Genomic DNA, 57,671 nt, shown 5'->3' with positions numbered 1-57,671 from the left:
TCAGTGAAGATCTGGAGATGCTCGAACGTCAGCAGCAGAACCTGTTGCGCTGGCCCGAGCGCAATCTGCTGAAGCTCAATATCGACGCGGGCGGCGTGATGTCGCGTCGCGTGATCGATCGGCTCGTCGCGCAGGAACGCGCGGCGACGGGCGCGCCGCAGGCTGAAGTGACGCGCGTCATTCCCGTGCGGACGGCGACATGAATCATCCCGTGCTGAATGTGGTGGTCGCGCGCCGGCGCGACGAAGCGCCCGGTATCGCGAGCTTCGAACTCGCGAGCGAAAACGCTCAGGCGTTGCCGCCGTTCGACGCCGGCTCGCACGTCGATGTGCATTTGCCAAACGGGCTCGTGCGTCAGTACTCGTTGTGCAACGATCCGCGCGAAACGCATCGCTATCTGATCGCTGTGCTGCGCGACGAAGGGGGACGCGGCGGATCGAAAGCGGTGCACGATCTGGTCCGCGAAGGCGATCTCCTGCAGATCGGCGCGCCGCGCAATCATTTCGCGCTCGCTGACGATGCGGCTCATCATCTGCTGCTCGCGGGCGGGATCGGCGTCACGCCGATTCTTTGCATGGCCGAGCGGCTTGCCGCCACGGGCGCTTCGTTCGCCATGCACTACTGCACGCGCTCGAAGGAACGCACGGCGTTCGTCGAGCGTCTTGCGCAAGCTGGCTTCGCGAAGTCGGTCCAGCTTCATCACGATGACCATCCGGGCGGCTCGACGTTCGATATCGAGCAGACGCTCAGCGATGCGCCGGCCGGCACCCACTTGTATGTCTGCGGTCCGCGCGGCTTCATGGACTTCGTGCTCGAGACCGCGCGTGCGAAGGGCTGGCCGGAAACCAGGCTGCACTACGAGTTCTTCGGCGCGGCCGCGAATCAGGCGGCGACGGGCGGCAGCTTCCAGGTGCGCATCGCGAGCAGCGGCGCGACGATCGACGTGCCGCCCGAATGCACGGTCGTGCAGGCGCTGGCCGCGCATGGCGTCGAAGTGATCACGTCGTGCGAGCAGGGCGTGTGCGGTACCTGTTTGACGCGGGTGCTGTCCGGTGAGCCGGATCATCTGGATTCGTATCTGACCGACGAGGAACGCGCGGCCAACGATCAGTTCCTGCCGTGCTGCTCGCGTGCGAAATCGCCGCTGCTGGTGCTCGATCTGTGATTTTCGGCGGTACGACGGGCCTGTTGCCCGTCGTACCGCTTATTTATTGCGCTTTTCCCTCAGAATCCGACGAACTTACCGTGCGCACACTCAACGCCGGATCGTGCGCAATCGCTTCTTCGGAGAACGGAATAATCGTCCAGCGTTGGGCGGCGTAATCACGCGTCCCGTCGGCATAGTGCGGCGACGCCGGGTCATCCGATTCTGACGGTGCGAGCAGCGTGCGCGCGACCACCTGAGCGCCGGCGAACGACACTATCTGCAAATAGGTATCGCCCATTGGTTTGACGTTCATCGAATAGCCGCTCGCATCGAAGGGATGCGCGGCACACGCCGAGGTGAAATAGCCGCCCGCGTCGCAACCCCCGAATAGCGCAATGCGCTCGTCGTTGCGTTGCACGTAGAGCGCCGCGCTGCGCGGTGCATCGATCGCGATGCCGGCGCGTTGCAGTGCCGCGAGCGCGTCATGCAGCGCGGCGGCGAGCTGCGCCGGATCGGCGGCGATGCCCGCGGGTGTGGTCAACGGCTTCGCGGGATCGAACGGTACCGCGTATAGCTGCGCGGGCGGTATCGTCAGCAGACGTCGCCACAGTTCGTCCCACAAGGTTGCCCCCACTGCGTCGGCCGCGGCCGTATCGTCCCATGCGGCGAGTACCTTGCACGCCGCGCGCTGCTGGTCGGCGTTCGGGTCGGCCGGCAGGGCCGCGAGCGGGTCGCTGCCGCACAGACGTTCGAGCACGGGTTGCTTGAACAGCAACGCCGACATCGAGCGGCTGTCGAGCGCAGCGTGACCGAGCGCATCGGCGCAAACGCCATGCGGATCGCTCTGCAATTGCGCCGCGATCGTATGGCCCAGTCGCGTGCGCAGCGTCTGCGGCGTCGCGGTCGCACCGATGATCTTCGCATAGCCGGTCATCGGTGCGGCCGGGTTGCTGAGCCAGTAACTGTCGTTGAAATTGCCGACATAGTCGCGCCGAAGCAGCGACGGCATCTGCGCGACCGGCAACGCATGATGCTGTATCGCGCCGGGCTCGTCGCGCCAGTCGCAGTCGCTGCGCGAACCGTCGAGGACCGGCACGCCCGGCATGATCCGCGCCAGTGCCCGGCCGACCGGCGGCGTGCAACGCTGCGTGAGTTCGTCGGGCACGTCCGGGGTCGCGCCGATATCCGCGTACCAGACCCGCGGATCGTCGCGGCCGATCGCGAGCGTGTTGACCCACGGCATCGCCGCGTTCTTCTTCTGGATGGCGACGAAATCGTCGAGCGAGGCCGCCTGATTCCATGCGCGGAAGTTTTCGAACACGCGGAAGTTGTCGGTATTGATATCGCGCAGCGCGAACGCCTGCTGCGCATTCCACGCGAGCGCGGGCGACATCGTGCCGAGATTGACCAGCGGTCCGAAGCGCGAACGATACAGCGTGCGCGACACGGTATGCAGCGAACCGTCGGCGGCGCGTACCTCGACGTACACGCGCGTCGGCGTCATCGCTTCGCTGTTGCCGTCGACCTGATACCGGGTTGGCGCGCCAGGTTCGAGCGTCAGCTTGAAGAGGCCGAAGCGCTTCGCGGTGGAGACGGTATGGGTCCAGGCGACGTTGTCGTTGAAGCCGATCATGATCAGCGGTACGCCGAGAAACGACACGCCGCTGACGTTCAGCTTGCCAGGAAGAGTGAGTTGAGCCTGGTAGAAGCGATCGGGGCCGGTCCAGAACCAGTGCGGATTGCCGAGCAGCAGCGCGCTGCCGGTGTGCGTCGCGTCCGCGCCGAACGCGAGAGCGTTGCTACCGATGCCCGCATGGCCGCCGAATTCGGCGAGCGGTGGGTCGACGGGGGCGTCGTCGTGCAACGCGCTTTGCGGCGGCACCGGCATCGCCTGGGGCGGTTGCGCGGTCGCGATCGCGTTGATGAAGCGCGCCTCGCCACCGGCCAGATTCGCCGTGATCTGACGCCGGTACAAGTCCGCGTTGCTGATCTTGCCGAGCCACGGCGCCGCGCGGCAGGCCACATGCGCCCCCGGGAAATCGCCGTGCGCGAGATCGGCGACGTAGCGGTTATAGCCGGCGACGAAGCCGTCGATCAACGCGCGCATGTCGTCGGTCTGGCTTTTGCGGTAACGCGCGACGCTCGCATCGTCGACGATGAAACGGAAGAAGAAATCCGAATTGAGATTGTCGGGCTGGCCGAACGTCGCGCCGAGCGTGGGCCGCGCGTCGGCACCGAAGAAGCGCGAGCGTTCGCCGCGATAGGTGACGAAGCTTTCGGCCATCGTGCACAGATCGTCTTGCGCCTGCGCGTAGCCGTATCCGTAGCCGAGGCTGCCCCAGTTGTCGGCGTTGATGTGCGGAATGCCGAGCGCGGTGCGGCGGATGTCGGCGCGATACGGGCCGGTGTGCGCGACGTTGTCCGCATCGGGACTCGCGCAGCTTTGCAGAGCGGCGGCGACGGGCAGGGCGATCAGCAGAGCGGCGAGGCGGCGGAGCGGAGAGACGTTCGAACGCATGGCCTTTTGTGGTTGGGCGGACGTTGAGCGATGACGGGCGTGTCGCAATCGCGAGCTTAGCGGGGAATTGGCGGCGGGTCACGCTGGGGCTGCGAGCGGTTTCTCCGCCACGCCAGCACCCTCGGCGGACGCGGCCTGATTTTTGCTGATCTGCTCGGGCGTCGCCTCGTTCGCAGGCGACGGCGCGTGTCGAACGATCATCACTCTCAGCGGAGCCGCCAGTGGCAGCAGCGGAAGCATCCGGAACGTCAGGCCGGCGCGTCAGGGACGGCAGCTTCACGTTGTTACCGGCGCTGGCTATCGGTTTCGCCAACTCCGCACACGCGAACACGATGGCGCCGCTGAACTACTTCCTGCACGCGGCTGGCCCGGCGGCTCGTCCGACGCTGTACCTCGGCTGGGTTTTCACCGCGATCGTGACGCTGGTCACGCTGATCGTCGCTGGCCTGTTGATCGGCGCGATGGTTCGCAAGCGTCCCCCGGCGCAACCGGATGCGCTGAGCGCCGAGCCTGGCGGCATCCGCTGGGTGTTCATTGGTACCGCGGTGTCGTCGGTCGTGCTGTTGGCGATGCTGGTCTATGCATTGATCACGCTCGAATCGGTGGCGTCGCCCGCGTCGTATCCGCAATTGACGATCACCGTGACCGCTTACGACTGGTGGTGGAAAGCCGATTACCGCGACGATCCGAACCCCGCCCGCAACTTCGGCACGGCGAACGAGATTCATATTCCGGTCGGTGAGCCGGTGAAGATCGAACTCAAAAGCGCGGACGTCGTGCACGCATTCTGGGTACCGCAACTCGCGGGCAAGACGCAGACGATTCCAGGCCAAACCAACGAGCAGTGGCTGCAGGCGGACCGTCCCGGTATTTATCGTGGGCAGTGCTCGCAATTCTGCGGCGCGCAGCACGCGCATATGGCGTTCGAAGTGATCGCGCAGGACGCCGCGGCGTTCAACGCGTGGCGCGACGCGCAGGGACGCGTGGCCACCGTGCCCACGGGCGACGCGGCTGTCGCGGCCGGCCAGCATCTGTTCGAGGAGCGCTGCGCGGGTTGCCACACGATTCGCGGCACCAAGGCGACTGGCCTGCAGGCGCCCGATCTGACGCATCTCGGTTCGCGTCGCACGATCGCGGCAGGCGCGCTCAGCAACACGCCCGACCATCTGCTCGACTGGATCGAGCACGCCCAGCGGATCAAACCCGATGCATTGATGCCCAGTATCGCGCTGACCACCAGCGAGGCCGCCGCGTTGTCGGCGTATCTCGCGACGCTGCATTGAAGCGCATCGCACTCGAGGAGTCCGTTCAATGTCCGACCATCCCGCTTCCGCTTCGCTACCCGCACTGACCCGCACGCCGCGGCGCGGCCGTGTCGAGCCCGGCAGCGAGGAGGAAAAGCGGCTGCGCGAAATCTGGGAGTCGCGGCCCGGCTGGCGCGGCTGGTTCTCGACGGTCGATCACAAGACCATCGGTTTGCGCTACCTGGTGACCGCGTTCATCTTTCTGCTGATGGGCGGCGTCGAAGCGCTGATCATGCGCGTTCAACTGGCGCGCCCCAACGCAACGGTGCTGACGCCCGAACAGTACAACCAGCTGTTCACAATGCACGGACTGACGATGATCTTTCTGTACGCGCTGCCCGTTCTGTCCGGCTTCTCGAACTATCTATGGCCGCTCGTGCTCGGCGCGCGCGACATGGCCTTTCCGCGCCTGAACGCGCTGTCGTATTGGGTGTTCCTGTTCGCCGGCATCTTCCTGTATGCGAGTTTTCCGACGGGCCAGGCGCCCGACGCCGGCTGGTTCAACTACGTGCCGCTGTCCGGTCTCGAGTACAGCAACGGCCCGAATATCGACGTATACGCGCTAGGCATGGTGCTGCTAGGCATTTCGACGACGGTCGGCGCGATGAACTTCGTCGTCACGCTGCTGAGGATGCGCGCGCCGGGCATGTCGCTCGATCGCGTGCCAGTGCTCGTGTGGGGCACGCTGACCGCGTCGGGCGGCAATCTGTTGGCGGTGCCGTCGGTGAGCCTCGCGTTTCTGATGCTGTGGATGGACCGCCGCATCGGCACGCATTTCTTCGACGTGCTCAATAGCGGGCGGCCGCTGCTCTGGCAGCACCTGTTCTGGATTTTCGCGCACCCGTGGGTCTACGTGGTCGTGTTGCCGGCCATGGGCATCGTGTCGGATGCGTTGCCGGTCTTTTGCCGCCGGCCGCTGGTCGGTTACGGGCCGGTCGCGTTGGCGACGGTCGCGACGATGGTGATCGGCTTCGCCGTGTGGATTCACCATATGTTCGCGACCGGTATCCCCGCGCTGGCGCTGTCGTTCTTCGGCTCGGCCAGCATGGTCATCGCGGTGCCGAGCGCGGTCGCGACGTTCGCCTGGGTCGCGACGATCTGGACCGGTCGCCCCGTGTATCGCGTGCCGTTCCTGTTTTTCGCGGGCTTCGTGCTGCTGTTCGTGATCGGTGGCGTCTCGGGCGTGATGACGGCCGCGGTGCCGTTCGACTGGCAACTCACCGAGACGTACTTCGTCGTCGCGCATCTGCACTACGTGCTGCTTGGCATCAACGTGTTTCCGGTGATCGGCGGCATCTACTTCTGGTTTCCAAAATTCACCGGCAGGATGACGAACGAGCGTCTCGGCAAGCTCGCGTTCTGGGTGCTGTTCATCGGCTTCAACGTCGCGTTCTTTCCGATGCATATCGCGGGACTGCTCGGCATGCCGCGCCGCATGTACACGTATCCCGCCGACATGGGCTGGAACACGGTGAACCTCGTCACGTCGCTCGGTTCGTTCCTGTTCGCGGCCGGCGTGCTGTTGTTTCTGATCGATATCGCGGTGAGCCTGAAGCGCGGCAAGCTCGCCGGCAACAATCCGTGGGACGCGCCGACGCTCGAATGGTCGATCAGCTCGCCGCCGCCGCCGTACAACTTCGCGGTGGTGCCGACGCTCGCGAGCCGGCATCCGTTGTGGGAAGGCCGGATCGAGGAGCCGGGCGACGCGGTTCAAACACGCTCGCAACTCGACGAAGGCTATCTGCTCGCGCAAGGTCGCGAAGCGTTGGGCACGACCGCGCTCGAGGCGAGTCCCGACGTGATCCTGAAGATGCCCAAAGATTCGTACGCGCCGTTCTGGCTCGCGGTCTTTGCCGCGCTACTGTTCGCGGGGCTCGAGTTGACCGCCTGGGTGTTCCTGGGGGCGACGCTGGCCGGCTGCGCGGTCTCGATCATCACGTGGCTGTGGCCCGAGCGCGCGCTGATCCAGCGCGAGCCGGTCGCGGTCGAGGATGCGGGGGGCTGACATGAGCGATGCACTGGATCTCAATCGCTCGTCGAGCGAACCGGACGAGACCGCGCGTGCGTTGCCGGTTGGCAGCGCGGGCGAGCGATCGAGCGGCTGGTGGGGCTGCTTCACGCTGATCACGACCGAAGGCGCGCTGTTCGGCTATCTGATCTTCTCGTATCTGTATCTGGCCTCTCAAAGCCAGCAGCATTGGCCGCCGGAAGGATTGCCGAAGCTCGGGCTCGGCAGCGCGAATACGGTCATTCTGCTATCGAGCAGCGTGTTCGTCTGGTTCTGCGAGCGCTGCGTGCGTCGGCGCCGGCTGCGGCTCGGTGTCGCGTCGATGGCGGTGGGCATCGTGCTGGGCTGCATCTTCATGGGCATTCAGTTGCGCGAATGGCACAACCACCCGTATGGCCTGACCTCGCATCTCTATGGTTCGCTGTACTTCACGATTACAGGCTTTCACATGGCGCACGTACTGGTCGGGATCGTCGTGCTGACGCTGCTGGCGATCTGGACCGCGCTCGGCTATTTCGACGACAAGCGCTGCGCGGCGCTGTCGATCGGTGGGCTGTATTGGCACTTCGTCGATGTCGTCTGGCTGTTCATTTTCAGCACGCTGTATCTGACGCCGTATCTGTTCCGGGAGTGGTCATGACGACCGCGCCCAGAGACTCGCACATCTCGATGCCCTACGTGCTGATCGGTCTGCTCGCGGCGCCGTTCGCGTGGCTGTTGCAGATGATGCTCGCGGAAGCCCTCGCGGCGCAGGCCTGCTATCCGTACAACCATCCGCTCGGCGCGCCGCTCGTGTCGTGGATGCGTCCGGCGCTCGTCGCGCTCGGCGCCGTGTGTCTGATCGCGGGCGCGTTCGGCACGTGGGTCGCGTGGCGCAATCTGCGCCGCGTCGCGCCACTGAAGTTCGGTGCGCTGAACGGCGAGCGCCGCACGCGTGCCGAACTCGACTGGTTTCTGACGCACGTCGCGGTGATGTGCAGCACGCTGTTTCTGTTCGCATTGATCGCAACGGATGCCGCGGTCGCGATCGTGTCGCCGTGCAGGTGGTGGTGATGAAGCGCGACGTTCTCAACGCGGTCAGGTTCGCCATCGCGGCCGCATCCGCGCTGACGATAGCTGCGACCGCAAACGCCGCCAGCGCCTCCACCGACGCCGCGCAGATCGCGCGCGGCGCGTATCTCGCCAAAGCCGCCGATTGCGCCGGTTGCCACACCGCTGCGCCGCGCGTGCCGCATCCGGGTGCGGCGCCTGAAGCAACGCCGCCGTTTGCCGGCGGCCTCGGCATGGGATCGCCATTCGGCACGATCTATACGTCGAACATCACGCCGGATCCGCAATACGGCATCGGCCGTTATAGCTATGACGACTTCGCACGCGCGTTGCGCGAGGGCATCGCGCCCGGGGGCAAGCGGCTTTATCCGGCGATGCCGTACCCGTCGTTCGCGAAGATCACCGACGACGACATGCACGCGCTCTACGCATACTTCATGCACGGTGTGCAACCGGTCCCGGTGCCTGCCCCGCAAACGCGCTTGCCGTTTCCATTCAATCAGCGCTGGGTATTGATGTTCTGGGACTGGGCATTCGCGCCGAAGAGCCAGTTCAAAGCCGATGCGAAACGCGATGCGCAATGGAATCGCGGCGCGTATCTGGTGCAATCGCTCGGCCATTGCGGCGCCTGCCACACGCCGCGCGGACCGGCGTACGAAGAGTGCGGCTATGACGAGTCGGCATCGGCCTATCTTACGGGAGGCACCAACGATCACTGGTTCGCGCCGAACCTGAGCGCCGACCCGGGCTCGGGGCTCGGCCGCAGTTCCGCGACCGACATCGTCGACTTCCTTCGAAACGGCCACGGCGGCGGACTCGTCCCGTTCGGCAGCATGGTGCAGGTCGTCGAAGACAGCACGCAGTACCTGAACAACGACGATCTCACGGCGATCGCCGCGTATTTGAAGAGCCTGCCGCCGCGCGCGCCAAGCGGCTATTTCAACGCCCGCTCCGCCGCCGCGCGGCAAACCGTACAGGCGCTGAAAACCGGGGATGTGGAAATACCCGGCGCGGGCATTTACGCATCATATTGCGCGCGCTGTCATCAGATGGATGGGTCGGGGGTGCCGCAAAAGTATCCGCGCCTCGCGGGCAACCCCGCGGTGTTGTCGGCGTCGAGCGCGTCATTGGTGCGGTTGCTGGTCGAAGGCGGGGGCAGTCCGCATACCGAGTCGGGACCGGAGCCGCGCAAGATGCCGTCTTTCGCCGGCAAGCTGACGGACACCGAAATGGCGCGCGTGCTTACGTTTGTTCGGACCGCATGGGGAAATGCGGCCGGACCGGTCACGCGAAACGATGTGTCGAGCGTGCGCGGCGCATTGCGCAAGTAAATGCCAACGCGCCTCGTCATGCGGTGTTCTCGTTGCCGTCGCAGTGACCATTGGCGGCGCTGAACAGCGTCTTCAGCTTCGCATTGACCGCGATCAACTCCCCTACTGGTGCCGCCGCGAGTTGCTGATCGAAGAGCGTGAGAACCTGACCGAGTAGGGCGTAGGCGTCAGGATCGACCACAAAGATGCCCGTTTCGAGTCCCGCCTGCCGGCAGCGCAAAATCACGCCCTCCGCGTCGCGAAACAGCTCGGGTACGGCCGAACCATAGCCGCGCTGATTCAGCAGCATCGCCATGTAAATGGCCTGCGCCATGCTGCCGACGTGATATTGATTGGCGACGCCGCTGCGTAATGCCTCGAGCGTCATGTGATAGTCGAGCGAAATTTCGCCTGCTTTGGCAGGTACGATCGGGCGCAGCATAGCCTTCGGGCGCGTGCGCGGCGGCTTCGCAGGTGCAGCGCGAGTAGGGCTCGCTTTTCTGGTCATAAGCTCACTGAGGCGGCCGGCTCGCGCCGGCCGCTACACCATCACGGAACCTGACAACGTCCATTACGGAAAACGGCTGCGCCGCGCGCGTCGCGGCGCTGTTCCCGTTAGCCCATATGCAGACCGCCGTTCAGCGAGAAATCCGCCCCGGTCGCAAAGCCCGCTTGATCCGACGCGATCCACGCGACGATCGACGCAATCTCGTCCGGCGTGCCGAGGCGCCGTACCGGAATTGTCGCGACGATTTTTTCCAGTACTTCCGGACGGATGGCCTTGACCATGTCGGTGCCGATGTAGCCCGGCGACACGGTGTTGACCGTCACGCCCTTGGTCGCCACTTCCTGCGCAAGTGACATCGTAAAGCCATGAATGCCGGCCTTTGCGGTCGAATAATTGGTCTGGCCGAACTGGCCTTTCTGGCCGTTGACCGACGAGATGTTGATGATGCGCCCAAAGCCTCGGTCGACCATGCCCTCGATGACCTGTTTGGTCACGTTGAACAGGCTCGTGAGATTGGTGTCGATCACCGCTTGCCAGTCTTCGAACGTCATCTTGCGGAACACGCCGTCGCGCGTGATGCCCGCGTTGTTGACGAGCACGTCGACTTCACCGACTTCTTTCCTGACCTTCTCGAACGCTTTCGCGGTGGATTCCCAATCCCCGACGTTTCCTTCCGATGCGACGAAGTTATAGCCGAGCGCTTTCTGATCTTCCAGCCATCGGGCTTTGCGCGCCGAGTTCGGGCCGCAGCCCGCGATGACGGTGTAGTTCTCTTTGTGCAAGCGCTGGCAAATGGCGGTTCCGATACCGCCCATGCCGCCGGTTACGTATGCAACACGGTTTGCCATAAGTCCTCCTTCTTGTTTGGAGTGAGTTGAGCAAGTCTGATTGGAGGATGGACCTATTATTGGCAGCGGCCAACGACCGGGACGATGGGCATTTTCACCTACGGGTTAACTGCCAAATCACGGGGTGGAATCGTTGCTTGACGGGGCAATGAATTACGTCGATTGCGGGTTGCATGCTTTGCGGACTCCGGGGTCGCTCGATACTGCCGGCCGCCCTCCCGTCCTTGCCTGCGCGTCGTCTTCCTCTTACCCTTAGCGTTAGCCTTAAGTACCTGCCCCGGACACCGTGCGGCAGACTGCCTGCACGGTCGTCGATCCGGGGCGCGAAGCCGTCCCTCGCTGCTGCGTCCATTCGTGTGATCATCAGAGGCACATCAGGATGACTGACTATCTTGCTGACATCGATCCCGACAGATTGAACATCCTTGGGATCTTCGGACTGTTGATTGGCGGCCTCGCACTGTTTCTTCTCGGTCTGGAGTTCTTGACCGGCGGCCTGAAGGCGATCGCGGGATCGAAACTGCAGTCGCTTATCGGCGTGCTGACGGCAAGCCGTTTTCGCGGCGTGGTGGCGGGCGCCGTCGTGACCGCGCTGCTGAATTCGTCGACCATCACGACGGTGCTGATGGTCGGTTTCGTGTCCGCCGGCCTGATGACGTTGACTCAGGCGGTGCCGATGATCATGGGCGCGAACATCGGCTCGACCATCACCGCGCAGATCATCGCCTTCGACGTTTCGCGTCTGACGCCGTACATGCTGTCGATCGGCTTCGTGCTGCACGCGTTTGCCCCGCGCGAACTGCTGCGGCAGATCGGCCGCGTCGTAATGGGGCTAGGACTGCTGTTCATGGGCATCCAGCTGATGGGCGAGTCCACGCATCCGCTGCGCACCTATCAGCCGTTCATCGACGCGATGCAGGACATGCGCAATCCGTTCGTCGGCGTCATCGTGGGGGCGGTCTTCACTGCGATCGTGCAAAGCTCGGCGGCGACGCTCGCGGTCGTGATTGCGTTGAGCGGCCAGGGCTTGATGCCGCTCGAAGCCGGCATCACGCTGATTCTCGGCGCGAATGTCGGGACCTGCGGCACGGCACTGCTCGCCTCGATCGGCAAGCCACCGGAAGCGTTGCAGGTCGGCGTCGTGCATCTGATCTTCAATGTGCTCGGCGTCGTGATTGCGCTCTTCCTGATTCCGCAGATGGCGGAGGTCGTGCGCTGGATATCGCCGTCGCATCCGGAACTGCAAGGGCTTGCACGCCTCGCGGCCGAGGCGCCGCGTCAGGTAGCCAATGTGCATACGCTGTTCAGCGTGGCGAACACGCTGCTGCTGATCTGGTTTGCCGGTCCGATCGCGCGGCTCGCGCAACGGGTCGTGCCGAAGCGCGCGAAGGCCGCCAAACCCGCGGGTGATCCGCAGTATCTCGACGAGACGTCGCTGGCGGTGCCGGCGCTTGCACTGCAACGCGTGCGTATCGAGCTGACCCGGCTCGGCGCGCAGGTGCTCGACGTTGTGCAACGCGGCTCGCAGATGGTGTCGACCGGCACGATGGAAGAGATCAATCAGATGCTCGAGCAGGACAAGGAAAGCGACCGGCTGGCCTTCGAGATTCTTCAATATATCGGCCGCCTGTCGCAGCGGCAGCACTCGGAGGAAGAAGGTCAGCAGGTGGTCGGCTACACGCAGGTCACGAGTCATCTGGAGAGCATCAGCGGCATTGTCGGCACGACGCTGATGACGGTCGGACAACAACGAATGACGCAGCAGATCGATCTGCTGCGTCTGCGCGATGCGGCGACCACGCAGTTTTCCGAGGCGGTGATCCGCAATCTCGAGCAGGCGATCCGCACGATCGAGACGCGCGATCCGGAAGAAGTCGCGAAAGTCATCGACGCGAAGGCGGGCATCGACAAGCTCGCTGCGACCGCGCGTCAGGTCGTGCTCGCGAAGCTTCAGCTGGCGGACAAGGCGGACGTGGTCACGTTCCGGATCGCCATGGATCTGATCGAGCAGGGCCGGCAGATCGCGCAGTTTGCGCGGGCCATTGCGAAAAATGTGGCGGCGCTTCAAGAGCTGCAATAACGCGCGACGCATGGTTGGAGACCGATAATATATTCGCGCAAAGTGATCGCCAGCACACGGACATTGGGCTTGTACGAGGCCTAAACTTGTGGCGTGTCATCCTCGTGACACGCTTTCAAAGAGAGTGGGATTGCCCGCCTTTGCTGTGCGGGCTTTTTTCGCCTCGTGCGTGTTGTGGTATCAGTAGTCAAGGCGCGGCGGTGAAGTCGATCGTGCGACGACCCACAGTAGCTCGCACAATAAGCAACGCCTGAAGCGATTTAACACACGCCGCATCCATAATTTGATAGCCTTTGTCGCAGCAGAGCATTGAACTCAAGGAGGGCTTCACCATGATAAGGTGGCTTGCTAACTGGGCTTCACAACATGCTCCTACTCCCGAGAAACAGGCCGAACGCGCGCTGAACAACTTGCGCATGGAACTGTTTCAGGCCGAACAGCTCGTGCTCGACGCACAGCTGCGTGCCGATTACTATCGGGCTCGCCTGACCTTCCTCGAAGAAGTCACGAGAAAGGGAATCGAACAGGTATCGGACGAACGCAAGGCTCCTCTGGAGTCTCCCCAGCCGTTGCGGCCGGGACTCAAGCTCACCGCGGCGCAATAGCCGCGCGTATTCCATCGCAATGTGTTCCGTCACCCGCGTTTCGATACGTGGGCGGACGGCAATCGTGCTGTCGCCGGCGCGTGCAAGGCGCGCTCTCGACAGTGGATTGTGCGAGCATTGATTGCCGAGCGGAGAAGTTTCCGGTTGCCCGGTTTCGTGCTTCGACCGGGCAACCTGGACTGAGTGTTTGATTTTTACTGCATGATTTTTACTGCGCGACTTCCGCTGCGCTTCGCTCACTGCGAGACGCCTGCTTCGTCCTGCTTAACTTGCCAGATCGGGCGGCAGCTTGCCGCCGTTTGCCGCGAGCGCCTGCATCACCTGCTTGTGCAGCCAGATGTTCATGCTTGCGGAGTCGTTCATGTCCCCGCTGTACTTCAATTCCTGCGCAAGTTGCTTGCGGTGTTCGAGACTGCTGTCGACGCCGAGTGCCTTCATCGTATCGACAATCGACGTACGCCAGTTCAACGTCTGTCCGATTTCGCTGACGAGTTGATCCATCACGGCAGCCACGTCGACGTCGGTCAGCGGCGCGGGCGCGGCGGGAGCGCTGGGCGTCGCGGCTTGCGCGGCGGCCGGGTCGGGGGTGGGTTCCGTCGCGGGGGGAGGTTGGTCCGGTTTCGCTTTGCCGAACAGCTTGTGCACGATGTCACCAAAAATACTCATTTCCGGAATCTCCGCGGTTGAATGACGAATGCGAGTGGGGGCGCTCGCAGGACATACCCCCACTATGCTACGCGATCTACCACGGTGAAAAACGTAATATTTTGTCAACCCGTCGATTGCTCGTATGGGTCCGCGCGCAATGATCCTGACACGACTCGGCCCGCGTCACGTCAACATATGACGCCGTGCGTGGCCCGATCCGAGCCCCAGGTCAGCCTTCACATCGGCGCCACCACGCCGTTCTTTTCGACCACGACGCGTTGCGCAACATAAGTCCCCTGCGACGCGGGCGTAGCGACAATGAACGCCTTCTTGCCCGGCGTAAGGTCGCTGCGCTTCGCGGGCGTTAACGTGACGATGGGCACGTTGGGTGGCACCGTCACCACACTGCTGCCGCCCTTGTACGCCAGCTTCAGATCCCGGACCTGTCCGCGTTCAATGCTGCCGGCGGCAAGCTGATCCTGTGGCACGGCTGAGCTGACCAGCACATCTCGCCGCTGTTCACGATGCAGTACTACGAAGCGATGCAGAACACGATGGGCACGTCGACCGTCGACCAGTTCGCGCGTCTGTATCGGGTGCCGGGCGTCGGTCACTGTGGAGGTGGCCAAGGCAACCCGAATATCGACCTCGTGTCGAAGATCGCCAACTGGGTCGAAGAAGCCAAGGTGCCGACTTCCGTGATGACGTATCAGACCGGTTCGTCGAACAACGTGACGGCCTCGCGTCCGGTCTATCCGTACCCGGCGCCGGGTGTCGCGGCACCCTGAGCCGGGTAGCGCACAACGGTAATTGAGTACCAACCGGTCTCGCGAGGCCGGCTCTTTTTTCACGGGGCTAATCCGCTACCAGCGCGGCGCATCCACGCTGATCGGAAAAGCGGGGCGTCTCACTGCCGTTCTATGCGAGTTCATTCCCGCTTCATCTGTTCTGTTTATCAGGGTGTGCATCAGCAGGCGTTCGAAAAGCCCGCTTCGAAGGGCCGTGACTCTGGCTTGAATGCTTGTCCAGCAGGGCCTTGCGGGAATCGGACGGGCTTCGCCGATGCTATGCGGAACGCTGAGGATGCGGATACTCGCATCGACCCTATGGTTAACCCGCGCTTTGGCCCGCGAAGGACGAAACGTACCTTCACGCCAGTTATTCGAGTAAGCCGTGGAGGGGCACATCGCCACGATGGTTACGGAGTCGACGTACGTTGCGAAGCTACCCGCTTCGAGCGCGCGATGAGACCAATGAAGGAGACAGGAGAGTGTTGATGACGATTACTACCAGCGGCAACAGGATTGATATCAAGAAGTTCATCGACGAACGGTCGATTTCGCCCTACCAGTGGCTATTGGTCGTGCTGTGTTTTCTGATCGTGACCGCCGACGGCATGGACGTCGCGATCATGGGTTTCGTCGCGCCTTCCATCATTCATGACTGGGCGATTTCGCGCCCCGAATTCGGGCTCGTGATGAGCGCGGCGCCGATCGGTCTCGTGATTGGCGCATTGTTCGCGGGTCCGGCATCGGACCGCATCGGCCGCAAGTGGGTGCTGATTACGTCGGTGTTTCTGTTCGGCGTGTTCACGATCGCGACTGCGTTCACGCAATCGCCGTTTTCGATGGCAGCATTGCGCCTGCTCAGCGGTGTCGGCCTCGGCGCCGCGATGCCGAACTCGACGACGCTGCTGTCCGAATACGCACCGCAACGCAAGCGCGCGCTGCTGATCACCGTGATGTTCACGGGCTTCAATCTCGGCTCGGCATTGATCGGCTTCGCGGCCGGCTGGCTGATTCCGGTTCACGGCTGGCGCGCGGTGCTGATTTTCGGCGGCGCACTGCCGCTCGTGCTGATCCCGTTCCAGATCTGGCTGCTGCCTGAGTCGGCCCGTCTGCTCGCGGTGCGCGGCGCGCCCGCGCAGCGCATCGGCAAAGTGCTCGGCCGGGTGTGCGGCGCGCACTTCGCGGGCAATGAAGTGTTCGTGTCGAACGAACCGCCGCTGCCGACGCGCAAGCCGATCGGCGTGCTGTTCTCGCAAGGCTATGGCTCGATGACGATCGCGCTGTGGGTCACGTATTTCATGGGTCTGCTCGTGATCTATCTGCTGACCGGCTGGCTGCCGACGCTGATGAAGGATGCGGGTCTGTCCGTCACGACCGCGGCCAACGTCACGGCGATGTTCCAGATCGGCGGCACGATCGGCGCGATCCTCGTCGGCTGGCTCATGGACAAGGCGCGTCCGGCGCCCGTGATCAGCGCCGCGTATATCGGCGGCGCACTGTGCGTGCTCGGGCTCGGCTACATCGGTGCGCTGTCTTCGTCGCTCGCATTGCTGGTGTTTGCCGCGGGCTTCTGCATCAGCGGCGCGCAAACCGGTCTGAACGCATTTGCACCCGGCCGCTACCCGACCGTTGCGCGTGCGACTGGTGTGAGCTGGATGCTCGGCATGGGCCGCTTCGGCAGTATCTTCGGCTCGGCGATCGGCGGCGCGCTGCTCGGCTTCGGCTGGCAGTTCGGCGCGATCCTCGCGATGCTCGCGATCCCCGCCACACTCGCCGCTATCGCCATCCTGGCGAGCCAGCGGGTGGACGGCGCCGAAACGGTGGCGCAGCCGAATATCGCGCATTGAGGCGTGAGGCAACGCGGCGCGCGTGCGTTTCGCGGGCGCCGCTGGATAAATTCATCTACGGAGGAATCACGGTGATCATCGACATTCACGGACACTACACCACCGCGCCGAAAGCGTTGGAGACGTGGCGTAGCCGCCAGATAGCAGGCATCAAGAGTCCTTCCGGGATGCCGCAGGTGTCGGAATTGCAGATCAGCGACGACGAGCTGCGCGAGTCGATCGAAAACAACCAGTTGAAACTGATGCGCGAGCGCGGCCTCGATCTGACGATCTTCAGTCCGCGCGCGAGCTTCATGGCACACCACATCGGCGACTTCGAAATCTCGAGCACGTGGGCCGCGATCTGCAACGAACTGTGCTATCGCGTGAGCCGGCTGTTTCCCGAGAACTTCGTGCCGGCCGCGATGCTGCCGCAAAGTCCGGGTGTCGATCCGGCCACCTGTATTCCTGAACTCGTCAAATGCGTCGAGCAGTACGGCAATGTCGCGATCAACCTGAACCCCGATCCGTCGGGCGGCCACTGGACCAGCCCGCCGTTGTCGGACCGTTCCTGGTACCCGATCTACGAGAAGATGGTCGAGTACGACATTCCCGCGATGATTCACGTGAGCACGAGCTGCAACGCGTGCTTCCACACCACCGGGTCGCACTACCTGAATGCGGATACCACCGCGTTCATGCAATGCCTGACCTCGGACCTGTTTCGCGATTTCCCGACGCTGCGTTTCGTGATTCCGCACGGCGGCGGTGCGGTGCCGTATCACTGGGGTCGTTTCCGCGGCCTCGCGCAGGAACTGAAAAAGCCCTTGCTGAAAGACCATCTGCTGAACAACGTGTTCTTCGACACCTGTGTCTATCATCAGCCGGGTATCGACCTGCTCACGCGCGTGATTCCCGTGGACAACATCCTTTTCGCGAGCGAAATGATCGGCGCGGTGCGCGGCGTCGATCCGGAAACCGGTCACTATTTCGACGACACGAAGCGCTACGTCGAAGCCGCGGATATGAATCTGGAGCAGCGCTACAAGATCTACGAAGGTAACGCGCGGCGCGTCTATCCGCGTCTCGACGCCTTGCTGAAAACGAAGGGGCTGTGATCATGTATAAAATCGGAGTCGTCTATCGCAACATCCAGCGCGCGGATGCGGACGTGGCAGCGAAACTCGGCGCGCTCGGTTCGGCCACCGTGCATGAAGCCATGGGCCGCACGGGCCTGCTCCAACCGTATATGCGCCCGATCTATACCGGCGCGCGCGCGAGCGGCACGGCCGTCACGGTGCTGCTGCAACCGGGCGATAACTGGATGCTGCACGTCGCGGCCGAACAGATCCAGCCGGGCGACGTCGTCGTCGCGGGCGTCACCGCAGAGAGCACCGACGGTTACTTCGGCGATCTGCTGGCCACTAGCTTCAAGGCGCGCGGCGCGCATGCGTTGATCATCGACGCCGGCGTGCGCGACGTCAGCGTGCTGACCGAAATGAACTTCCCGGTCTGGAGCAAGGCGATCTCCGCGAAAGGCACGGTCAAGGCGACGCTCGGCTCGGTGAACATTCCGGTCGTGTGCGCGGGCGCACTGGTCACACCGGGCGACGTCGTCGTTGCCGATGACGACGGCGTGGTCGTGGTGCCGGCGGCCGCCGCGCGAGCCGTGCTCGACAAGGCTGCGGCGCGCGAGGCCAATGAAGCCGAGAAGCGCGCGAAACTCGCCGCTGGGGTGCTCGGTCTCGACATGTACAACATGCGCGGGCCGCTCGAGCAGGCCGGACTGCGTTACAAGGACTGACAGGCGTGGTCGCAATGATCAACGATCAAGCCATGCGCGCGCCGATCACGGGCATTTCGTCGATGGCCACGCGCCAGGTGCTGGCCGAACTCGCCGCGTTCTACGAGCGGCGCACGGGGCAGGGCGTCGTCGTCGAATCGGTCGGCGGCGTCGAAGCGGCGCGCCGGGTCGAGGATGGCGAAGTCTTCGACATCGTCGTGCTTGCCGCCGACGCGATCGAGCGGCTCGTGGTGACGGGTTGTGTCGATGCGGCGAGCCGCGTCGGGCTAGCGCGCTCGGGCATCGCGGTCGCGGTCGCGGCCGGAACAACGCACCCGGACATCGCGTCCGAAGCAGCGCTGCGCGACGCGATTCTCGGTGCGCGCAGCATTGGTTACTCGACGGGGCCGAGCGGCACGCATCTGCTGAAGCTGTTCGAATGCTGGGGCATTGCCGGGCAGATCGCTTCGCGTATCGTGAAGGCGCCGCCAGGTGTGCCGGTCGGCACGCTCGTCGCGCGCGGAGAAGTCGCACTCGGCTTCCAGCAGATGAGCGAATTGATTCACGTTGCGGGCATCGACGTGCTCGGCGAGCTTCCGGCCGCCATCCAGTCCACCACGACCTTCACCGCCGCGATCTGCACGGTGGCGCGCCAGCGTGAAGCAGCGCAGGCGTTGTTGGCGTTTCTGGCCTCGCGCGAGGTCGACGGCGCGAAGCTGGAAAACGGCATGTCGCCGGCTTGATGGCGGGCGGCGCTCGCCGCCCAGGCTTGTGTCCTTCCCTTTTCCGCCTCCATCTCTTTGCGCGAGCGCATGCTCGGCTTCGAAACGCTGAAAGTGCTGATCGGCACGCCCGCTCGGATGGCGGAGGCAAAACGCTACGAATGAAAGCGGATTCAAGCCAGCAGTTTGCCCCACTCGTAATCGATACGGTCCGGCGTGAAGGGCAGCACGCCCGCGCCGGGCGTAAATGTAAGTTCGCCGAAATAAACGAGGTCGTCCGGCGCATACAGGTCGACGCGCACATAGTCGAAGTCTTCGCACAGACGGGCCGCGACATCGAGCACGGCCTGTAGATGCGGCGGGCGCGGAGCGGGCAACGCGCTGCGCTTGTAGTCGCCGATTGCGATATCGAGGTGATTCCAGTCGGCGTCGTACACGTCGCCGTGCGTCGCGTTGCCGAATCGATCCGATATCACGAGGATATAGATGATCGGCCCGCCAGGACGGCCGCCAAAGCAGTGCATTTTGAAATCCGCCGGAATCTGGCCGCGCCGATCGAGCAGCAGTTGCTCGAAGAAAACGCGCGGCTCGATCGTCCGATAGTGCCGCTCACGCCCAACATAATAGAAGTCGGCGCGCAACCATTGGTCGGCGAGCTTCTTCAGCTTCTCGAACGAGGTCTCTGATTTGTTTCTCACCACTTCGACGTAGCTGCTGCCGTGATTGGCTTTCATTACGAAAGCATCCGGCAGTGCGTCGAACACTTCGGGCGTGAATGCATCGGGCACTGCGATCAGCGGTATCAAATGCTTGTCGCCGATTTTCCGGGCAATATATTCCCGCACCAGAAGCTTGTCGGTCAGGTCGATATAGCGCGGATCAGGATGAAGATTGCGCTGCAGGATCTTCTCATTGAACGTCACCGGCCGAATCAGGTTCGGATAGCGGCCAATGCACTTGTGATGTAACAGGCTTAGGAAAAGGGCGTCCGGCAATAGCGTTTTCGCCGCTTCCTTGATTTTTCTCGCGGTAGATGGCGATTGCCCGTGCGCCGCATGCGCACCGCTGTGCGAGCCCGGCTGCCCGCAGGGCGCGGCCAGAGCACTGTCACCGGACTGTAGGGAGGCCATGTTTTCCGGCGCGACGGCCGCGTCCTGCGCGGCCAGTTCGGCGGATTTGATGATCGTCATGTTCTAATCCCTTTGCGGTCGAGTCGACGAGTCGTCCTCGGAGTAACGGGAATTGAAATCAAAGCGTCAGCGGCGCTTGCCGCAACATCTCGGTCGCGGCACTCCAGCTTTCCTCCGGCGTCAGCCAACGTTCCTCCGAATCCACATGCTGTTGCGCGCGGAATTGCGTCGGCGACATGCCATAGCGCTCCTTGAATAGCCGCCCAAGCCGATTACCGTCGCCCATTCCGCAGCGGCGCGCAATTTTGTCGACCGGCAGATCGGTGTTCTTCAGCATCGAGCGAACGATCTCGAAGCGTGTGCGCAGCAGATACTCGAGCGGCGTCATGCCGAACTCGCATTTGAAGCGGCGCTGGAAATTGCGCTTGCTCATCGCCACCGATTCGGCCGCCTGCGCAACCGAAATGGCCTTGCTGTAGTTTTCCTTGATCCAGCGCGCCGATTCGCGAATCTTCTCCGTCGTCGTCGTGATGTTGCCGTCGTCGAGCTCGGAGCGGCTTTTCTCGGCGTAGCCGTTTTGCAGAATGCGGCCGATCTTGCGGGCAGTGTCGGTATTGATGTCGCGTTCGATCTGCGCGAGCGCGAGATCGGTCGGCGTCACGTTGCTTTGCGTGCGCGCGGCGTCACCGCTGTCGTCGAACAGAAAAATCGGCACGATCGATTGCAGCGGATCGTTGCAGACGACCGCGAGATTCGCACCCTGTTGCATGCCGAAAGATGCAATCGATCCTTGCAGCGAGATCCACGACAGAAAGCGGTCGTTGGATTCCGCGACTTCGGTGACGTCGCGGCAGGCCACGAAGAACGCGTGGAAATCAGCGAGGCAGTAGCGCTCGAGGCCTTGCGTCCAGATCGATATGCCGGAGGAACTGGTCACCAGACCGCCGCCGTCGGATACCACGGTAAATCGGTATGGCGCCTCTTCGCCAGCCGTTCTCTTGAACTCATTGGCAAGCCGGAACGCGTCGCCGATCGCGCCGGTACTTGCCATCGAACAATCCTGAAAGACGAATAGACCAATGTGCTTCATCACGCGAGCTTCTCCAGTCAGGAAAATCTACGCATTGAGATTAGCGCATCGATTTGGGCGAGACGAGCTTGGCCGGCATGCGTGGGTGTTTTGGCGTAATCGTCAGGATTCAAGAAATTCTTACCTCGCTATTCGCGGAAATGCGTGCTACTAATTAACGTTGCACGGAATTTTTTTCCCCATCAATTAGCGCGATTCTTGCAAGCGAAACGCCGGGGCATCGGCGGAATGCGCCGAGTGGCTTGGATTCGGCGCGATTTGCGGGATAAGAACTGCATTCTTTGCACTTGCGCCGTGCAATTGGCGTTCTGTCGCGATGTACGACGCCTGTCGTATAACTCTGTTACAGCAATTGCAGATCGCAACAAGCCCTTCTGGCTTCTGTTTCATTTGTAAAAGGCTCCGCATTATCGGCCAATAGCACCCTACTTTGGGCCGCCGGCGAATGCCTCGATCCTTTGCGGACTATGCTTCACCGCAACATCGAGAGAGAAATTGTCAATCGCGGATTACGTGAATGGCGGGCTTCGCATTCCCTGATTCGTGAGAAGAACAATCGGCAATGCCGCGGTGGATAAGCAATAGGTGTGTAGCCTTCCGTGGTTCGAGAGGTCCCGAACGCGGCTCCCCGACCTAACCCGACACAGCACGTCGCTTCGCCGTGCTGCCAGCCAATCGAGGGTCTGTCCGGCCGGCGGCATAAAGAGCGACGTGGCGACGCAAAGCGATCGCCGATCGTTTTGTTTCATCAACCTGCAAGGATCAGACCGGTGGATTACTATCCGCAAAACTCGCTCTATCCCGCTGTTGATACCGAGCGTAGACAACTCAGTGCCAGCGGGATGCTCACGCTAATGCGCGACCACATCTGGGAGATCGTGGTGACGACGGTCGTCGTCCTCACGCTCGCGGTCGCGTATCTTCTGATTGCCACGCCTATCTATTCCGCTGACGTAATCGTTCGCGTGGACCCACCCGAGCCAAATGCCCTCGGACTCGCGTTGCAGAACCAGGAACTGTTGCCGCCACCGACGCCGTCGTCGGTAACCGAAATGGCGGTCATGGAAAGCCGTTCAGTTTTGCAGCCGGTGATCGACCAGTTCCGTTTCGACATTTCGGTGAAGCCGCACAAGCTTCCCGTGCTCGGCGACATCGCCGAAAAATTCGCTACACCGGGACAGCCCGCGGCGCCGTGGCTCGGGCTGAAATCGTTTGCATGGGGCGGCGAGCGCGTGCAGATCGCCGCGCTCGACGTGCCGCGCGAACTCGAGGAAGAGAAGCTGACCTTGACCGCGCTCGACAATGGCGCCTTCGAATTGCACGGCCCGTCCGGCGAGTTGCTGGCGAGAGGCACGGTTGGCATGCCGCTCACGCAGAACGGCGTGTCGATGCTCGTGAAGGAACTCGCTGCGCGGCCGGGCACGAAGTTCGAGGTGATCCGCTGGAATGAGCTCGATGCCATCAAGCGCTTCACCAATCTCGTCAAGATTGGCGACAAGGTGAAAGACTCCGGGCTGCTGCAAATCCAGTACCGCGACAAGAGTCCGGACAAAGCCGCGGCCGTCGCCAATGCATTGGGAGAGCAATACCTCGCATCCGCGGTGGCGAGCCGGCAATCGAACGACACGCAGACGCTCGCGTTTATTAACGGCGAACTCCCGCGTCTACTCGCCGATCTGCGAAAAGCCGAGCAAGCGCTGAAGAACTTTCGCTCGAGCTCGCAATCGATGCAGCCGACCAACGAGGCGCAGGCCTATTTGCAGGGCGGCCTCGATCTCGACAAGCAGATCGCGGCGCTGCAATTGCAGCGCACGCAAATGCTCGAGCGCTATACGGAACAGAGCCGCTGGGTGCAGAACGTCGACGAGCAACTGGCGCAATTGAAAGAAGCGAAAGCGAAATTCTCCGACCATTTCAACGGCATGCCCGCGTCGGAACGCGAGAGCGTCGATCTGATCCGCGCGCAGAAGGTCGCGGAAACGGTGTATCTCGGCATGGTGCAGAAGGCCGAGCAATTGCAGGTGCGCCGCGCCAGCACGACGGGCGGCGCGCATATTCTCGATCGCGCGATGAGACCGCATATGCCGGTCATGCCACAGCCGATTCTCGTGCTCGGCGGCGGATTGGTGCTTGGTATCCTGTCCGGCGTCGTGTTGGTCTTCATGCGCCGCCACGTGATGATCGGCGTGACCGATCCGCGCTACGTCGAGCGCCAGATGAGCGTGCCGGTGTTTGGCGAGGTTCTGTTCAGCCATCAGCAACTGCTGCTCGACCGCGATGCGACCGCGGGGCGCAAATCGCTGCCGGCAGCAGCCGGGCGCGCCCATCCGCCGATGCAGAAGAGTCTGCACGAAATTCAGTTCGATTCCGGCGTCCAGAACAGGATTCTCGCCGCGCGCTTTCCGCACGACACGTCGGTCGAAGCGCTGCGCAGCGTACGGACCGCCGTCACGCGCGATCTCGCGCATGCACGCAACAACATCGTGATGATCATCGGGCCCACGCCATCGGCCGGCAAGAGCTTCGTCGCCGCGAATCTGGCGATCCTGCACGCTGAAATCGGCTCACGGGTGGTGCTGATCGATGCCGACATGCGACGCGGTCATCTCGCCTCGCTATTCAACGAGAGCAATCGTGGAGGCCTTTCCGAAGTACTGTCCGAACGCCTGCCGCTCCGCAATGCGCTGCGCTCGACCCGCATCGACGGATTGACGTTCCTGTCATGCGGCGTGCGCCCGGAGAACCCCGCCGCGCTGCTGATGAGGCCGCGCCTGAAGGATGTACTCGAGCGGCTGTCGAGCCAGTTCGATCTGGTGATCATCGATACGCCGCCTTTCCTCGCGGTGACCGACGCCTCGATCGTCGCGAACGAGGCGGGCGCGTCTCTGCTCGTGCTGCGCTCGGGCATGCAAAGCGAGGAGGAGATCGCTGACACGATCAGAAAGGTGGAACGCGCGGAAGGGCGCATCGCGGGCGCGGTGTTCAACGGCATTCCGCTGCGTCGAAGCACGAAGAACTATGGCTACGAAACGAACTATGCCAGCGATTTCGGCGAAAACGACGTCGGACAGCAAGCGCCGCGAGGCGCCTGAGCGTGTGGAGACCCCAACGCGGTAAAGCGCGTTCGCGATGGCGTAAAACGGAGAACCAGATGGCCTTTGCAATCAACGGAAAATTTACTTCGCAGTCCATCACGGGTGTTCAACGCGTTGCGTATGAGCTGACGCGGGCCATGCAGATGCGCGCCGCGCCCGGTGACGAACCGGAAGTGTTCGTGCCGCAAAACGCCGTCGAGCCGGGGGCGCTGCTCAAACGGCAACGGCGCCTACCGTGGCTGCGCGGCACGTTGTGGGAGCAAATCACGCTACCGATCGCGGCACGCGGCGTCACGCTGCTGAGTCTGTGCAATACGAGTCCACTGTTCAAGCAGGGTCAGGTCGTGATGGTTTACGACATGGCCGTCTATGACGTTCCGCAAGGCTTCTCGAAGAAATTCCGGCTCTGGTATCGCATCTGTTTCGCGCTATTGCCGCGCACGCATCCGATCGTTCTGACGGTGTCGACGTTTTCGAAAATGCGTATCTGTCATCATCTGAAGATCGACGAATCGCGTGTGAAAGTGGTGGCGCCCGGCGCGGATCACCTCGACCGGATCGTTGCCGACCCCTCGGTGCTGCAACGGCTCGAATTGAACAGGGACGCTTATTGCGTGATCGTCGGCAGTCTCGACCCGCGCAAGAATCTGCGCGGCGTGCTCGATGCGATCGTGCGGCTTGGGCATCTGGGCGACGTTAAATTCGTCATTGTGGGAAAAAAGAATCCGCGCATCTTCAGCAGCACTGGCGTGGAGCACCCAGTGCATTCGCGGCAGGTCGTGTGGGCAGGGTTCGTGTCGGACGCGGAGCTGAAGGCTCTGTACGAGAGCGCTGGATGCCTGGTGTTTCCGTCGTTGTACGAAGGTTTCGGCCTGCCGCCTCTGGAAGCGATGTATTGCGGCTGTCCGGTGATCGCGTCCGCGCGCACGTCGATACCGGAAGCCTGCGGGGACGCCGCGATGTACTGCGACGCGACGTCCGCGGACGACATCGCCGCAAAAATCGCGCAGATGATGAGCGACGCCGATCTTCGCCAACGTTACCGCGGCGCGGGGCTGCTGCATGCGCGCGAGTTTCGCTGGGAGTGTGCGGCGCAAAAGGTGCTCGAAATCCTCGATGTCAAGACGGGCGAGCGGCTGGCCGAACTGACGCCGCGCGCGTCGGCGAACTAGGCACGAACATGGATCGCATGAAGACCCGTGCTGGCAGAAGACGTGCATTGCGCACACTCGCCGCGTTGGCGGCGGGTGCTGCCGCGCCGTTGTCGAATATCAGGCCCGCTGTCGCATTGGTACGGGACGCACCGACCGCCAACGCGCGCGCTCGCATGATCACCGATCTGATCGGCACGAACGGCTGGGCCGGATCGGCCGCCGACATCGAGATGTGGCGAGCGATGGGCATCAGTTGGGGGCGCGACACGGTCGGCCCCGGTCAGCCTCATGGGCCCGGCGAGGCAATGCGCATCGACAAAACGGGCTCGGCGTTCCAAAGCGATCTGCCGTCGGTGTTGTTGCGGAATGAGCGCAATGGAATCGGTTCGCTGCTGCTGCTCGGCTATACGCCGAGATGGAATGCGAGTGTGCCGGGTGACAGCAATTCGGCACCGGTCGATGTGGACGCGTGGAAGCGGTATGTCGACGCGGTGGTCCGCAAGTATTCAGCGCCGCCTTATAACCTGCGCTATTTCCAGATCTGGAACGAGGCGGCCGGCAAGTTGTCCGGCGGCTTGCCGCAGTCCGTGTTCTGGCATGGCCCGGAGTTCAGCAAGGACGAAAAACGCTCGAAACCGTACGAACGCGCGATGCAGGATTACGTCGAGCGGATTCATATTCCGGCGGCCCGCATCATTCGCAGTTATCGCGCGTATGTGGTGTATGGCGGCTGGCCGGACCAGGGCGGACTCGATAATTTTCACCGCTGGCTCGAATATCGCAGTCCGGTATTGAAAGAGCGCATGCTCGATTGGGTCGACTACATCGACACGCACTATTTGCCTGTTGCCGATATGGAATCGCTGTACCAGCGATATGTGAAGAGCGGTCCCGCGCGCGGCATCTGGCAAACGGAGATCGGCAACGAGTACATGAAAGACCCGCACTATTTGCCGCGTTATTTCTTTGATTTCGCGGTGTGGGCGCTCGGCAGGAATTGGGACGACCCGGACAAGTACCTGTCGATGATCTATCACTGGGACGGCTATGAACCGTTTCGTCTCACCCATCCCGGTCCGCCTGAGCGAACCTACAACGTTTCCGGTCGAAGCTTGATCGTGTTGCGTCAAACCGCGGGTGGGCATCTGGCGAGTTTCTCGAAGCCGCTGCAGTGCGGTCCGGGGGGGGCTGCGAACGCCTTGCTTTCCGGCGGCGACCTCGTGATGCAGGTGAGCAGCAGCGCCGGCTGGCAGAACATTTCCATCGGCGGGCTGCAGGCGCTGCGCTCACGCGCGGTACAGGCCGATTTCATCGATGCACTGAGCGGCGAGGCGAGCACATCGGGCAATTTGGCATTGAGTTGGGACAACGATTTGATGAACGTGCGATTCAAGGTACCCGACCAGGTGAACGGCGCCGGTAATAATCCGCCCAAACATCTGGCTTATCTCGTGGTACGTGGTGTGACGCAGGCAGTGGCATAGCGATATTTCGCGAGCATGACGACCGCCGGGAGCCGGCGGATCGAACTTGACGGGTAGCGTTGACACATGATGAAACAGGTCACCATTGCGATTTGCAATTACAACTACGAGCGCTATCTGGCCGCGGCGATCGACTCGGCGCTCGCGCAGGATTATCCGGCGACCACGGTCATGGTCGTCGACGATGGCTCGACCGACGGTTCGCGCGAAATCATCGCAAGCTATGGCGATCGCGTGCTGTTGCTGTGCAAGAAAAATGGCGGACAGGTATCCGCCTACAACTATGCAATCGCGTCGCTCACTACGGAGTATGTGATCTTTCTCGATTCCGACGACGTGCTGTACCCCTCCGCGGTCACCGAAGTGATGCGCTTTTTCGAGGACGCCGAGTGGGCCAAGGTGCAATTCCGGCTCGACGTGATGGACAACGAAGGTGCATTGACGGGGGCCTACGTGCCGCATAGCGAGCCGCCACACGACTGTGGCAGGCTGTTGCGCGGCGGTTGGCTTTATCCGTCGCCGCCCGCCTCCGGCAATGCGTACCGGGTGAGTGCGCTCAAGCAGATCTTCCCCGTCCCCGAAGAGGGCGTGAATCGCTATGGCGCGGACTTTTATGCAATCTATGGCGTTGCGCTGGCTGGACCGATCGCAACCGTGTCGAAGTCGCTAGGCGGCTACCGAGTGCATAACGCGGGCAGTAAAACCGTGTCGTTCGCGAACTCGGAAGAACTGACCAAAGCGCCGCGCGCGTTCAACATGCGATGGGCCATCTTGCGCAACATTGCCAACGTCCGGCTCGACATCGAACTACCGGCGACGTTTCTCGACTTCTCGCATGAGAAAGCGACGTTCTGCTCTTCCGTTTATCGCGCAACGCTTTTCAGGCGTTGGCATTGGATGCTGCTCGAATCGCGCAACTATCTGCATACGATCATCGCGAATCCGTTCTGGAGCCCGAAAAAGAAGCTCGGCACGCTCGTCCTGTCGAGTCTATGTCTCGTGCCTTACTCGCCGCTGTCGGATTTCGCGGTGCGTTATATCGCGAACCCGCTTGCGCGCCGTCGCGTCGCAGGACGCTGAGGCGAAGGAGGACGGCATGGATAGACGAACGAGCGCCAACCTGATCGTATTTGTTTACGCCGGCTATTTCATGAGGTACGTCTACCTCATGATCGTCGTGCCGTTCTATGGCCGAGTGCTCGGCGTGGCCGAATACGGCCGGGTACTCGCGTCGATGTCGCTGATGAACGTGATATGGATGCTCGTCGGCTTCGGCTTTACCTTCGTCGGCATGCGCGAGGTGGCGAAAGCGCAGTCGACCCAGGAATGCAATGCAATCTATTCGCTGCATGTCAGCGCACGCCTGACCCTCGCCGTGATCGGCGCGGGCATCGGCATCATCGCGACGTTCTGTTCACCGTTATTGTCGGAGCGGCCGCTGATCGGCCTGCTCGCGACCTTGCTAGGTATCGTGTCGGCATGCAATCTCGGCTGGCTGTTTCAGGGGCGGCAACAGATTCGTACGCCGATCATGATCGAGGTGTTCGGCTTCGCGCTGAGTCTCGTGCTGGTGCTGACTCTCGTCAAAGGACCGAACGATGCCGTATGGGTGGTGGCGAGTCTGCTGATTGCGGGTATCGCGTCCTTGATCATTGCTTACGGTTTGACGACGTGGCAACTCGGCTGGCCGCGACTGGCGTTTGCCGGCGTCCTGCCGCTCGTGCGCAGGTCGACGATGCTGTTCTGCTATTCGTCCGGCTCCGTCGTGCTGACGGCGTCGTCGACGTATTTGCTGACCTTGTTCTCGACGCCCGCGGAGGTCGGCTATTTCGGCGCGGCCGAGCGTTTCGCGGCGATCGGACTCAGCCTGATGGCCCCCGCGGCGCAAGTCTTTATTCCGACGATAACCCGGCAACTCGCGCAGGGCGACAAGGCGGGCGCGCATGTCACGACGCGGCGCGGCGCCATCTTGCTGCTCGGCTATGGCGCGCTCGTGCTGTGCGGCGCGTTGACGCTGTCGCCTTTCGTGTTGCCGCTGATTCTCGGCGCCGCGTTCGAGCCGAGTGTGCGCGTGTTGCAGGTATTTGCATGGATGTTCCCGTTCGCGGCTTTCAATGAGTTCGTCGCGTTCTATGTATTCGTGCCGCGCAGGAAAGACCGGGTGCTCGCAATTGCCGGCGTGGCCTCGGCGCTGGTCAATCTCGCAGCGGCGCTCGTTCTCGCGCCGCGTTTCGGCGCGATTGGCATGGCCTCTGCTCGGGTGATCGGCGAAGCGGCGCTGTCGGTGACGCTGCTCAGCGTGTTGATTCGCCTCGAACTGGTCGGGCTGTTGCCCGGCGCCGAGCGGGCGCTCGAGCGGGTGCGCGTGGTGTGCGGGCTTCGTACGCAGGCGGGCGGCGCAAAGGACGATTGAAGTGGCGCGTGGGTGTGTGGGAGTTTGCGTGGATTGTCACAGGAGGTCGAAGTGAAAGTCGCTATTGTTCACGATTGGCTGGTAGTGTCCGGCGGCGCCGAGAAAGTATTGAAGAACATCATCGAGTGCTTCCCGGATGCGGACGTCTTTTCGATTGTCGATTTTCTCGAAGACCGCGATTGCGTGAAGGGGAAGTCCGTCAACACGTCATTCATCCAGAAGATGCCGTTTGCGCGAAGACGATACCGCGCCTATCTACCATTGATGCCGATTGCGATCGAGCAGGTGGATCTGTCCGGCTACGATCTCGTCATTTCGAGCTCGCACGCGGTCGCGAAAGGCGTGTTGACCGGGCCGAACCAGGTGCATATCAGCTACATTCATTCGCCGATCCGCTATGCGTGGGATCTGCAACATCAGTACCTGCGTGAATCCCATCTCGACACAGGGCTGCGCTCCGCGTTGGCGCGCGTGCTGCTTCATTACATTCGAGGCTGGGATTCGCGCTCCGCGAACGGCGTCGATCATCTCGTCGCGAATTCTCAGTTCATTGCGCGGCGTATCAGAAAGGCCTATCAGCGCGAAGCGACCGTGATCTATCCGCCGGTCGATCTGGTGAACATGCCTATTGGTACGGAGAAAGAGGATTTCTACGTGACGGCGTCGCGGATGGTGCCTTATAAGCGTATCGATCTGATCGTTCAGGCCTTTTCGCAATCGCCTGAACGCAAGCTGGTAGTGATCGGCGACGGTCCCGAGATGAAGAAGATCAAATCGGTGGCCGGCGACAACGTCCAGATTCTCGGGCATCAGCCGTCCGATGTGCTGGTCGATCATTTGCGGCGCGCGCGCGCGTTCGTGTTCGCGGCGGAAGAAGACTTCGGCATTTCGGTGGTCGAAGCGCAGGCATGCGGCACGCCGGTGATCGCCTTCGGCCGCGGCGGCGTGCTTGAATCGGTGGTGGGATTGCCGCTCGAGCGACCCACCGGGGTCTTTTTCGGTGAGCAAAGCACCGCGTCGTTGCTCGAAGCCGTTACCCGGTTCGAGAGCAACGCAGCCCTATTCGACGCACGCGTGTGCCGCAAGAATGCCGAGCGGTTTTCGTCGGAGAACTTCAAGAAGGCGCTGATGGGCTTCGTCGACGCGCGGCTCCCGTATGCGTGCGTCGAACAGTTTCTTCCCTATGCGCCGAGTCAGTCGCTGCCGGCCGAAGAACGTCATCTTGCCGACGTTACGCCCTGAGTCGGGCGCTGGGGCACGGGCTGTGCAGCTCGCGTGCCCACGATGCCCGCCTTGCGCGCTCCGCGCGGGCCGGGCCCAAATGCGGTGGCCGCCAGCGGACGCGCGGCTAGCAGCAGCGAGATCACCAGAGAAAGAATCAATACATTCGACGGCGAGACCAGCCGATGCTCGGTTGCCGACATCACCAGCAGGCAAACCGACGAAATCTCGACGAAGCGGAACGCCGCGAACTGGCGGCCGCCCTCTACCAACGCGGCATACGCCGCCCCCTGCTTGCTCCACTCGACCAGTCTCCAGAAGAACGCGAGGATCAGCGTCAAGCCCACTACGCCGAGCTCGGCGAGGATATTCAGATACGAGTTGTGAGCGTGTGAGTCGCTGTGCTCGATCACCACGTCGGACGGCACCGCGAACAGATGGAAGTACGAGGTGAGGCTACCGATGTGGTCGTCGAAGGAGCCGAAGCCGAGACCGACGAGCGGACTTTGCACGAAATACGCGAGCGCTCGCGGCCACAACCACTCGTAGCGAATGTTGAGGTTGTTGACCTTGGCGTCATTGGCGTGAATCGCGAACGTATAGCCCATGTAGTCGACGTTCGGCTGGGTATGGTAGATCGCGATGGCGACCGAGGCGAGCAGCAGCACCGCTATCAGCGTGCCGAGAATCCAGCGCTTGCGGCCAAAGTACAGATAGGGCAGAACGGCCGCCGCGCCAAGCAGCGAGCCGCGGCTGTAGGTCGAAAACAGCATCAGCACATTGCAGGCGAGCAGCGCGATCAGCAGCTTGCTGCGTTTTTGCAGGTAGCACGCTATGCCGAGACAGAACAGCATCGCCAGGAAGCCGCCGGCCGCGTTGCGCGCAATGAAGTAGCTGCCGAAACTGTCGGCCGGATTAACGAAGATGCTCAGCAACCCGTTCGTGGCGATGTAGTAGGCGTACATCGGCAGATTGACGATGACCGCGAAAATGAACAACGCACGCAGTACCTTGTTCAGATCCCAGCGGTGCGCATACACGAAACCGGCAAAAATGGGCGCATAGGAAATGAAAAAATTGCCGTCGCGCCGATAAAAGTCGAAGTCGAGGAACGACTGCGAATCATAGAGTAGCGTCGAGACCGTCGCGAGCACCGTGAAAGCGGTAAGCGGCGCGACGAACGCGGGATAACTGCGGCCGTAAAAGCGCCATGCCAGCAATAGCAACGGGACAAAGCCGATCGCACTGATGGGCACGAAATTCGTGACCGTCAGGAAAAGTGCGAGTAGCGAAATATAGGCCATTGCAACTCCAGAAAAACGAATGGCGCGCCGGTTGGGGTTGTGCCCATGCGCTGGATGATGGCGAGATTGGGAACAGCGGAAAACTCACAGTGTGGCCCGCGCGGGGATAACACCGCTGTTTGTCTTTGACATGAATGCCACGGGACGTTCATTAAACGGTAGCACGTGTCGCTGCTTATTTCCAATCTTGCGCCCTGCAATAGAAGTGCAAGCTCGTTAGCAAGCTTGTTAAATCCAGTCCGCGAGCACCGCCAAAACTTCCGCGCTTCGCGCCAGATGGGCTGCGTCGCAATGCGGTCTCACTATGATGAATTCATCGGGGCACGATGTCGACCAGATCCGATGCACGTCGTTTGCCGCATTCGATCTTTCGTTTCAATCGTTTCCCGGTCGTCGTTGTCGAGCAGACCACTGCGATTCGGCCAGTCAGTTTCCGTACTTCCCGATCGAGCCGGATTCGCCGTAGGCGCATGCACTTTCACTGCGAACTGAACTACTGGTCTGGTCCGTTTGACACGCACGCCCTGTCATAAATCACATCAGACGGTATTTGCGTGGATCGCGGCACACCGCGTTATGCGGTGTCCTCGAGGGAGACGCGTTCCCGAGCCGGTTTCAATGCGAAGGAGTTAGCGATGGTCAAGGTTACCGCGGCAGCAGCCGCAGCGGATGTCGAAACGATACGACAGGATTCTGCCGAGGCGGAGTTTCCGACGCTCGTGCAGGTGATTCTCGCCGGTGGTTCCGGCACCCGGTTGTGGCCGGTGTCGCGCGAACAGTTTCCAAAGCAACTGATCGACGTGATCGGCAATCAGACTTTGCTGCAAGCAACCATGGGGCGCATGGCGGGTTTTGATGGCGCATGGAACGTCGCGGCCGATCCCGTGATCGTCTGCGGAACCGAGCATTATTTCGCCACTTACGAGCAGGCGCGCGAGATCGGCGTGAACGCGCGGATCGTGGTCGAGCCCACGCGTCGCGATACGGCGCCGGCATTGACGCTTGCCGCGCTGACGGCATGCCCGGAAGACGAAGACGCGATTCTGGTCGCAATGCCCGCCGACCATGCGATCGCGAATCTCGAAGCGCTTCATCACGCGCTGGACATCGCCGCGAGGCATGCGCGCGACGGCGCGATCGTCACGCTGGGCGTACCGCCCGAACGGCCCGACACGGGCTTCGGTTATATCCGGCTCGGCGACGCATTGCCGGACGGCGCGCGCCGCATCGAGCGCTTCGTCGAGAAGCCCGCGACGGAGCTCGCGGCGCAGTACGTCGCGTCGGGAAATTACTGGTGGAATAGCGGCATGTTCGTGGTGCGAGCGTCGGTTTGGCTCTCCATCATCGAGCAGTTTCAGCCGGACATGCACGCGGCCTGCGTTCAGGCATACCGCGACGCGAAGAAGACTGAAGAATGCATCATGCCGGACGCCGAGGGGTTTCTGGATTCGCCGTCCGACTCGATCGACTATGCGGTGATGGAGCAGCTTGGCAAACCGGAGTCGGCGTTTTCCGGCGTGGTGGTGCCGCTCGAAGCAGGTTGGTCCGATCTCGGCTCGTGGGATGCCGTATGGCAAGCGATGGAGAAGGACGACTGCGGTAACGCGGCCAGCGGCCGCGTGCTGTTCGAAGGGGCCACCGCGACCTACGCACGCTCGCAAGGAGGCAGGCTTCTCGCCTGCGTCGGCACCAACAACATGATCGTGATCGAGACCGACGACGCGGTGCTCGTCGCGGATCGCTCGCATGTGCAGGACATCAAGGGACTCGTGTCGCGGATCAGGGCCGAGAAGTCGCCGGAGGCCGATGCGCACAGAAAAGTGCGTCGCCCGTGGGGCTTTTACGACTCGATCGATCATGGCGAGCGCTTTCAGGTGAAGCGCATCGTCGTGATGCCCGGCGGTCGTCTGTCGTTGCAGATGCATCATCATCGCGCCGAGCACTGGGTCGTGGTGTGTGGAACCGCGCTCGTCACGCGCGGGGAAGAGCAGTTTCTTCTTGGCGAAAACGAATCGACCTATATCCCGTTGGGTGTTCGCCATCGGCTCGAAAATCCGGGCCGCGTGCCGCTGCAGATCATCGAGGTGCAGTCGGGTACTTATCTCGGCGAAGACGACATCGTTCGTTTCGACGACAAGTACGGGCGTTGTGGCTGATGCGACGGAGTCGACCTGCTACGTCCTATGAGGGGGCTGTGATGCGATTGCTGACTGGTCTGCTGGCGAGAGCGTTCGACGTCGCGATGATCGTGGCTGGGGCATTTGCGGCCTCCCAGATCCGCTTCGACGGCGGCTCGCAACGGAGCTTTTATTTCGCCTTCGTCGCTTTTGCCGCGGCGTTTGCTCTCGCGGTCTTTCCGGCGCTCGGCGTCTATCAATCGTGGCGTGGCCGCTCGAAAAGAGTGCTGGCGAGCCAGGTGGCGCTGGGCTGGCTCGTCGTCCAGGCCTGCGCGATGGTGCTGATGTTCTCGCTGCACCGGATCGATTTCGTGTCGCGACTCTGGTTCGTGTACTGGACCGGCATTTCGGGCGCGGCAATGATGGCCGGCCGGCTGCTCACGCATGCCCTGCTTGGGCGCATGCGTCATGCGGGGATGAACTTGCAGCAGGTCGCGGTGGCGGCGTGCGGCGATCATTGCGACGAGATCATCCATAAGATCGAGACGTCGCCCGCGGCCGGCTTTCGCGCGAATGCGCTGTATAACCTGCACCCCGGCTGCTGTATTCCGCCGCGCTCGTCGGTGCAGGTCTTCGAAGAACAGGGCGCGTTCGCTCGCTACGTGCGCGAACAGCAGATCGGCGAAGTGTGGCTCGCGCTGCCGCTCACCGAGGAGCGCGCGATTCTCAAGCTGGTGGCGGAGTTTCGCAACGACCTGATCAATGTGCGCTTCATGCCCGACGTGCGCTCGCTTGCGCTGTTCGAAGGCAGCATGACCGAGTTGCTCGGCTTGCCGACGATCAATCTTGCCGCGTCGCCACTGCCGCCGAAGGCCTTGGTGCAGAAAGACCTGTTCGATCGTCTGTTCGCGCTCGCCGCGTTGATTGCGATCTCGCCGATACTGCTGGGCTGCGCGATTGCCGTCAAACTGAGTTCGCGCGGGCCGGTGTTCTTCAAGCAGCGTCGCAAAGGCGCCGACGGCCGCGTATTTACGATCTACAAGTTCCGCACGATGCGCCTTCACGAGCAGAAGCCGGGCATTCTCGAACAGGCCACGCGCGACGATCCACGCATCACGACCATCGGCGCGTTCCTGCGCCGCACGAGTCTCGACGAACTACCGCAGTTCTTTAACGTGCTGCGCGGCGATATGTCGGTGGTGGGGCCGCGCCCGCATGCGCTCGAACACGACGATCTCTATCAGAACATCGTGTCGGGCTATATCCACCGTTATCGGATCAAACCCGGCATTACCGGCTGGGCGCAGATCAACGGCTATCGCGGCGAAACCGATCGCCTGGAAAAGATGGAGGGCCGCGTCGCACACGATCTGTACTACCTGCGCAACTGGTCGTTCTGGCTCGACATGAAGATCATTCTGGCCACGATTTTCAAGGGGCTTCATCATCCAAACGCGTATTGAGCATGATGCTATCCGGAGTTGAAAACGTAGTCAGACGAGCTGCGAAGCGGGTCTCGCTTTACCGCTTTCACCACGGTCACGAATTGCAGGCGAGAAAAATATTGGAGCGACTCGAAAGCAGGTATGGCAAGACCGATCCGAACAAACTGCGGCTCGCGGACACCTATGCGCGAGACGTGTTCGGCGACCCGGTCTACGCACCCTGGCTGCGCGTTTATACCGCGTTTTGCGGCACTTTCAAGGAAGGCTGGATTCCGGACAACTACTACGGCATCGTCGTCGTGCCGCATATGCAAGGCTGGTACGGCAAGATTTCGAGCCTCAAGCCGATTTCACGGCTGATCTTCGACGGCGACGAATTGCCGGACGTCGCGTACTTTGCCAATGGGCTGTTCTTTACCGACAAAGGCGTCGTGGTGCCCGAGCGCGATCTGACAGACGTCGTGTTCGAGCATACCGAACGCGTCGTATTCAAGCTCGACGGTTCCGGACAGGGCAACGGTGTCTACTTCTTCGACCGTCCCAACTTCGACCCCGCGGTCATCAGATCGCTCGGCAATGGCGTGATTCAGACGTTCATCAAGCAGCACAGTCTGTTCGCTACGTTTGCTGCGAAGCCGGTGGCGACATTGCGCTTCACGACCGTGGTGGACGAGACCGGTCGAATTTCCATTCGGGCCTGCTACTTGCGACTCGGCAGAGCGGACGATACGCATGTGCTGAGCGATCGCGAGGTATGCGTGCCGGTCGACCTCGAAACGGGCGTACTGTGCGACGAGGGGTATATGAGCGACTGGGCCGCGGTGGACGCGCATCCAGACTCGGGCGCGCGCTTTGCGGGCGTGAAGATTCCATGTTTCGAGACATGCAAGCTCACCGTGCTGCGCCTGCACATGAAGATTCCGTTTGCGCGCTGCATCGGCTGGGATCTCACGGTCGACGCGAACGGCCAGGTCAAGGTGATGGAGTGGAACGGCAAGCACAACGACGTCAAATTCAGCGAGGCGACGCAAGGCCCGTGCTTCGCGGATCTGCATTGGGAACGGCTGAGGGCTGAACCTGAGTTTGCACGGCTGCCACCGGGCTGATCGGGCAGGCCAGGAAAACGTAGTAGGAGACGCGACGTGAGCGAACAGTTATGGTGCGTCCATATCGAAGGACTGAACGACTTCATTGCCGTCGATTCGGAGGAATCGGCGCGGTACGAGGCGTCGGAAATCAATGCGTATATCGATCGCGCCGACAGAAGCTCGCGCGCCGCCCGCTTGCGCGCGGTGGTGGTCGAATGGCCGTATGGCGCCGACGCTCACGCAAGAGCGCTCGATGACGACTGGCACGATCTGCAACATATGCCACACAGACAGCAGGCCGTCGCGCGGTCCGGCGGCGCGTTGTCGAATCTCGCGCGACGCGTTAGAGAACTGCTGAGCGTCGCGCGCACGGACAAGGACGACGCATGAAGCGCGGCTATGGGCACCCGGATCTCGCGGACATCAATGCGGGCGGCGAATTGCGCTTCGCGGAAAACCTCACGCCGCGCGAATCGAATCGATGACCAGTTGCATCGCCGGCGTGATGCGCCGGTTTCTGCGCAGAATCAGCCCATACGGTGCGAGCCGGCCGCGCAGCGGCGTCGCGATCGCGGCGATCGCATCGAGCGCGACGTAGTACTGCGCGACCGAACTCGGCAGTACGGCGAGCATGTCCGAATCGCGCAGCAACGACAGCGTGGTCAGAATCGACGACGTCTCGACCGTGCTGACCGGCGGCGCGACGCGCGACTCGCGAAACGTTTGATCGATGACCTGGCGCATCGGGCTCGGATGCGGCTGGATGATCCACGGATAGCGCGCGAGGTCCGCGAGCTTCGGCCGCATGCCCGTTTGTTTGCCTGTTTTCACGGCCGGATGATCGGGCCGCACGACGATCGACAGCGCCTCTTCCGCCAACGTTTCGAAGCTCAGATCGAGCGCCGGAAAGTCATCGGGAATCCGGCCAATCACGATATCGAGCTGATCCTGTTGCAGCGACTGCACGAGCACGTCGCTGGTGTCGATCGTGACCGCCATCTGCAGGCGCGGGTGCGCTTCCTTCAGCTTGACGATCGTGTGCGTCAGCAATTCGGGCGACGGCGCCATCACCGCGCCGATGCGCACCTTGCCGATGTCGCCGGCCTCGATGCCGGCCAACTCCTCGCGCAACTCGTCGAGATCCTCGAACACGACGCGCGCGTAGCGCATCACGGCCTCGCCGAAGATCGTCGGCTCCATGCCGCGCGCATGGCGCACGAACAGCGATACGCCGAGCGTGTCTTCGAGTTCCTGCAGGGCCTTGGTCGCGGCTGGCTGGGTCATCGCGAGATCGTCGGCGGCGCGCCGCAGCGATTCCGTTTCCGACAGCGCGACCATCAGTTGCAGATGACGCAGGCGCAAGCGTTTGCGAATGGCCGCGGCGGGCGGGATCATGAGCGATAACTTTAGCGAATCGGCCGATTCGAATTATTCAGTGGTCAGTTATCGGATAGTTTCGCACACTAGCGGTTATCGCAGGACGGCAATCGCAACGCCGTTCGCGTTGACAAGACAAAACCGGAGACGACGCATGACGACGACCGCGAGCCCCGCGCTCGACAGCGCGATTGCCAAAGCGCGCACGAGGCTGCTGCCTTTTCTGATCCTGATGTACGTACTGGCGTTCATCGACCGCGCGAACGTCGGCTTCGCGAAGAACGTGCTGCAGGCCGACACGGGCTTGAGCGACGCGGCGTTCGCGTTCGGCGCCGGCATTTTCTTCATCGGCTATGCGGTGTTCGAAGTACCGAGCAACCTGCTGATGTACCGCTTCGGCGCGCGCGTCTGGATGAGCCGCATCATGGTCACTTGGGGCATCGTGTCCGCATGCACGGCCTTCGTCGACAGCGCCACGAGCTTCTACGTGCTGCGCACGCTGCTCGGCATCGCCGAAGCTGGTTTCTTTCCCGGCATCATCCTGTTTCTGTCGAACTGGTTTCCCGCGAAAACGCGCTCGCAGACGATTGGCATGTTCTATTTCGGTTTCCCGCTCGCGCTCCTGCTCGGCAGCCCGATCTCGGGTCTGCTGCTCGATGCGGGCAATCCGTTCGGCATGCATCCGTGGCAATGGCTGTTTGTCATCGAAGGGCTCGCGGCGTCGGTAGTGGGCGTCGCCGCTTACTTCTATCTGACCGACCGGCCCGTGCAGGCGCGCTGGCTCGATGGCGAAGAGCGTGATGCACTGGATCAGGCGTTGCGCCAGGAAGACCGCCAGAAGCTCGCGCATGGTCCGGCTTCGGTGCTCGCGGCGCTGCGCGATTCGCGCGTACTGTTCTGCGGCCTGATCTACTTCGCGGTGCAGATGAGCGTGTATGGCGTCGTGTTCTATCTGCCAACCCGCATCGCCGGGCTCGCGAGCGGCGGCCACGTCGGCGTCGAGGTCGGAATGCTGACAGCGATTCCGTGGATCGCCGCGATCATCGGCACGTTCTGGGTGACGCGCTACGCCGACCGCCACGGTCATCACCGTACCTGGGCCGCGGCGATGCTCGCGCTCGCGGCGTTCGGCATTGCCGCGTCGGCGATGACGTCGTCGGTCACGCTTGCGATTGCCGCCTTCTGTTTCGCCGCCATCGGCTTCGTCTGCGTGCAGCCATTGTTCTGGACGCTGCCCACCGGTTACCTGGGCGGCGCCGCGGCCGCGGGCGGCATCGCGTTGATCAATTCGATCGGCAATCTGGGCGGCTTCGTCGCGCCGAATTTGAAAGGGTTGGCCGAGCGCGCGATCGGCTCTTCGCAGGCGGGCATGTTCTCGCTCGCGGTGGTCGGCCTGATCGGCGCATTGCTGCTGCTGACGTTCCGCTTCGCCCCTGCCGCCTCCCATTCCGTCTCTCATCGCAGCGGCCCGCTCGGCGAACGCCCGGGCCACTGACTCTCTGAAGGAAATCGTCGAACATGAAAATCAAGCATATCCGAACGCGTGTTTTCGAGTGGAAAGGCAAAGTCGTGCCGCCACAAGCGCATTTCTGCACGAACGCGGTCGATATTCTGTACGAGCGTGGCGATGCGATGGGGTCGTTCCGCTTTCACGGCTGGCTCGTCGTCGAAATCGAATGCGACGACGGTACCGTGGGCATCGGCAATTGCGCGCTCGCGCCGCGCATCGCGAAGCAGATCATCGACGAATACCTCGCGCCGATCGCGATCGGCGAAGACCCGTTCGACAACGAATACATCTGGCAGAAGATGTATCGCCGCACGCTCGCGTGGGGCCGCAAAGGCATCGGCATGGCGGCGATCTCCGCGATCGATATCGCGCTGTGGGACATCATGGGCAAGGCCGTGAAAAAGCCGGTGTTCAAGCTGCTCGGCGGGCGCACGAAAGAAAAGATCTGGTGCTATGCATCGAAGCTTTACAACAACGATGATCGCGATGCTTTCCTCGGCGAAGCGGAAAGCTATCTGGACAGCGGCTTCACCGCGATGAAGATGCGCTTCGGCTACGGTCCGAAAGACGGCTCGAAAGGCATGGCGAAGAACATCGAACAGGTGCGTCTGTTGCGTGAACTGGTCGGCGACGAAGTCGACATCATGCTCGAATGCTATATGGGCTGGACGCTCGAATACGCGCGCAGAATGCTGCCGCGCCTCGCCGAATTCAATCCACGCTGGATCGAGGAGCCAGTGATCGGCGACGACGTCGAAGGCTATCAGGAGTTGAAGAAGATGAACCTGATGCCGGTGTCGGGTGGCGAGCATGAGTTCACGAGCTATGGCTTCAAGGATCTGCTCGAACGCCGCGCGATCGACGTGATCCAGTACGACACGAATCGCGTGGGCGGGATCACGGCGGCGCGCAAGATCAACGCGATGGCCGAAGCGTGGTCGGTGCCGGTGATTCCGCATGCGGGACAGATGCACAACTATCATCTGACGATGTCGAGCACCGCGAGCCCGATGTCGGAGTTCTTCCCGGTGTTCGATGTCGAAGTTGGCAACGAATTGTTCTACTACATCTTCGAAGGCGAGCCGCAGCCGGAAAATGGCTATCTGCAACTGTCGGACGACGTGCCGGGTCTTGGCATCAAGTTGAGCGACAAGTATCTTGCCGACTTCAACATCGTCGAATGAGTGGACCGATTACGACGTGGTCGAAGATGCGCATGCCGCGTTTCAACGCGAGAGCGTGCCGTCGCTGATCGATTTCCGTCTGCCCGGCGATCAAGCTTTCGAGCGTGCGGTGGCGACCGAACGCGGTGGCCGCTATAGTCTCGCCGCGTTCAGGAACGCGCTCGCGCTGACGCAAAGCAACGTCACGCAAGGCCTGCTGTTCGCGCCGGTCAACAAGACCTCGCTGCATCTGGCCGGCATGGAAACCGGCGACGAGATGGAGTGGTTCGCGAAGCAGCTCGGCTACACGGGCAGCTTCTGCGAGTTCAACGTGCTCGACGAGCTATGGACTTCGCGCGTGACCTCGCATATGGCGTTGAAGGACGTCAGCGCGAAGCTGTCGCAGGAGCGCATCGTCGGCGCGGTGCGGCTGATTCACGAAGGCCTGAAGCGAGCCGGCCATCCGCGGCCGCGTATCGCGGTATGCGGTTTCAATCCGCACAACGGCGACAACGGCGCGTTCGGCCGCGAGGAGATCGACGTGATCGCGCCGGCCGTCGAGGCCGCGCGCAAGCTCGGCTACGACGTGCAGGGACCGTTTCCCGCCGACACGATCTTCGTGCGTGCGCGCGACCAGAGGGCCTTCGATGGCGTCGTCACGATGTACCACGATCAAGGCCAGATCGCGATGAAGCTGATGGGTTTCTGGCGAGGCGTGACCGTGCACGGCGGCTTGCCGATTCCGATCGCGACGCCCGCGCACGGCACCGCGTTCGACATCCACGGCCAGGGCAAGGCCGACGTCGGCGCGACGCAGAAGGCATTCGACATCGTCACGCGGATGGCGACGGAGCGCGTGAACTAACGCGTCAGCGTTTCCTGCGCGGCCCGGTCGAGGCGCGCACCACGAGCTCGGGCGGCGGCCCGAGCACCATCGACGGCTGCCGCTCCGGCGTCTGGATCAAACGGATCAGGCTCTTGATCGACAACTCCGCGACGGCCGCGGTTTGAATCGCGACCGTGGTCAGCGCCGGATGCACCTGATGCGCGAGCTGAATGTCGGTGATGCCGATCACCGACACGTCGTCGGGCACCGAGCGGCCGAGCGTGATCAACGCCTGGATCGCGCCGATCGCGAGCAGGTCGTTGGTCGCGAAGATCGCGCTCAGTTGCGGGCGGTTCGCCATCAGTTCCATGCAGGCGGCGAAGCCGGCGTCGATCGAGTCGCGAATCTGCAACACGGCGGCCGCATCGGCTTCGATGCCGGCCATGCGCATCGCGGCGCGAAAGCCGTTCGAGCGCGCGTCCTGCAAACCGCCGCAACCGTCGCCGATCAGCAAGCCGATCTCGCGATGGCCGAGTCCGAGCAGATGCCCCGCGGCCAGCTCGCCGGCACGCGCGAAGTCGACTGCGATGCACGGTAGCTCGGGCGGCGACTCGGGGTGCTCCCACATGGCGAGCAGAATCGGCGCGCTATGCGTCGCCGATGCGCACAGGTCGTTGATCGTGATGTCCGTGTTCATCACGAGCACGCCGTCGGCGAGCGTGCCCGCAATCTGGTTCAGATACGCGCGGCCGATTTCGGCATCGTCGTCGGTATTGCAGACCATCAGGAAGTGGCCGGTCTTGCGCGCCGCGCGCTCGGCGGCGAGCACGAACTCCGGGTAAAACGGGTTCGAGATGTTCGACAGCATGAGCGCGAGCGTCGACGAACGGCCTTCGGCGAGCGCGCGCGCATTCAGGTTCGGCCGGTAGCCGAGCTCGGCGATCGCCTGCAGCACGCGCTCAGCCGTTTCAGGGCGGACTTTCTCGCGATTGCGCAGCACGTTGGAGACCGTGGCGGCGGTAACCTGCGCGCGTTTCGCGACTTCGGACAACGTGACCATGTCGGGTTATCCCATATTTAGGGAGGTCAATTCAAATGTTGCAAACGGGCTGCGACATTGCTAACTTTCTCGAAAACGTAAGGAGACACCCACCATGACTTTTCCCGTCGAACTCGAATTTAAGCGATTAAATGCCGCCGGCACAAGGCCAAGGCGTTTTATTTCGGCGAAAATTTAAGCGGTTAAATCAAGGCGGAGACAGCATGGCGACGATTCGTTTGAGCGATGTGCAAAAGGCCTACGGCGACCATCCGCCGGTGATCCGGCGCGTGAATCTCGAGATCGCGCAGCATGAATTCTGCGTGTTTCTCGGCCCCTCGGGCTGCGGCAAGTCGACCTTACTACGGATGATCGCCGGTCTCGAAGACCTCAGCAAAGGCGAACTGCATATCGGCGGCCGCCTCGTCAACGATGTGCCGGCCGCCGAGCGCGGCGTCGCGATGGTGTTCCAAAGCTACGCGCTGTTTCCGCACATGACCGTGTTCGACAACATGGCGTTCGGATTGAAGCTCGCGAAGCAGCCGAAGGACGTGATCGAGCGCAAGGTGCGCGAAGCCGCGCGGATTCTACAACTGGAAAGCTTGCTCGAACGACATCCGAAAGCGCTGTCGGGCGGCCAGCGGCAGCGCGTCGCGATCGGCCGCGCGATCGTGCGCGAGCCGGGCGTGTTTCTGTTCGACGAGCCGCTATCGAATCTCGATGCCGCGCTGCGCGGCCAGACGCGCGTCGAGATCGCGCGTCTGCATCAGCGCTTCGCGAATGCGAGCGTCGTGTACGTCACGCACGATCAGGTCGAAGCGATGACGCTTGCCGATCGCATCGTGCTGCTGCATGCGGGCGCGGATGCCGAGCGCTTCGGCAGCATCGCGCAGAGCGGTGCGCCACTCGAGTTGTATCACCACCCGAAGTCGCGCTTCGTCGCGGGCTTTATCGGCTCGCCGCGTATGAACTTCGTCGATGCGACCGTCGAGTCGATCGAACCGGGGCGTGTGACGGTGGCGCTCGTGGCCGGCGCGGAAAAGCTGGTCGCGCACGTCGACGGTACACGGCTGCAACGCGGCCAGCGCGTCACGCTCGGCGTGCGCCCCGAGCATCTGCGGCTCGATGGCGACGAACAGTTCATTCAGTGCACGACCGTGCTATCGGAACGGCTCGGCGAGCACAGTTATATCCACGCGGACCACGCGGGAGGCACGCTGATCGCGAAGGCGCCCGGCGATACGCCGCCCGGCGCGGGCGAGCGCATCCGCGTCCATGTTCCGCCCGCTGCCTGTCATCTGTTCGACGAACAGGGACTCGCGCTGCGGCGTAGCACGTTCGAGCCGGAACGCGCGGCCGCCTGAACGATCGTCGACGGCGGACCTGCTTGAACGGCTCGTCGGACTGAATTCCGCCATAGAGCGGGTTACATCGCCGGCCACGCTGCGTAGCCGGTCAACAAGGTAGACAAGGAGACATAGATGATCGCTCTTCGCCTTCGCCGTTTTGCACAGGTGTCGATCGCCGCGGCCGTGGTGGCCGGCGCGCTCGGCAGCGCCGTGGTCGACGCGGCCACGCTGAACGTCAACGTATCGGCGCGTGGTAATCAGCGCTCGACCTGGCAGGACGCATTCGACCAGTTCAAGAAAGCCAATCCCGACATCGACCTGAAAATCACCTACGTGACCGAGGAAGCCTACAAGGTGCAGATGGGCGGCTGGCTCGCCACCGATCCTCCCGACGTCGTCTCGTGGCACGACGGCGAGCGGATGGCCTATTACGCGCAACGTGGTCTGCTCGAAGATCTGAGCTCGGACTGGGCGAAGAACGGCTGGTCGCAGCAGTATGCGTCGGTCAAGGACGCGTCGACGTACAAGGGCAAGCAGTATGCGGCACCGCTCGGCTATGACGCGTACGGCTTCTTCTATCGCAAGGATCTGTTCGAGAAGGCCGGCATCAAGAGCGAGCCGAAAACGTGGGACGAACTGCTCGAAGCCAATAAGAAGCTGAAGGCGATCGGCGTCGCGCCGATCGCGGTGGCCGCACGCGACAGCTGGACGCTGGCCGCCTGGTTCGACTATCTCGATCTGCGCATCAACGGCAACGAATTCCACCAGAAGTTGATGGCCGGCGAAATTCCATACACCGATCCGCGCGTGAAGAAGGTCTACACGACGTGGAAGACGCTGCTCGACAATCACGACTTTATCGACAATGCGCTGTCGTACGACGTCGATTCGATCGGCCCGATCCTCAACAATGGCAAAGCCGCGATGATGCTGATGGGCACCTTCTTCTCGGCGAGCTTCCCGCCGTCGATCAAGGATCAGATCGGCTTCTTCCGCTTCCCGGTGATCGACGCGAACGTGCCGATGGCCGAGGACGGCCCCGTCAGCGTGCTGCTGATTCCGGCGAAGGCGAAGAACAAGGCCGACGCGCGCAAGCTGCTCGCGTTCATGGAGACGCCGAAGATCAACGCCGAACTTGCGAAGGGCTGGGGAACCTTGCCGTCGAACAGCCAGGCGGCGCCGCCTGAAGATGCGATTTCGAAGGTCGGCTTCCAGACGCTCGCGAACACGAAGGGCGGCATCGCGCAGTTCTACGATCGCGATATGCAAAAGGAAATGGCCGACGAAGGCATGAAGGGCATGCAGCAGTTCTACAGCGATCCGTCGCAACTCGACAGCGTGCTCGCTCATCTCGAAGCGACGCGCAAGCGCATCTACCAGAAGTAAGTCCCGCCGGGCCGGCCGCGTGAACGGCCGGCTACGGCGCCCAGATTCCGCCTTCGATTTCCGACGAGGCCGTTCCATGTCTCATACCGCAGCACGCCGCCTGCCCGCGGCGCGGCACCGTCGCGTCTCGACGACGCGCCGTCATCAGCATCGCGCCGCGTTTTTCTTTCTGCTGCCGGGCTGCGCGTTGTTCGCGCTGTGCGTGATCTATCCGATCATCAGCAGCATTTCGCTGAGTTTCTACCACTGGGACGGCATGACGCCGAAGACCTTCGCCGGTCTCGCCAATTACGTCGAGCTGTTTCAGTCCGATACGTTCTATACGGCGCTGAAGAACAACCTGATCTGGCTCGCGCTGTTTCTGCTCGCGCCGCCTCTCGGTCTGCTGTTCGCGCTGTATCTGAACCAGCAGGTGCGCGGCATGCGCGTCGTGAAGTCGCTGTTTTTCGCGCCGTTCGTGCTGTCGGGCGTCGTGATCGGTCTCGTATTCAGCTGGTTCTACGATCCGACGTTCGGGCTGCTGCGGCTGATCGTCGGCCGTGGCATCCCGGTACTCGGCGATCCGCATACGGTCACGTTCGGCATCATCTTCGCCGCGCTGTGGCCGCAGGCGCCGTTCTGCATGATCCTGTATCTGACCGGGCTCACCGGTATCAATCCCGAGGTGGTCGAGGCTGCGCGCATGGAAGGCGCGCAAGGGCTGCGACTGCTGTGGCACGTGATCCTGCCGCAATTGCGGCCCGCCACCTTCATGGCGGTGGTGCTGACCGTGATCGGCGCACTGCGCAGCTTCGATCTGATCGCGGTGATGAGTGGCGGCGGTCCGTTCGACAGCTCCACCGTGCTCGCCTATTTCATGTACGACCAGGCGATCAAGTACTACCGCGAAGGCTATTCCGCCGCGATTGCGGTCGTGCTGTTCGCGATCATGCTCGTCTATATCGTGTTCCATCTGCGCCGCATGCTGCGCGAGGAAAGCTGATTCTCTGAACCTCAGGAGTACCCGGTCATGTATCCGCTTCCCGTCGAACGCTGGAAACCGCTGAATCGCACGCTTTACAAGGCCTCGCTGCCGCTGGCGTTGTTCATCTGGCTGCTGCCGATGCTCGCCGTGCTGCTGACCTCGATCCGCTCGACGGATGAATTGTCGCAAGGCGACTACTGGACGTGGCCGAAACACTTCGCGTTGCTGGAGAACTACGGCACTGCGCTCACGCAAACGCCGATGCTGCATTACTTCGCCAATAGCGTACTGATCACGGTGCCGTCGGTGATCGGCGCGATCGTGCTCGCGTCGATGGCGGGCTTCGCGTTGGCGACGTATCGCTTTCCGGGCAACACGGCCGTGCTGTTCGCGTTCGTCGCCGGCAATTTCGTGCCGATCCAGATCCTGATGATTCCGGTGCGCGACATGGCGCTGAAGTTCGGCCTGTTCAACACCGTGTGGGCGCTGGTGATCTTTCATGTGTCGTTTCAGACCGGCTTCTGCACCTTGTTTCTGCGCAACTTCATCAAGCAACTGCCGTTCGAGATGATCGAGGCCGCGCGCGTCGAAGGCGCGGGCGAGTGGACGATCTATCTGCGCATCGTGCTGCCGCTGATCCGCCCCGCGCTCGCCGCGCTCGCGATCCTCGTGTTCACGTTCGTGTGGAACGACTACTTCTGGGCGCTGTGCCTCACGCAAGGCGACGACGCCGCGCCGATCACGGTGGGCGTCGCCGCGCTGAAAGGGCAGTGGACGACTGCGTGGAACCTCGTCGCGGCGGGCTCGGTGCTGGCCGCGTTGCCTTCGGTGCTGATGTTCTTCGGCATGCAGAGGCACTTCGTCGCCGGACTGACCTTCGGGGCGAGCAAGGGATAAACGGCGCTTGAAACACGATTGAAACGACGGCTCGACGTCAACTCACCACGAGACTTTCACATGCAACTTGGTGTCTGCTACTACCCGGAACAATGGCCGCGCGCGATGTGGGCCGACGACGCGCAACGTATGGTCGAACTCGGCATCACGCATGTGCGGATCGCCGAATTCGCGTGGAGCCGTATGGAGCCGCGCGCCGGCGTATTCGACTGGCAATGGCTCGACGAAGCCGTCGACGCGCTCGCGAATGCGGGCCTCAAACTCGTGCTCGGCACGCCGACCGCTTCGCCGCCGAAGTGGCTCGTCGACGCCCACCCGGACGTGTTGCCGGTGCGCGCGGACGGCACGCGCTGGAATTTCGGCTCGCGGCGTCACTACGATATTTCGAGCGACACGTACCGGCGCGAATGCGTGCGCATCGTCACCGCGATGGCGAAGCGCTATGGCCGGCATCCGTCGCTCGTCGCATGGCAGACCGATAACGAACTCGGCTGCCACGACACGGTGCCGAGCTATTCGGCTGCCGCGTTGCAGCGCTTTCACGTGTGGCTGCAGCGGCGCTACGCAACGATCGGCGTATTGAACGACGCGTGGGGCAACGTGTTCTGGAGCATGGAGTACCCGTCGTTCGACGCGATCGGGCTGCCGACGCTGACACCCACCGACGCCAATCCGATCCATCTGCTCGACTTCCGCCGCTTCATGTCCGACGAGGTGGCGAGCTTCCATCGCGAGCAGATCGACGTATTGCGCGAGCATGCGCCGAACGCGGATCTGCTGCACAACTTCATGGGCTTTTTCACGACCTTCGATCACTATCGCTTCGCGGCCGACAACGCGATCGACGTCGCCGCATGGGACAGCTATCCGATTGCGCGCACTGAGTCAATCGCGTTGCCGGAGGAGCAGAAGGCGCGCTTCGCGCGTACCGGACATCCCGATGTGTCCGCGTTCGATCACGACCGCTACCGGGGCATTGGTGGCGGGCGCTTCTGGGTGATGGAGCAGCAGGCCGGTCCCGTGAACTGGGCGTCGTGGAATCCGATTCCGGCGCCGGGCATGGTGCGGCTATGGGCGTACGAGGCGTTCGCGCACGGCGCGGAACTGGTGTCGTATTTCCGTTGGCGTCAGTGCCCGTATGCGCAGGAGCAGATGCATTCCGGGCTCAATCTGCCCAACAACGAACTGTCGCCGGGCGGTCTCGAGGTGCAACGGGCCGCGCGTGAGATCGCGGGCAGTGCGGCGCTCTCGACGCTCGCCGCGCCCGCGCGCGCGGCCACCGCGCTGGTATTCGACTACGAGACGCAGTGGATGTTCGAAATCCAGCGTCACGGCAAGGGCTTCGACTACCAGACGCTCGCGTTCGACTACTACGAGTCGCTGCGCGAACTCGGGCTCGATATCGATATCGTGCCGAGCCGGGCAGATCTTTCGCGCTATCAGCTAGTCGTGGTGCCGAGTCTCGCGGCGATCGACGCCGCGCTCGTCGAGCAGATCGCGCGTTCGAACGCCCAATGGGTGTTCGGCCCACGCAGCGGCTCGAAAACCGACGCGTTCGCGATTCCCGGCAATCTGCCGCCCGGCGCGTTGCAGCGCGCGCTGCCGATCCAGGTGCTCGAAGTCGAAACGCTGCGCTCGACGCTCGCGCCCGCGCTGTCGATCGACGGCACCGAGGGTCACGCGCTGCACTGGCGCGAGCATGTGCGCGCCAATGGCGAGACACGCGTTGCCGCGCGCTTCGACGATGCCTGGCCCGCGCTGCTGACGCACGGCAACGTGCGCTATGTGGCCGGCTGGCTGTCGCATGAACTGCATCGCACGCTGTTGCGGCAGGCGGCGCGCGACGCGGGCCTCGATACGCAGGTACTCGCCGACGGACTGCGGCTGCGCCGCCGCGGCGGCTTGACCTTCGCATTCAATTTCGGCGCGCAACCGGCGCAGGCGCCGGCACCGCGCAATGCGACGTTCGTGCTCGGCGAGCTGCGCCTGAATACCGGCGACGTCTGCGCGTGGAAAGACGCGTGACGTGGTGTGGTTGTCACGTCACGTCACGTCAGGAAGTCAACCAGGGAGGAAGTGGCAGCAGCAGTCAGAAACTCGCAGTTCAAAACTCGAAGGTTGCAACACGGACGCATCAAACCAGGACCAGGCGGCCCGCCAGGAGCCGCCATCAATCGATGGAGGATGACGGATGAACCGAAGAGAAATGCTGGGATGGCTGGCGGGCGCCGCTGCGGCGGCGGGTGTCGGCGCGACGCTCGGCACGCCCGCTGTTGCGGCGGAGCAGGGTGGGGCGCCCGGCAACGCCACGGCGCAGGACGCCGCCGCGCGCGCGAGCCGCTTCGCGATGGGCGCGGATGTCTCGACGTTGCTCGAACTCGAAGCGAACGGCGCGAAGTACTACGAGCATGGCGAGGCGCACGACTGCCTGCATATTCTGAAGCGTCACGGCGTCGATTCGATCCGTATCAAGGTGTGGAACGATCCTGGCAATCCGGACTTCTTTCCGGCCAATCAGAGCCCCGCGGCCGGCTGGAACAATGCCGGGCACGTGCGCATTCTCGCGCGCCGCGCCGCCGCGCTCGGCCTGCGTATTCTGATCGACTTCCACTACAGCGACTGGTGGGCCGATCCGGGCAAGCAGTACCCGCCGCACGACTGGGCCGGCAAGGACATCACCGAGACCTGCGCGCTGCTGTCCGCGTATACATCGAACGTGTTGCGGATGCTCGAGCGCGACGGCGTGCATCCCGAGTGGGTGCAGATCGGCAATGAGATCACCGGTGGCATGCTGTGGCCGCTCGGCAAGTACGATCAGCTCGATAACCTCGCGGCGCTGCTGAAGGCCGGGCACGACGCGGTCAAATCCGTCGACGCGCGCATCAAGGTGATGCTGCATATCGACAGCGGCGGCAACAACGCGACGAGCCGCTGGTGGTTCGACAACATGACGCAGCGTGGCGTCACGTTCGACGTGATCGGCCTGTCGTATTACCCGCAATGGCAGGGCTCGTTCAGCGACCTGCAGGGCAATGTGAACGATCTTGCGACGCGCTACGACAAGGACGTGATCGTCGTCGAGACCGCGTATCCGTGGACCACCAGCGACGGCGATCCGGAACCGGACTCGATGACCAACGTCGGCACCTCGCCGTACCCGCAGACGCCCGCCGGCCAGGCGCAGTTTCTCGGCGCGGTGACCGATATCGTGAAGGGGATCCCCGACGGACACGGCAAGGGCGTGTTCTGGTGGGAGCCCGAGTGGATTCCGACGCCGAACGTCGGGTGGAAAGTCGGCGCCGGCGACCAGTGGGACAACAACACGCTGTTCGATTTCCACGGCAATGCACTGTCGTCGCTGGATGCGTTCCGGCAGCGCTAGCGCATCGCGGGTGACGCGCGGCTGAATGCGCGCCAGCCGCTACGCGCATGGGGACACGCCGGCATCACCGTGCCGGCGATGCCTGCCCCTTGTGCTGGTTCACGCACTCCGACGTGATCGCCATGCTCGCCTGATCGGGCGTCATGTGGGGCGCGTCGGGGCTGTAGATTTTTTCGATGATCGCGTCGACGGCCGCGCGGTCGGACGGGTCTTTGTAGTAGTGGGCGGCCTGCTCGAGCGCCTGAGCTTTGGTCTTTTTGTGTGCGCGCCACGACGCGACCTGGCCGGCGATATCGCCGAGCGCGAAACATTGATCGCTGACGGTCTGCGCGACGGCCTGAGCGGCCGGCTGCGCGATGCACAGCGCGACGAGCGCGGATACGACTACGCGTTTCATTACCGGAGTCCTGAAATGAGACGGCGGCGGCGCGGAAGCGGCGGTGGTCGCCGCGCCGGGCCGCGCGCGGAAAAATTGTTGCGTAGTGTATCGGGAAGTGGGCCGGGGCGCTTTTTTCCGCCGTGGATCACATGCCGCAGGCGAACGGGTGTGACGTCGATGCGTCACAGCGGCAGCGGCCGATCCTTTAGCCAGGTTTCAGGCGCGGCGATGGTTCTGATTGCCGTGCTGCTGTGTGTCGATCAACTGCTCGCGTTCTGGTAAGCGAGAGATTCCAGGCGTTCAGCGAAACAAAAAGCCGCCCTGCGATTCGCAGGGCGGCTTCTGGGTCACCACTCGATCGAACCGTTACCGGTCCGCTGGCGCGCACATTTCATTGCACGCTCAATGGCCGAACGACTCCGTTTTCGACGCACCCGCGTCCACCGCGTGCGGCCGTGCCGCCTGCTTGATCAGCAGCGCGACGCACGACAGCAGACCCGCCACCGCGATCGTCGCGAAGATGCCGCCGAACGAAAAGTGGCGGCGCGCCAGCTCGGCTACGAGGAACGAACCCGCAATGCCGCCGAAGCGGCCGACGCCAAGCATCCACGCGACGCCCGTGCCGCGGCCCACGGTCGGGTAGAACGCGGCGGCGAGCGCCGGCATCGACGATTGCGCGGTGTTCATCAGCACGCCGGCAATGAACACGATCAGGACGAGCGCGCCGACGTTGCCGGCCGCCTGACCGATGAAGTACACGCTGACGGCGGTCAGTGCATAGCAGGCCGCGATGATGCGATTCGCGTTGAAGCGGTCCATCAGCACGCCGGCCAGCACCGCGCCGACGCCGCCGAGCGGGAACAGCGCGGAGATCAGCGTCGCGCGTTGCGGCGTGAGGCCGGCGTCCTTCAGCAGGATCGGCATCCAGTTGATCGATGCGTAGAAGATCACGAGGCCCATGAAGTACGCGAGCCACAGCATCACCGAACCGACGATGTACGAGCGCGACAGCACGACGCCGAGACCCTTGCCGCCGGTTTGCGGCGCGGTTTCGGTCATCGTGAAACCGACGGCCTGCACCGCGTCGCCGGAAATGCGCGCGAGAGCGGCGCGAATCCGTTCGGCCGGCTTGTTATTCGCGACCATGTAGCGGACCGACTCCGGCATCTTCGCGAGCAACAGCAGCAACAGCAGCAGCGGCGTGACGCCGCCGAGGATCAGCACGCTGCGCCAGCCCAGATGCGGAATCATCCACGCGGCGAGGAAGCCGCCGAACGCGGCGCCGAGCGGGAAGCCGCAGAACATCAGGTTGATCATGGTGGCGCGGCGGTTGTCCGGGCAGTACTCGCCCATCATCGTGACCGCGTTCGGCATCGCGGCGCCGAGGCCGACGCCGGTGACGAAGCGCAGCACGGTCAGTTGGTCGATGCCGGTCGAGAACGCCGACGCGAGGCAGGCGAGGCCGAACAGCAGCACCGAGCCGATCAGCATCGAGCGACGCCCGAGGCGGTCGGACAACGGACCCGAGCCGAGTGCGCCGCACGCGAGGCCGAACAGCGCGGCGCTCAGCACCGGCGCGAGCGCGGGCTTGTTGATACCCCATTCGGTGATCAGTGAAGGCGCGATGAAGCCGATCGCAGCAGTGTCAAAACCGTCCAGCAGGACGATGATGAAGCACATGAAAAAGATCAGCCACTGGAACGGCGAAAACGGATGCTCGTTGATGAAGGTTTGAACGTTCACAGCGGGGCTGCGGTTCATGATGGTCTCCTGGCAGCGAAAGGCCCGACACGACGAGCTATTCTTCTCTAAGACTGTAACTGTACGCCGTCCGGCAACGGCGTACGATGCCTTCGGCGGGCCGACTGGCCGTTCATCGGCAATGAATCACACCCGGACGGATCGGTTTGACGGAATCGCGCCGGGCGAGGGAATTTGTTCGCATAAAGAACCGCGATTCTCTATGCGAACGCGCGCCACTGTAAGGAATGAAATCGATGCGGTCAACGGGGGAATACCCGAGCTTCGCGGTGGCGGACGTGCCCGCCGATGCGTGAGAGGCGGCGCGCTGCAATAGGACCGGAGAAAGGACGAGGCACGCCAGGCTCAACGCGGGCGCCTTCCGCAAAAGATAGTAAATGTTCTTCCGATATGTGCTTACCGTATCCCGCCACGTCGACAAAATCGTGAACAAATATCAATGACGTGTGGATACGAGGCGCATCTTCAGCGTGCGCGCTCGCGCATCGCCCAATACCGGTTGCCGAGAAAGCCCACGATCACGTAGACGGGAATGCCGCACAGTTGCGCGAGGTAGGGCGCGTGGGTGAGATGCAACACCGAAACCATCGTCGCGAGATTGGCCAGGTACGAGATCAGCACGACGATCAGAAAGCGGATGGCGGTGTGCCGCGTTGCCTCCGTCCTGAACGTGAACCTGCTGTTGAGCGCGAAGCTCAGTCCCACACCCATCGCGTAGCCGACTATGTTGGCAACTACAGGGATCGCGCCCGCCGCTTGCACGATAAAGATGATGGCGGCCGAGATCACCGTATTGAGGCCGCCAACCAGAAGATACTTGATGAACTGGCGAAGAGGTTCGGTACGCGATGCTGTCGTGCGTAGACTGTTCATCGAATGGCCGCCTTCATGCGGCGCTCGCGTAGACGGCGTATTGGGCGCCGAGCGGAACATGGGTCAGATATTTTTCGAGTGGACGTAGTTTGGCCAGCATGTGAGGAAAGAAAATCCGGAAGCGCACGACAACGTCGGAAAAGCCTGCATCGAAGCACGCCTGCTTCATGTTGCGCGCGGTGATCAGTTTGGCGTTCACATCGAACTCGCAGGTGTTGACCGCCCTGACGGTCAGCGGGTTCAGCGGATTATGCTCGAAGATGACGACCGTGCCCCGCGGACCCACGACGCGCTTCAGTTCGCCCAACAAATGAACATGCTCGGCGTGATCGATATGATGGAACACGCACATCGCATAGGCGAGATTGAATTCGCCCTGCTCGAAAGGCAGCGTGTGGCCGTCGAAGTGGACGAAGCGCGACGAATCGGGAAAGCGGCTTTGCGCGACTTCCAGTGAACGCTCCGATACATCCGCACACGTGAGCTGTGCGTCCGGCAAATAGCGCTTCACCCATGGAATCGACGTGCCCACGCCCGATCCGAAATCGAGCATGCGCGCGGGCAGCGCATCGCGTCGCGTCATCTCCTCGGCGATGTCGCGGATCTTGTACTCGGCGAAAAACTCGGGACCTTCTCCCGATGCCGCGATGTTACGGGCGTGCAGCGAAAGATACTCGTCAGCAAAGCTGTCGAACTCGGCCTTGTCCATGCTGTTCATCCTTCCCGTGATACATCGGTTCCAAAGAGTAATTGGAAAGCGATCTGGCGTGACGGTTCATGCATTCTCTATTGTCGCCACGACCCAATCATACGGGACCGCGCGAACAATCGCATGGCCTTGCGCGTATCGGCATGCTGAAGCAGACCAGTGTCAGTAAAAAGTAGTTGTTCGCATTCCGATGTGGTAATTCCGTTGCGGCTCTAATTCGACGTTTTTTCCGATGCCTTAGTACATTTCGGACAAAGAGGTCCCTATGCTTGCCTGTGGTCGGCGATGCGTACTAATGTCCAACTAGGTTAAACGCCGGACTCTGTGCCTGACTCTGGGTCGAGCCAGCTTCAGAATGGGGAGTTGCCTATGACGACGATGAATCTCGTCGTACCGTGCTACAACGAAGAAGAGGTTATCACCGAGACCAGCAAGCGGCTGCTTGCACTTCTGGAGCGATTGATCGAAGCCGGCGAGGTGAGCAACGAAAGCCGCATCACTTTCATTGACGATGGTTCCCGCGACCGTACCTGGTCGATCATCGAAGTGCTGCACGCGCAGAATGCCCGCTGCGGCGGCATCAAACTCTCGCGCAACCGCGGCCATCAGAATGCGCTGCTCGCCGGTCTGATGACGGCTCAAGGCGATGTACTCGTGAGCCTCGACGCGGATCTTCAGGACGATATCGAAGCCATTCCACGCATGCTCGCGGAATATCAGTCAGGTGCGGAAATCGTCTTCGGCGTGCGTCACAAACGTACGACGGACACATTCTTCAAGCGCTTCACCGCTCGCAACTACTACAAGTTGCTCCGGACGTTCGGCGTCGATATCCTGCCGGGCCACGCGGATTTTCGCCTGATGAGCCGCAAGACAGTGGAAGCGTTACGTCAGTTTCAGGAGGTCAATCTTTTTCTGCGCGGCATCATTCCGCTGCTCGGGTTCAAGACTGCGATCGTCGAATACGAGCGCGCCGCGCGCTTTGCGGGCGAGAGCAAATACCCGCTCAGTAAAATGATCGTTCTCGCGCTGGACGGCATCACGTCGTTCTCCGCCGTTCCCTTGCAATGGAGTACGCGCATCGGCGCATTGCTGGCGGTCGGCTCGCTGTGCTTCGGCGCATGGGCCGCCTATGCGCGCATCTTCACCAACCTCACGGTGCCCGGCTGGGCTTCGACGGTAATCCCAATGTACTTTCTCGGCGGTATCCAGTTGCTCTTCCTCGGTGTGATCGGCGGCTACATCTCGAAGACGTACGCCGAAACCAAGCAGCGTCCTCGTTTCATCATTGAGCAAACGTTATGAATTTTCCCGTCGATCGTTCGCCGCCGGCGACTGCGGGCGCCGACGCGGCGTCCGGAGACGCGCTGTTTTCGCGCTCCGGCCGGCTCGCCACAATTCTTCCGCGCGTGCTTTTCATCGTCACCGTGCTGTATGGCGGAGCGTTGTTCTGGATCGCGCCGCGTCCGCCCTTGGTGGACTTGCCGCAACACGCTGGACAGGTGATGTTGCTGCGCGCTCTGCTCGAGCATACGTCGCCGTGGCAAAACCTCGTGCAGCTCAATCTGCTGACGCCGTATCTCGTCGGCTACGGCCTCGCGCTGCCGCTCACGTATCTGATGCCGATCGGCGCCGCGCTCAATTGCGTGCTGATGCTCGCGTATTTCGCGTTCGTGGCGTCATGCGTGGGCTTTCGCAGGTATCTGGGCGGCGATCCACGGCTCGACTGGCTGTTCGTGCCGGGATTTTTCGGCTTCGCCTTCATGTGGGGCTTCTATACGTTTCTGGTCGCGACCCCGTTGGGCATTCTGTTCATGTGGCTCTCGCACGACTATGCGAAGGCGACGTCCGTCAGGAAGGGAGTATGGATGTTCGTTGCGGGCACGGCGCTGTTCTTCTGTCACGGGCTCGTGTTTCTGCTTGCGATGGCGGTAGGCGTCGGCTTCGTGCTGTTCAAACAGAAGACGTTCGTCCGCAAGATCCTCGCGCTCGCGCCGTTCGTGCCGCTAGGTGTGCTGTGCATCGCGTATATGTATTGGAGCCGCGCGACCGATCCGCTGCTCGGGCAGACGGTGCCCGGCGTAGACGTATTCAAATGGGGCTTCGACTTGCAGCGGGTGCTCTCGCTGCCCGTCTACGTGTGGGGCATGAACAAAAGCGCGGCCGTGTATTTGCCGCTCGTCGCCCTGATGTTCGCCGCGCCGTGGCTGTGGCGCAACAGGATCAATCCCGATCGCTCGGTCATCGTGCCGATGCTCGCCGTGGCGTTCGTGTGGTTCGTCGTGCCCGGCACGGCGCTGAAGACTGCGTACCTGTATCACCGTTTCGCGCTATTTCTGTTGCCCGCCTATGCGTTGATGTTCTGCGCGCCGCAAACGTCGGCGAGCGGCGCTCGCCGTGCGTCGTCCGGTCCGAGCGGGGGAGCGCTGATTGGTGTCGCCGTACAAGCGTTGATCATCGCCGGTTGCTGGATTTTCTTTGCGGACCAGACCATTCGTCTGCATCGTTTCGCCGTCGAGAACGCGCCGCTGGACGCGCTGCTGTCACGGACCGAACCGGACCAACGCGCGCTAAGTCTGATATTCGATCGCGCGAGTCCCGCGTACAGGAGCCCGGTCGCGTACGAGCACCAGTCGCTGTGGTATCAGGCGGAGAAACGCGGTTTCGTCGATCCGAACTTCGCGACTTACGTGCCGCAGATCGCGCGCTTCAGGCCGGGCATGATGCCGATGGCCCCGCTGACGCTCGAACACGATCCGGCGGGTTTCGAATGGAATAAGGACAATGGCCGTTTGTACCGCTATTTCTTCGTTCGCAAGGAGGGGCCGTTGCCGAAAGATTTCTTCGCCAATAGCGAATGCGATGTCACCCTGGTGGTGCACGAGGGCGAATGGTCGCTCTACGAGCGGCGCAATTGTCGATAACGGCGCATCCGGCGTTGCGCCGTCATCACTTCATGTCGAACGACCGCTGGCCAGGCATTCGCGGCGCGCTTTGATGGGCCTGGCGCGTCGTTCATATCAGGCGACTTTTGCCGCGATCGCCTCGCCGACTTCGCTCGTGCGCCTTACCGCTCGAATGATCGAGGAAGTCGAGCATCATCGCTGCCGACCAGATCATCGCGAACGGATTCGCGATGTGCTTGCCGGCGATATCGGGTGCCGAGCCGTGCACCGGCTCGAACAGCGACGGAAACTTGCGGCTCAAACCACTGTACCCGGCGCTAGGCCGTGTTCACATTTAAAAGCGGCCCAAACGAGCAGGCAAGGGACGCGAACACGAGATAGCTGTCAGCGAGCTTGTCATACCGGGTGGAGACACGGCGAAAATGCTTGATACGGTTGAAGAAACGCTCGACCAGGTTGCGTGT

48 protein-coding genes and 3 pseudogenes (1 of these 51 running past the window's edge) are annotated in these 57,671 nt (G+C 62.5%); 35 read left to right on the top strand and 16 right to left on the bottom strand.

Annotated elements, in window-relative coordinates; genetic code table 11:
• Nucleotides 1-203, top strand: the final stretch of a protein-coding gene (locus HDG39_RS15205) for a Rieske 2Fe-2S domain-containing protein (RefSeq protein WP_184006676.1). Its footprint begins 886 nt before the window's first position; 203 of the gene's 1,089 nt are visible here — the last part of the coding sequence; its start codon lies beyond the left edge, outside the window; it ends in the stop codon at nucleotides 201-203.
• Nucleotides 200-1,165 (top strand): PDR/VanB family oxidoreductase, encoded by a 966-nt coding sequence (locus tag HDG39_RS15200; RefSeq protein WP_184006674.1) that lies wholly within the window; start codon nucleotides 200-202, stop codon nucleotides 1,163-1,165. Before HDG39_RS15205 ends, HDG39_RS15200 begins: the two co-directional genes overlap by 4 nt.
• Before the next feature lie 43 nt (nucleotides 1,166-1,208).
• On the opposite strand, the gene HDG39_RS15195 is transcribed toward HDG39_RS15200, so the two are convergent.
• Nucleotides 1,209-3,665, bottom strand: a complete 2,457-nt coding sequence (locus HDG39_RS15195; RefSeq protein WP_184006672.1) for a penicillin acylase family protein — start codon at nucleotides 3,663-3,665, stop codon at nucleotides 1,209-1,211.
• A gap of 332 nt (nucleotides 3,666-3,997) precedes the next feature.
• Here HDG39_RS15195 and coxB point away from each other — a divergent pair, with 332 nt between their 5' ends.
• Genes coxB through HDG39_RS15170 form a run of 5 tightly spaced genes read left to right on the top strand, consistent with a single transcriptional unit; the run spans nucleotide 3,998 to nucleotide 9,358 of the window.
• Nucleotides 3,998-4,948, top strand: a complete 951-nt coding sequence (gene coxB, locus HDG39_RS15190; RefSeq protein ID WP_311666671.1) for a cytochrome c oxidase subunit II — start codon at nucleotides 3,998-4,000, stop codon at nucleotides 4,946-4,948.
• Nucleotides 4,949-4,976: 28 nt separating this feature from the next.
• Entirely contained in the window at nucleotides 4,977-6,974 is a 1,998-nt protein-coding gene (gene ctaD, locus HDG39_RS15185) for a cytochrome c oxidase subunit I (protein WP_184006670.1), read from the top strand.
• Nucleotide 6,975: 1 nt separating this feature from the next.
• Nucleotides 6,976-7,617, top strand: a complete 642-nt coding sequence (locus tag HDG39_RS15180; RefSeq protein ID WP_018424643.1) for a cytochrome c oxidase subunit 3 — start codon at nucleotides 6,976-6,978, stop codon at nucleotides 7,615-7,617.
• The gene (locus HDG39_RS15175; RefSeq protein WP_184006668.1) at nucleotides 7,614-8,030 is read left to right on the top strand and encodes a hypothetical protein; all 417 of its coding nucleotides are present in this window, start codon (nucleotides 7,614-7,616) and stop codon (nucleotides 8,028-8,030) included. Before HDG39_RS15180 ends, HDG39_RS15175 begins: the two co-directional genes overlap by 4 nt.
• Nucleotides 8,030-9,358: a c-type cytochrome gene (locus HDG39_RS15170; protein ID WP_184006666.1), complete on the top strand. Its 1,329-nt coding sequence runs from the start codon at nucleotides 8,030-8,032 to the stop codon at nucleotides 9,356-9,358. Before HDG39_RS15175 ends, HDG39_RS15170 begins: the two co-directional genes overlap by 1 nt.
• A gap of 16 nt (nucleotides 9,359-9,374) precedes the next feature.
• Here HDG39_RS15170 and HDG39_RS15165 read toward each other — a convergent pair whose 3' ends face one another.
• Together HDG39_RS15165 and HDG39_RS15160 are read right to left on the bottom strand one after the other, a co-directional pair.
• Entirely contained in the window at nucleotides 9,375-9,779 is a 405-nt protein-coding gene (locus HDG39_RS15165; protein ID WP_018424646.1) for a hypothetical protein, read from the bottom strand.
• A gap of 173 nt (nucleotides 9,780-9,952) precedes the next feature.
• Nucleotides 9,953-10,693 (bottom strand): 3-ketoacyl-ACP reductase, encoded by a 741-nt coding sequence (locus HDG39_RS15160; protein WP_184006664.1) that lies wholly within the window; start codon nucleotides 10,691-10,693, stop codon nucleotides 9,953-9,955.
• A gap of 379 nt (nucleotides 10,694-11,072) precedes the next feature.
• Between HDG39_RS15160 and HDG39_RS15155 the strand changes: the two genes are divergently transcribed.
• Together HDG39_RS15155 and HDG39_RS15150 are read left to right on the top strand one after the other, a co-directional pair.
• Entirely contained in the window at nucleotides 11,073-12,773 is a 1,701-nt protein-coding gene (locus tag HDG39_RS15155) for a Na/Pi cotransporter family protein (protein ID WP_184006662.1), read from the top strand.
• Nucleotides 12,774-13,105: 332 nt separating this feature from the next.
• Nucleotides 13,106-13,378 (top strand): hypothetical protein, encoded by a 273-nt coding sequence (locus HDG39_RS15150; RefSeq protein ID WP_084754487.1) that lies wholly within the window; start codon nucleotides 13,106-13,108, stop codon nucleotides 13,376-13,378.
• 264 nt (nucleotides 13,379-13,642) lie between these two features.
• Here the strand turns inward: HDG39_RS15150 and HDG39_RS15145 are convergent, their stop codons facing one another.
• Both HDG39_RS15145 and HDG39_RS15140 read right to left on the bottom strand, forming a co-directional pair.
• On the bottom strand, nucleotides 13,643-14,044 hold the full coding sequence (locus HDG39_RS15145; protein WP_184006660.1) for a DUF3597 domain-containing protein: 402 nt from the start codon (nucleotides 14,042-14,044) through the stop codon (nucleotides 13,643-13,645).
• Between the two features lie 218 nt (nucleotides 14,045-14,262).
• Nucleotides 14,263-14,466, bottom strand: a pseudogene (locus tag HDG39_RS15140) (hypothetical protein); the annotation flags it as partial.
• A gap of 84 nt (nucleotides 14,467-14,550) precedes the next feature.
• Between HDG39_RS15140 and HDG39_RS15135 the strand changes: the two are divergent.
• The 5 genes from HDG39_RS15135 to HDG39_RS15115 all read left to right on the top strand — a co-directional run bounded on the left by HDG39_RS15135 (nucleotide 14,551) and on the right by HDG39_RS15115 (nucleotide 19,166).
• Nucleotides 14,551-14,814, top strand: coding sequence for a tannase/feruloyl esterase family alpha/beta hydrolase (locus HDG39_RS15135; RefSeq protein ID WP_260327875.1), 264 nt, complete (start codon nucleotides 14,551-14,553; stop codon nucleotides 14,812-14,814).
• Between the two features lie 488 nt (nucleotides 14,815-15,302).
• Nucleotides 15,303-16,661: an MFS transporter gene (locus HDG39_RS15130; protein WP_184006659.1), complete on the top strand. Its 1,359-nt coding sequence runs from the start codon at nucleotides 15,303-15,305 to the stop codon at nucleotides 16,659-16,661.
• Nucleotides 16,662-16,732: 71 nt separating this feature from the next.
• Nucleotides 16,733-17,758, top strand: coding sequence for an amidohydrolase family protein (locus HDG39_RS15125; protein WP_184006657.1), 1,026 nt, complete (start codon nucleotides 16,733-16,735; stop codon nucleotides 17,756-17,758).
• A gap of 2 nt (nucleotides 17,759-17,760) precedes the next feature.
• Entirely contained in the window at nucleotides 17,761-18,444 is a 684-nt protein-coding gene (ligK, locus tag HDG39_RS15120) for a 4-carboxy-4-hydroxy-2-oxoadipate aldolase/oxaloacetate decarboxylase (protein ID WP_184006655.1), read from the top strand.
• Nucleotides 18,445-18,458: 14 nt separating this feature from the next.
• Nucleotides 18,459-19,166 carry a substrate-binding domain-containing protein gene (locus tag HDG39_RS15115; protein WP_221305756.1) on the top strand — a complete coding sequence of 236 codons (708 nt, stop codon included), beginning with the start codon at nucleotides 18,459-18,461 and terminating at the stop codon, nucleotides 19,164-19,166.
• Nucleotides 19,167-19,318: 152 nt separating this feature from the next.
• Here the strand turns inward: HDG39_RS15115 and HDG39_RS15110 are convergent, their stop codons facing one another.
• Both HDG39_RS15110 and HDG39_RS15105 read right to left on the bottom strand, forming a co-directional pair.
• A complete protein-coding gene (locus tag HDG39_RS15110; RefSeq protein WP_184006651.1) occupies nucleotides 19,319-20,335 on the bottom strand; it encodes an ATP-grasp fold amidoligase family protein in 1,017 nt (338 codons plus the stop codon).
• Nucleotides 20,336-20,393: 58 nt separating this feature from the next.
• Nucleotides 20,394-21,326 (bottom strand): helix-turn-helix domain-containing protein, encoded by a 933-nt coding sequence (locus HDG39_RS15105; protein ID WP_184006650.1) that lies wholly within the window; start codon nucleotides 21,324-21,326, stop codon nucleotides 20,394-20,396.
• A gap of 809 nt (nucleotides 21,327-22,135) precedes the next feature.
• Here HDG39_RS15105 and HDG39_RS15100 point away from each other — a divergent pair.
• The 6 genes from HDG39_RS15100 to HDG39_RS15075 all read left to right on the top strand — a co-directional run bounded on the left by HDG39_RS15100 (nucleotide 22,136) and on the right by HDG39_RS15075 (nucleotide 30,753).
• Nucleotides 22,136-24,457 carry a polysaccharide biosynthesis tyrosine autokinase gene (locus tag HDG39_RS15100; RefSeq protein ID WP_184006648.1) on the top strand — a complete coding sequence of 774 codons (2,322 nt, stop codon included), beginning with the start codon at nucleotides 22,136-22,138 and terminating at the stop codon, nucleotides 24,455-24,457.
• 59 nt (nucleotides 24,458-24,516) lie between these two features.
• Nucleotides 24,517-25,632, top strand: a complete 1,116-nt coding sequence (locus HDG39_RS15095) for a glycosyltransferase family 4 protein (protein ID WP_184006646.1) — start codon at nucleotides 24,517-24,519, stop codon at nucleotides 25,630-25,632.
• A gap of 8 nt (nucleotides 25,633-25,640) precedes the next feature.
• Nucleotides 25,641-27,098 carry a hypothetical protein gene (locus HDG39_RS15090; protein ID WP_184006644.1) on the top strand — a complete coding sequence of 486 codons (1,458 nt, stop codon included), beginning with the start codon at nucleotides 25,641-25,643 and terminating at the stop codon, nucleotides 27,096-27,098.
• Between the two features lie 69 nt (nucleotides 27,099-27,167).
• Nucleotides 27,168-28,178 (top strand): glycosyltransferase family A protein, encoded by a 1,011-nt coding sequence (locus HDG39_RS15085; protein WP_184006993.1) that lies wholly within the window; start codon nucleotides 27,168-27,170, stop codon nucleotides 28,176-28,178.
• Nucleotides 28,179-28,194: 16 nt separating this feature from the next.
• Entirely contained in the window at nucleotides 28,195-29,511 is a 1,317-nt protein-coding gene (locus HDG39_RS15080) for a lipopolysaccharide biosynthesis protein (RefSeq protein ID WP_184006642.1), read from the top strand.
• A gap of 51 nt (nucleotides 29,512-29,562) precedes the next feature.
• On the top strand, nucleotides 29,563-30,753 hold the full coding sequence (locus HDG39_RS15075; protein WP_018424664.1) for a glycosyltransferase family 4 protein: 1,191 nt from the start codon (nucleotides 29,563-29,565) through the stop codon (nucleotides 30,751-30,753).
• Here HDG39_RS15075 and HDG39_RS15070 read toward each other — a convergent pair.
• Entirely contained in the window at nucleotides 30,729-32,036 is a 1,308-nt protein-coding gene (locus HDG39_RS15070; protein ID WP_184006640.1) for an O-antigen ligase family protein, read from the bottom strand. The two genes, HDG39_RS15075 and HDG39_RS15070, sit on opposite strands and share 25 nt — an antisense overlap.
• Nucleotides 32,037-32,671: 635 nt before the next feature.
• Between HDG39_RS15070 and HDG39_RS15065 the strand changes: the two genes are divergently transcribed.
• From HDG39_RS15065 to HDG39_RS15050, 4 genes are all read left to right on the top strand, one after another.
• Nucleotides 32,672-34,192: a mannose-1-phosphate guanylyltransferase/mannose-6-phosphate isomerase gene (locus HDG39_RS15065; RefSeq protein ID WP_184006639.1), complete on the top strand. Its 1,521-nt coding sequence runs from the start codon at nucleotides 32,672-32,674 to the stop codon at nucleotides 34,190-34,192.
• Nucleotides 34,193-34,233: 41 nt separating this feature from the next.
• On the top strand, nucleotides 34,234-35,616 hold the full coding sequence (locus HDG39_RS15060; RefSeq protein WP_184006638.1) for an undecaprenyl-phosphate glucose phosphotransferase: 1,383 nt from the start codon (nucleotides 34,234-34,236) through the stop codon (nucleotides 35,614-35,616).
• Between the two features lie 101 nt (nucleotides 35,617-35,717).
• Nucleotides 35,718-36,704 (top strand): sugar-transfer associated ATP-grasp domain-containing protein, encoded by a 987-nt coding sequence (locus HDG39_RS15055; RefSeq protein WP_260327873.1) that lies wholly within the window; start codon nucleotides 35,718-35,720, stop codon nucleotides 36,702-36,704.
• A gap of 36 nt (nucleotides 36,705-36,740) precedes the next feature.
• A complete protein-coding gene (locus tag HDG39_RS15050) occupies nucleotides 36,741-37,076 on the top strand; it encodes a hypothetical protein (protein WP_184006636.1) in 336 nt (111 codons plus the stop codon).
• Between the two features lie 69 nt (nucleotides 37,077-37,145).
• Here the strand turns inward: HDG39_RS15050 and HDG39_RS15045 are convergent, their stop codons facing one another.
• Complete coding sequence (locus HDG39_RS15045) at nucleotides 37,146-38,081, bottom strand: LysR family transcriptional regulator (protein WP_184006635.1); 936 nt, start codon at nucleotides 38,079-38,081, stop codon at nucleotides 37,146-37,148.
• 136 nt (nucleotides 38,082-38,217) lie between these two features.
• Here HDG39_RS15045 and HDG39_RS15040 point away from each other — a divergent pair, with 136 nt between their 5' ends.
• Genes HDG39_RS15040 through HDG39_RS15030 form a run of 3 tightly spaced genes read left to right on the top strand, consistent with a single transcriptional unit; the run spans nucleotide 38,218 to nucleotide 41,601 of the window.
• The gene (locus HDG39_RS15040) at nucleotides 38,218-39,558 is read left to right on the top strand and encodes an MFS transporter (RefSeq protein WP_184006634.1); all 1,341 of its coding nucleotides are present in this window, start codon (nucleotides 38,218-38,220) and stop codon (nucleotides 39,556-39,558) included.
• 23 nt (nucleotides 39,559-39,581) lie between these two features.
• Nucleotides 39,582-40,757: an L-rhamnonate dehydratase gene (locus tag HDG39_RS15035; protein ID WP_184006633.1), complete on the top strand. Its 1,176-nt coding sequence runs from the start codon at nucleotides 39,582-39,584 to the stop codon at nucleotides 40,755-40,757.
• Nucleotides 40,732-41,601, top strand: a complete 870-nt coding sequence (locus HDG39_RS15030; RefSeq protein ID WP_184006632.1) for a 4-hydroxythreonine-4-phosphate dehydrogenase PdxA — start codon at nucleotides 40,732-40,734, stop codon at nucleotides 41,599-41,601. Before HDG39_RS15035 ends, HDG39_RS15030 begins: the two co-directional genes overlap by 26 nt.
• Before the next feature lie 4 nt (nucleotides 41,602-41,605).
• Here the strand turns inward: HDG39_RS15030 and HDG39_RS15025 are convergent, their stop codons facing one another.
• Nucleotides 41,606-42,622: a LacI family DNA-binding transcriptional regulator gene (locus HDG39_RS15025; protein WP_090809209.1), complete on the bottom strand. Its 1,017-nt coding sequence runs from the start codon at nucleotides 42,620-42,622 to the stop codon at nucleotides 41,606-41,608.
• Nucleotides 42,623-42,825: 203 nt separating this feature from the next.
• On the opposite strand from HDG39_RS15025, the gene HDG39_RS15020 reads away from it, so the two are divergent.
• The 6 genes from HDG39_RS15020 (at nucleotide 42,826) to HDG39_RS14995 (ending at nucleotide 50,579) form a co-directional block, all read left to right on the top strand.
• Complete coding sequence (locus HDG39_RS15020) at nucleotides 42,826-43,965, top strand: ABC transporter ATP-binding protein (protein WP_184006631.1); 1,140 nt, start codon at nucleotides 42,826-42,828, stop codon at nucleotides 43,963-43,965.
• A 117-nt stretch (nucleotides 43,966-44,082) separates the two neighbouring features.
• Nucleotides 44,083-45,336, top strand: a complete 1,254-nt coding sequence (locus HDG39_RS15015) for an ABC transporter substrate-binding protein (RefSeq protein WP_184006630.1) — start codon at nucleotides 44,083-44,085, stop codon at nucleotides 45,334-45,336.
• Between the two features lie 76 nt (nucleotides 45,337-45,412).
• Nucleotides 45,413-46,318, top strand: a complete 906-nt coding sequence (locus HDG39_RS15010; RefSeq protein ID WP_184006629.1) for a carbohydrate ABC transporter permease — start codon at nucleotides 45,413-45,415, stop codon at nucleotides 46,316-46,318.
• A 27-nt stretch (nucleotides 46,319-46,345) separates the two neighbouring features.
• A complete protein-coding gene (locus HDG39_RS15005) occupies nucleotides 46,346-47,197 on the top strand; it encodes a carbohydrate ABC transporter permease (RefSeq protein WP_018424689.1) in 852 nt (283 codons plus the stop codon).
• Between the two features lie 60 nt (nucleotides 47,198-47,257).
• The gene (locus tag HDG39_RS15000) at nucleotides 47,258-49,222 is read left to right on the top strand and encodes a beta-galactosidase (protein ID WP_184006628.1); all 1,965 of its coding nucleotides are present in this window, start codon (nucleotides 47,258-47,260) and stop codon (nucleotides 49,220-49,222) included.
• A gap of 166 nt (nucleotides 49,223-49,388) precedes the next feature.
• On the top strand, nucleotides 49,389-50,579 hold the full coding sequence (locus HDG39_RS14995) for a glycoside hydrolase family 53 protein (RefSeq protein ID WP_184006627.1): 1,191 nt from the start codon (nucleotides 49,389-49,391) through the stop codon (nucleotides 50,577-50,579).
• 64 nt (nucleotides 50,580-50,643) lie between these two features.
• Here HDG39_RS14995 and HDG39_RS14990 read toward each other — a convergent pair whose 3' ends face one another.
• From HDG39_RS14990 to HDG39_RS14975, 4 genes are all read right to left on the bottom strand, one after another.
• Nucleotides 50,644-50,976, bottom strand: a complete 333-nt coding sequence (locus HDG39_RS14990) for a hypothetical protein (protein ID WP_184006626.1) — start codon at nucleotides 50,974-50,976, stop codon at nucleotides 50,644-50,646.
• Nucleotides 50,977-51,360: 384 nt separating this feature from the next.
• On the bottom strand, nucleotides 51,361-52,719 hold the full coding sequence (locus tag HDG39_RS14985) for an MFS transporter (RefSeq protein ID WP_184006625.1): 1,359 nt from the start codon (nucleotides 52,717-52,719) through the stop codon (nucleotides 51,361-51,363).
• A gap of 465 nt (nucleotides 52,720-53,184) precedes the next feature.
• The gene (locus HDG39_RS14980) at nucleotides 53,185-53,592 is read right to left on the bottom strand and encodes a GtrA family protein (protein WP_184006624.1); all 408 of its coding nucleotides are present in this window, start codon (nucleotides 53,590-53,592) and stop codon (nucleotides 53,185-53,187) included.
• 13 nt (nucleotides 53,593-53,605) lie between these two features.
• Entirely contained in the window at nucleotides 53,606-54,301 is a 696-nt protein-coding gene (locus HDG39_RS14975; RefSeq protein ID WP_184006623.1) for a class I SAM-dependent methyltransferase, read from the bottom strand.
• A gap of 369 nt (nucleotides 54,302-54,670) precedes the next feature.
• On the opposite strand from HDG39_RS14975, the gene HDG39_RS14970 reads away from it, so the two are divergent.
• Nucleotides 54,671-55,606 carry a glycosyltransferase family 2 protein gene (locus HDG39_RS14970; RefSeq protein ID WP_184006622.1) on the top strand — a complete coding sequence of 312 codons (936 nt, stop codon included), beginning with the start codon at nucleotides 54,671-54,673 and terminating at the stop codon, nucleotides 55,604-55,606.
• Entirely contained in the window at nucleotides 55,603-57,225 is a 1,623-nt protein-coding gene (locus HDG39_RS14965; protein ID WP_184006621.1) for a hypothetical protein, read from the top strand. The genes HDG39_RS14970 and HDG39_RS14965 overlap by 4 nt, the downstream gene beginning before the upstream one ends.
• Nucleotides 57,226-57,385: 160 nt before the next feature.
• Here the strand turns inward: HDG39_RS14965 and HDG39_RS14960 are convergent.
• Nucleotides 57,386-57,502, bottom strand: a pseudogene (locus tag HDG39_RS14960) (isocitrate/isopropylmalate family dehydrogenase); the annotation flags it as partial.
• Between the two features lie 22 nt (nucleotides 57,503-57,524).
• Nucleotides 57,525-57,671: pseudogene (locus HDG39_RS14955) on the bottom strand (IS5/IS1182 family transposase); the annotation flags it as partial.

It is taken from the genome of Paraburkholderia lebeckiae (assembly GCF_014201005.1).
GTDB classification, from domain to species: Bacteria; Pseudomonadota; Gammaproteobacteria; order Burkholderiales; family Burkholderiaceae; genus Paraburkholderia; species Paraburkholderia tuberum.
This window is presented reverse-complemented; position numbering and strand designations above follow the sequence as displayed.

Bases quoted from the DNA above. Each gene is read 5' to 3' on its own strand.
- HDG39_RS15095 (WP_184006646.1), top strand. From the start codon at position 24,517: ATGGCCTTTGCAATCAACGGAAAATTTACTTCGCAGTCCATCACGGGT.
- HDG39_RS15170 (WP_184006666.1), top strand. From the start codon at position 8,030: ATGAAGCGCGACGTTCTCAACGCGGTCAGGTTCGCCATCGCGGCCGCA.
- HDG39_RS14975 (WP_184006623.1), bottom strand. From the start codon at position 54,301: ATGGACAAGGCCGAGTTCGACAGCTTTGCTGACGAGTATCTTTCGCTG.
- ligK (WP_184006655.1), top strand. From the start codon at position 17,761: ATGTATAAAATCGGAGTCGTCTATCGCAACATCCAGCGCGCGGATGCG.
- HDG39_RS15165 (WP_018424646.1), bottom strand. From the start codon at position 9,779: ATGCTGCGCCCGATCGTACCTGCCAAAGCAGGCGAAATTTCGCTCGAC.
- HDG39_RS15150 (WP_084754487.1), top strand. From the start codon at position 13,106: ATGATAAGGTGGCTTGCTAACTGGGCTTCACAACATGCTCCTACTCCC.
- HDG39_RS15080 (WP_184006642.1), top strand. From the start codon at position 28,195: ATGGATAGACGAACGAGCGCCAACCTGATCGTATTTGTTTACGCCGGC.
- HDG39_RS15010 (WP_184006629.1), top strand. From the start codon at position 45,413: ATGTCTCATACCGCAGCACGCCGCCTGCCCGCGGCGCGGCACCGTCGC.
- HDG39_RS15130 (WP_184006659.1), top strand. From the start codon at position 15,303: ATGACGATTACTACCAGCGGCAACAGGATTGATATCAAGAAGTTCATC.
- HDG39_RS15160 (WP_184006664.1), bottom strand. From the start codon at position 10,693: ATGGCAAACCGTGTTGCATACGTAACCGGCGGCATGGGCGGTATCGGA.
- HDG39_RS15200 (WP_184006674.1), top strand. From the start codon at position 200: ATGAATCATCCCGTGCTGAATGTGGTGGTCGCGCGCCGGCGCGACGAA.
- HDG39_RS15045 (WP_184006635.1), bottom strand. From the start codon at position 38,081: ATGATCCCGCCCGCCGCGGCCATTCGCAAACGCTTGCGCCTGCGTCAT.
- HDG39_RS15065 (WP_184006639.1), top strand. From the start codon at position 32,672: ATGGTCAAGGTTACCGCGGCAGCAGCCGCAGCGGATGTCGAAACGATA.
- HDG39_RS14990 (WP_184006626.1), bottom strand. From the start codon at position 50,976: ATGAAACGCGTAGTCGTATCCGCGCTCGTCGCGCTGTGCATCGCGCAG.
- HDG39_RS15175 (WP_184006668.1), top strand. From the start codon at position 7,614: ATGACGACCGCGCCCAGAGACTCGCACATCTCGATGCCCTACGTGCTG.
- HDG39_RS14985 (WP_184006625.1), bottom strand. From the start codon at position 52,719: ATGAACCGCAGCCCCGCTGTGAACGTTCAAACCTTCATCAACGAGCAT.
- HDG39_RS15110 (WP_184006651.1), bottom strand. From the start codon at position 20,335: ATGACGATCATCAAATCCGCCGAACTGGCCGCGCAGGACGCGGCCGTC.
- HDG39_RS15155 (WP_184006662.1), top strand. From the start codon at position 11,073: ATGACTGACTATCTTGCTGACATCGATCCCGACAGATTGAACATCCTT.
- HDG39_RS15145 (WP_184006660.1), bottom strand. From the start codon at position 14,044: ATGAGTATTTTTGGTGACATCGTGCACAAGCTGTTCGGCAAAGCGAAA.
- HDG39_RS15115 (WP_221305756.1), top strand. From the start codon at position 18,459: ATGATCAACGATCAAGCCATGCGCGCGCCGATCACGGGCATTTCGTCG.
- HDG39_RS15035 (WP_184006633.1), top strand. From the start codon at position 39,582: ATGAAAATCAAGCATATCCGAACGCGTGTTTTCGAGTGGAAAGGCAAA.
- HDG39_RS15040 (WP_184006634.1), top strand. From the start codon at position 38,218: ATGACGACGACCGCGAGCCCCGCGCTCGACAGCGCGATTGCCAAAGCG.
- coxB (WP_311666671.1), top strand. From the start codon at position 3,998: ATGGCGCCGCTGAACTACTTCCTGCACGCGGCTGGCCCGGCGGCTCGT.
- HDG39_RS15195 (WP_184006672.1), bottom strand. From the start codon at position 3,665: ATGCGTTCGAACGTCTCTCCGCTCCGCCGCCTCGCCGCTCTGCTGATC.
- ctaD (WP_184006670.1), top strand. From the start codon at position 4,977: ATGTCCGACCATCCCGCTTCCGCTTCGCTACCCGCACTGACCCGCACG.
- HDG39_RS15025 (WP_090809209.1), bottom strand. From the start codon at position 42,622: ATGGTCACGTTGTCCGAAGTCGCGAAACGCGCGCAGGTTACCGCCGCC.
- HDG39_RS15090 (WP_184006644.1), top strand. From the start codon at position 25,641: ATGGATCGCATGAAGACCCGTGCTGGCAGAAGACGTGCATTGCGCACA.
- HDG39_RS15135 (WP_260327875.1), top strand. From the start codon at position 14,551: ATGCAGTACTACGAAGCGATGCAGAACACGATGGGCACGTCGACCGTC.
- HDG39_RS15085 (WP_184006993.1), top strand. From the start codon at position 27,168: ATGAAACAGGTCACCATTGCGATTTGCAATTACAACTACGAGCGCTAT.
- HDG39_RS14965 (WP_184006621.1), top strand. From the start codon at position 55,603: ATGAATTTTCCCGTCGATCGTTCGCCGCCGGCGACTGCGGGCGCCGAC.
- HDG39_RS15060 (WP_184006638.1), top strand. From the start codon at position 34,234: ATGCGATTGCTGACTGGTCTGCTGGCGAGAGCGTTCGACGTCGCGATG.
- HDG39_RS15180 (WP_018424643.1), top strand. From the start codon at position 6,976: ATGAGCGATGCACTGGATCTCAATCGCTCGTCGAGCGAACCGGACGAG.
- HDG39_RS14980 (WP_184006624.1), bottom strand. From the start codon at position 53,592: ATGAACAGTCTACGCACGACAGCATCGCGTACCGAACCTCTTCGCCAG.
- HDG39_RS15105 (WP_184006650.1), bottom strand. From the start codon at position 21,326: ATGGCAAGTACCGGCGCGATCGGCGACGCGTTCCGGCTTGCCAATGAG.
- HDG39_RS15000 (WP_184006628.1), top strand. From the start codon at position 47,258: ATGCAACTTGGTGTCTGCTACTACCCGGAACAATGGCCGCGCGCGATG.
- HDG39_RS14970 (WP_184006622.1), top strand. From the start codon at position 54,671: ATGACGACGATGAATCTCGTCGTACCGTGCTACAACGAAGAAGAGGTT.
- HDG39_RS15020 (WP_184006631.1), top strand. From the start codon at position 42,826: ATGGCGACGATTCGTTTGAGCGATGTGCAAAAGGCCTACGGCGACCAT.
- HDG39_RS15005 (WP_018424689.1), top strand. From the start codon at position 46,346: ATGTATCCGCTTCCCGTCGAACGCTGGAAACCGCTGAATCGCACGCTT.
- HDG39_RS15015 (WP_184006630.1), top strand. From the start codon at position 44,083: ATGATCGCTCTTCGCCTTCGCCGTTTTGCACAGGTGTCGATCGCCGCG.
- HDG39_RS15070 (WP_184006640.1), bottom strand. From the start codon at position 32,036: ATGGCCTATATTTCGCTACTCGCACTTTTCCTGACGGTCACGAATTTC.
- HDG39_RS14995 (WP_184006627.1), top strand. From the start codon at position 49,389: ATGAACCGAAGAGAAATGCTGGGATGGCTGGCGGGCGCCGCTGCGGCG.